A 54,548-nucleotide genomic window follows, 5' to 3' on the forward strand; every position below is an offset into this window, starting at 1 on the left:
CTCCGCGAATGTCCCCCGGCCTGCGGCCTCCTCCTTTATTTCGCTGCGCAAGGCACCCCGCCAGCGTGATCAATGGACGCCGCGGTTGATCGCAGGACACAACGACAGCGCCCACTGTGCACAGGGCACCGGGTGCTCCCCGCAGCGAAATAAAGGAGGAGCCGAAGGCGGGGGACATTCGCGGAGGGGAGCACCCGGTGGCCTGTGCACGCGCCCCGAACAAGAGCGCCAAGAACACAAACATCAAGAACACAACCGACAAGCAAGACAACGCGCAGTGGAGCATCCGACATGAACTACCCGGCCCAACTCGACGCAGGCCTTCCAGCAAGACAGCAAGGAAGCCCCCCCGCAAAACCCGCCAGCAAGCTCGGCAGCATGCGCGAGATGGGCTTGCTGCTCATCATCGCCGTGCTGTGCGCGGGCATGAGCTTCGCGTCGCCCTACTTCCTGACCTGGGACAACGTGCGCGCCATGCTGCTGTCGTTCTCCATCGAAGGCATCGTGGTCGTCGGCATGACGATCCTGCTGATCGTCGGTGGCATCGACCTGTCGGTGGGCTCGGTGGTGTGCTTCGCCATGGTGGTCACGGGCAAGCTCTTCCTCATGGGCTTCGACCCGTGGACCGCAGGGCTCATCGCCATTGCGGCGAGCGCCATGATCGGAGCGATGATCGGCGGCTGCGTCACGCGCATCGGCCTGAACCACTTCATCGCCTCGCTGGCCTTCATGGTCATCGTGCGCGGCCTGTGCCTCGCGCTCACGCAGGGCACGCCGCAGTCGCTGTTCTCGCTGCCGGCGGAGTTCAAGTTCATCGGCCAGGGCACGCTGTTCGGCATTCCGGCCGTGATCCTGATCTTCCTGGCGATCGTGGTGGTGAGCGACTTCCTGCTGCGCCGCTCCACCCTGCTGCGCCGCGTGTTCTACACCGGCAGCAACGAGAAGGCCGCGCTCTACTCCGGCATCCGCGTGGGCCGCGTGAAGTTCTGGGTCACGGTGCTGTGCGCGGCTTCGGCGGGCCTGGCGGGCGTGATCTACACCGCGCGCTTCGGCGCCGCCACGCCGACCTTCGGCATGGGCATGGAGCTCAACGTGATCGCCGCGGCGGTGATCGGCGGCGCCAGCCTCAAGGGCGGCTCGGGCACCGTGCTGGGCGCGGTGCTCGGGCTTGCGCTGCTGTCGGTGGTGACCAGCTCGCTGATCCTGCTCGACGTGTCGCCCTACTGGCAGGACGTGATCAAGGGCCTGATCCTGCTCGCGGCCGTGACCATCGACCACATCCTGAACACGAGAAAGACCAAGCGATGAACAGCAGCAACAACGCATCGATGAAGCAGACCACCCTCGGCCCGTCGGGCATCGAATGCTCGGCCATCGGCCTGGGCACCTGGGCGATGGGCGGCTGGATGTGGGGCGGCGGGGACAACGCGGCCGCCGTGCTGGCCATCCAGGCCTCGCTCGACGCGGGCGTGAACCTGATCGACACCGCGCCGGCGTACGGGCTCGGGCGCTCCGAGAGCATCGTCGGCACCGCGCTGAAGGGACGCCGCCACGAGGCCGTCGTCGCCACCAAGTGCGGACTGGTATGGCACACGCAACAGGGAACGCACTTCTTCGAAGAGGATGGCCACCCGGTGCATCGCTACCTCGGGCGCGAATCGATCGTCCATGAGTGCGAAGAGAGCCTCAAGCGCCTGCAGACCGACTACATCGACCTCTACATCACGCACTGGCAGGACAGCACCACGCCGGTCGAGGAAACGATGGACGCGCTGCTGGAGCTCAAGAAGCAGGGAAAGATCCGCGCCATCGGCGTGAGCAATGTGAGCCCCGAAACGCTCGCCGAATACCTGCGCCATGGCCCGGTCGATGCGGCGCAGGAGCGCTACAGCCTGATCGACCGCGAAATCGAGCAGGCGCTCGTGCCACTGTGCAGCGAGCACGACGTGGCGGTGCTGGGCTATTCGTCGCTGGCGCTGGGCCTGCTGGCCGGCCCGATCGACCCCGGGCGCAAGTTCACCGGCGACGACCAGCGCGCGAGCAACCCGCGCTTCAGCGCGCAGAACCGCGCAAAGCTCAAGGCCTTCTTCGACGAGCTGGAGCCGCTGCGCAAGCAGCTCGAATGCTCGTTCGGCCAATTGATGATCGCGTGGACGCTGGCACGCGGCAGCGTCTCTGTGGCGCTGTGCGGCGCGCGCGTCAGCAAGCAGGCGGTCGAGAACGCAGCGGCCGGTTCGGTGCGCCTGCGCGACGACGCACTGCAACTCATCGACGCCATTGCGGCCAAGCACCTGAACGCGCTGGCCTGATCCTCTCCACTTTCAATACAAGGACCTCTTTCGTATGTCGAAGGACAAGACCGCACGCCTGAACCGGCTGCTGAACAACGGGCGCTGCCTGGACATCGCGCTCGACCACGGCGTGTGCAACGAGCCCTCGTTCCTCAACGGGCTGGAAGACATGCCGCAGGTGATCGACAAGCTCGTGGCCGCCGGCCCCGACGCCATCCAGCTCAACTACGGCCAGGCCGATCTGCTGCAGGACCGCCCGGGCCGAGACAAGCCCGCGCTGGTGCAGCGCATCGACATGGGCAACCCCTACAACGCCACCGCCCACCGCGTGATGTGGGCCGTGCTGCAGAACGAGCACGACCCGGTACTGCCGGCAGTGCAACGCGACGCAGCCTGCGTGGTCGTCAACCTGTTCATGCTGCCGAACGAGCCCGACCTGTTGCGCCAGTGCGTGCAGAACATCGCGCGCGTGCGCGCCGACTGCGACCGCTACGGCATGCCGCTGATGATCGAGCCGCTGGTGATGCGCCCGCACAGCGAGCAGGGCGGCTACATGGTCGATGGCGACGCCGAAAAAATCGTCACGCTGGTGCGCCTTGCGCGCGAGATGGGCGCCGACATCGTCAAGGCCGACCCCACCGCCGATCCCGCCGAGTTCCACCGCGTGGTGCAGGCCGCGCGCTGCCCCGTGCTCGTGCGCGGCGGCGGGCGCGAAGACCTGCAGCAGGTGTTCGCGCGCTCGCGCGTGCTGCTGGACCAGGGCGCGGTCGGCATGGTTTACGGGCGCAATGTGTACCAGCACGCCAACCCGTCGGCGGTGGTGAATGCGTTGATGGCCATGATCCACCGCGGCGCAAGCGCCGAGGAGGCGTGGGGCATCTACGAATCGGGCGGCACGAAGAAGTAACGCAGCGCCGCCGGAAAAAAGAGAGGGAGAGGCTGTACGGCAGGCGGCGCACTCGTCGCCGGCCGGGGTGCGCCCTGCGCGCGCGCTTTCGCGAGTGAACACCACAACTTGGAGGCGACGATGAAGATCCGGTATTACCTGATGGCTTTGATGGTGCCGTTCGTCACACTGCTGACGCACGCGGCAATCACCGGGGTCAGTCCGATGACGACCCTGGGCAACATGGCGGCGGCGGTTTCCGAAGCTGTCGCCGACCCGCTCCCGCTGCAGGGTCCGGGCCTGGGCAACCTCACCTACACCTCGGCGGAACTGTTCAAGCCGGTGTCGATGATCACCAGCGCGGCGCACCCGCTCGATCCGGCACACAGCAGCGCCTACGAGTCGCGCGAGGTGCCCGCCACCTACCCGGGCCGCAAGGACTACGGCATGAACGCGGGCATCATGATCAACGGCTACTTCCTCACCTCCTTCGCGCCGGACAGCGGCCTCGGGCCGGGCGGTTTCCTGCTGTACGACGTGTCGAACCCGCGCCAGATCCAGCTCGTCAAGAAGATCTACGAGCCCGAGGCCCGCACCAAGGAGTTCCGCGAGACCCATTCCTTCGGCACCGCGAAGATCGGCGGCAAGACGTATGTCGTCCTGCCCAGCATCAACGGCATCGAGTTCTGGGACTTCTCCGACATCAACGACATCAAGCAGGTGAAGAAGCTGGCACTGCCAGGCGTCAACGGGGGCGACTACGAGGACGTCGCCTGGCAGCTCTGGTGGCAGGCGCCTTACCTGTACGTGGCGTCGGCCGGCCGAGGCATCTTCATCGTCGATGCCAGGGACCCTGCGAACGCCGTGATCGCGAACCGCGGCGCGGGCAAGCCCAATCCGGTGCCCACCGGCGAACTCGGCGGTTTCCGCATCGGCCCGATCTTCACGATGGGCAACCACATGGTGCTGACCGCGATGGAAAGCAACGGCGGCTTCGCGAGCCTGGACATCTCCGATCCGCTCAACCCCAAGGTGCTCGATTCCATCGCGGGCACCACGCCGTTCTACTACGCCACCTGTTTCGACGGCAGGAACCTGCACGCCTCCGCGCGCAACAGCGGCGCCAGGATGTACAGCTACGACCTGAGCGACCGCTCGCGCTTCGTGGCCGAGGACAACCGGCTCGTCATCGACGAAATGCTGTACTGCGCCACGCAGGACAACTACGTGATCCAGGGCGCGCAAACGCGCATCCACAAGGTCGATGTGAGCAATCCGCTCAATCACGTGGAGGTGGGCCGCGGCAGCATCCTGCGCGAGGACGACCCGAACTTCTCGCATTCGGACAACGGCCAGGTCGCGATGTTTGGCAACCTGGTCTTCGTGGGCAACGACCACGGCTCGGGCAGCGGCTTCATCGTGCATGCGGTGGACCCCGACACCACCAAGCCTGAAGTCAAGCAGGTCTCGCCGGCCAACGGCGCGAAGCAGCAGGCGCTGACCTCGCGCATCGGCCTGGGCATGACGGACAACATCCGGCCCGAGAGCGTGAATTCCAACACCTTCATCGTGCGGCCGGTGGGCGGCAACACGCTGGCGGGCACCTACAGCGTGCAGCTGGGCATCATCAACTTCTCGCCCGACCAGCCGCTGCAACCCGGCACCAGCTATGAAGTGTTCCTGCCGGCCAACGGCGTGAAGGACTATGCGGGCAACGCCATCGCGGCCGACTACAAGTCGACCTTCAACACCGGCAACGCGACCGACATCAACCTGATGCACTACTGGACGCTGGCGGGCAACCTGTCCGACCAGATCGGCAGCAACAACGGCACGCCGGTCGCGGGCGACGCGTTCGAGAGCATCGGCCTGAACTTCGCGAACCGCACCGCCGGCGTGCCGCTGAAGAACGATTCAGTGGCCACCGTGCTCGGCGGCACCGCGTCGCTGAGCTTCTACATGAAGACCACGCAGGCGGGCGGTGCGAACTCGTGGACCGCGCCCGGCATCTTCGGGCGCGACCAGGCGAGCGGCACGGACGACGTGTTCTGGGGCTGGCTCGACAACGGCGGGCGCATCAAGCTGTCGGCTGGCAACGACGCCGGCACCACCTCCACCGCGGCGGTGAACGACGGCACCTGGCACCACGTGGTGCTGACGCGCGAGGCGGCCTCCGGCGCCCAGGCCGTGTACGTGGACGGCGTGAAGACCACCTCCACCGGCCCCACGGGCAACAAGGGCCTCACGAACAAGTTCAGCGTGCTGGGGCAGATCCAGGGCAATGCCGCGCTCTTCAAGGGCACGCTGGCAGAGGTGCGCGTCTACAGCCGCGTGCTGAGCGACACCGAGGTCAACACGCTGCGCAGCCAGGCCATCATCGGCGACCCCGGCATCGGCGGCGGTCCGAAGCTGGTCAACGGCCAGCTGGTGTTCAACCCGGGCACGCTCGGCAGCAGCGGCGCGCAGTTCCGCTGGAACTTCGGCGACGGCACGCAGACGGCGTACTCGAACCAGCCGAACTACACCTACACCTACAACCGCCCGGGCCACTTCACGGTGACGCTGACGGTGAAGGACGTGAACGGCCGCGAGACCTTCTACACCTACAACCTCACCGTGATCGCCCCGGTCACGGCGCGGGCGCCGACGCACACCACCAACATCGCGGGCGATGCGAATTCGGTGTACTCGGTAAACCCCGACAGCGGCACGGTCGCCGCCATCGATGCGCAGACCCTGGCCAAGCGCTGGGAAACGCGCGTGGGCGACGAGCCGAAGACGCTGGCCGTCGGCCCCGACGGACGCATTTGGGTCACGGTGCAGGGCGAGGACAAGCTGGTCGCGCTGAGCGCGGCCGACGGCAGCCTCTCGACCACCGTGCCACTGGCCTACGGCAGCGGCCCCTACGGCGTGGCCTTCACGCCGGACGGTGCGAAAGGTCTGCTCACGCTGGAGAGCAAGTCGGTGCTGATGAGCTTCGACCCGAGCAACGGCAGCACTACCGGCGCGGTCGCGCTCGAAGGCAACCTGCGCGGCATCGCGGTCAACGCCGACTCGCAGGTGGCTTATGTCACGCGCTTCAAGTCGAAGATGACCGGCGGCCAATTGCACAAGGTCAACCTGCAGGGCATGAGCGCCATGACCACCATCGCGCTGCCGGTGGACACCGCCACGGTGGACACCGAGAGCCACGCGCGCGGCGTGGCCAACTACCTGAGCCAGGTGGTGATCTCGCCGGACGGAACGCGGGCGGTGCTGCCCTCGAAGAAGGACAACATCGTGCGCGGCAAGTTCAGGGACGGCCTTGCGCTGGAGCACGACAAGACGGTGCGTTCCATCCTCTCGCAGGTCAACCTGCAGACGGCAGCGGAAGTGTTCGCCGAGCAGATCGACTTCGACGACCGCGCACCGGCGCGCGCGGCGCTGTTCTCGCCGTCGGGCGACTACCTCTTCGTGGCGCAGATGGAAGGCAACCGCGTGGCCATCGTCGATCCGTACAGCCGCGCGGTGCGCGGCGAGATCAACACCAGCAGCGCGCCGCATGGCCTGTACCTGGACGCGACGCGCAAGCGCCTGTTCGTCAACAACTTCCTGGCGCGCTCGGTGTCCGTGCACGACGTGGCTTCGGTGCTGTCGTCCGAGACGGCGGCCGCGATCTTCCTGCAGAACGTGGCGACGGTGGCACAGGAACCGATGGCGGCCGCGGCGCTGCGCGGCAAGCAGGTGTTCTACAACGCCTCCGACCGTCGCATGAGCAAGGACAACTACATCTCCTGCGCGAGCTGCCACGCAGACGCCGGTGACGACGGCATGGTGTGGGACTTCACCCAGCGCGGCGAAGGCCTGCGCCGCACCATCAGCCTGCAGGGGCGGCGCGGGCTGGGCCACGGCAAGCTGCACTGGACGGCCAACTTCGACGAGGTGCAGGACTTCGAGAACGACATCCGCAACGAGTTCGGCGGCACCGGCTTCCTGACGAATGCGGACTTCGCGGCCACCTCCGACCCGCTCGGTGCGCCCAAGGCCGGCAAGAATGCGCAGCTCGACGACCTTGCGGCCTACCTGAGCTCGCTGAACAAGTACATGCGCAGCCCGGCGCGCAATGCCGATGGCAGCCTGAGCGTCGATGCGGCGCGGGGCCAGGCACTGTTCACCTCGGCGCAGTGCGTGACCTGCCACGCGGGCGGCACCTTCCGCGACGGCATCCGGCACGACGTGGGCACGATCCAGGCCTCGTCGGGCAAGGGCATGAACCAGCCGCTCGCGGGCATCGGCTTCGACACGCCGACGCTGTCGGGCACCTGGAACACCGCCGCCTTCTTCCACAACGGCCAGGCGGCCACGCTGCAGGACGTGCTCGGCAGCGGCCATGGCAATGCCAACAGCCTGCCGGCCGCCGACGTGGTGGCGATCCGCGAGTACGTGCGCTCGCAGGACACGGCCCCGGCCGTCATCTCGCGCATCCGCTCGGACCTCAACCCCACCCTGTGCGTGAACATCAAGGGTGCGGCGACCACCAGCGGCGCGACGGCCGTGCAATGGCCGTGCGGTACGGCGGGCAACGAGAAGTTCACGGTGACGAGCCTCCCCGGCGGCTACGTGCAGTTCGTGGCCGAGCACAGCGGGCTGTGCCTGGCGCAGAACGGCACGGCGACGACGAATGCGCCGGTGGTGCAGCTGGCGTGCACGGCGGGCAACGCGGCGCAGTGGAGCATGGTCGGCGGGAGCATCCGCAACCGCGCCTCGGGTTCGTGCCTGGACGTGCCGAACAGCTCGACGGCGCAGGACACGGCGCTGATCACATGGACCTGCAACGGCGGGAACAACCAGAACTGGACACAGCTTCCGTAGCGCCAGCAGCGTTCCACGAAAGGCCGGCCGCTTCATGCGGCCGGCTTTTTTCATGCCGCCCATGACCTCCCACGTCATGGACCGTGCGCACCCGCTCTGGGAAAGTACCTCCATCGATCCATCAATCAACCACCAGGAGAAAACACAATGACCGGCTTCAACATCCTTCCCCTCGCAGTCGCCCTGCTGATCGGCATCGCCGCGCTCGGCTCGTGCCTCGGCATCGGACTGGTCGGCCAGAAGTTCCTGGAAAGCACCGCGCGCCAGCCCGAGTTGGTCGACACGCTGCAGACCAAGTTCTTCCTGATCGCGGGCGTGACGGACGGCGCATTCATCATCGCGACGGGCATCGCCCTCTGGTTCGCGACCGCCAACCCCTTCGGCTGAGGCCCTGTTTTTTTTTACTTGCGCCGGATGCGCAGCATGCCTTCCTGCGCTGCCGAGGCCACCAGCCGGCCGTCGCGCGCATAGAGGCTGCCGCGGCACAGGCCGCGCGCGCCGCCCGCGCTGGGCGAGTCGAGCACGTACAGCAGCCAGTCGTCCATGCGGAAATCGCGGTGGAACCACATCGCGTGGTCGAGGCTGGCGGGGCGCACCTGGCCGCTCATGAAGCTCAGGCCGTGCGGCAGCATCGCGGCGCGCAGCAGGCCGTGGTCGGAGGCGTAGGCCAGCAGCGCGCGGTGCACCATCGGGTCGTCGGGCAGCGGCGCGATGGCGCGCATCCAGATGGCGCTTTGCGCCGAGGCCGGGCGCACCTGCGGGGCGATCAGGTCCTCGGGGTCGACGCGGCGGTATTCGATGCCGTGCGGCTGGACCGCCTTGGCGCGCCAGGGCTCGGGCAGGCGATCGCCGAGGGCGATGCGCTGGTCGAGCTCGCTGATCAGGCCTTCGGGGCCGGCCACCTCGGGCATGTCGAACTGGTGCTCGACGCCGTCGTCCACGGTCTGGAACGAGGCCGACATCTCGAAGATGATCCGCTCCTGCTGGCGCGCCACCACGTGGCGGGTGGTAAAGCTGCGGCCATCGCGCACGCGGTCGACGCTGTACTCGATGGGCGCGTGCTCGCCGGGCAGCAGGAAGTAGGCGTGCATCGAATGCACGGGGCGCTCGGCGCCCACGGTGAGGCTGGCGGCCATCAGCGATTGGCCCAGCACCTGGCCGCCGAACACGGCGGGCGTGCCGATGTCTTCGCTCTGCGCCAGGAAGCGGTCGCCGCCCAGTGGCTCGAGCTGCATGAGCGCGACGAGTTCGTTGACGAGGCGGGAGGCGGTGGCGTGATCGGTGGTCATCGGAGGCATTCAGGGCAAGCGGAAAAGCAACCCTCGACCATAGCAAAGGCCGCGCCCGAAAACTGTCGCGGGCCGGTCAGCCGGCGCCCCCGATGGGCCTATTTGTAGAAGCAGACACCCATGAAGCGGGCGCTGCAACCGGAATCCGTGCCGCCCTGAACCACGCGCACCGGCACGCCGCCCAGCAGCATCGAACCGTCGTCGGCATACACCAGCGGCGAAGGCGCGGCCCTGGCGAAGGTGCCGCTGAGCGTTTCCTGCTCGACGTACTTGAGGTACTGGCGCCGCGAAAAGTCGACCTTGTCGGCCGACTTCAGCGGCGCGGCCTCGTAGCGCTTGCCGTACACCGTGCCGAAGTAGCGCAGTGCCGGCCCGGTGCGGTCGCCGTACTTCACGTCGGCCTTCGCGAAGCCGGTCTGGACGAGGAAGGTGCGGTCTTCGGGCGTCAGGTCGGCGTCGAAGGCCATCAGCACGTACTGGCCCTCGAAGCTCTGGTTGCGCGCCACCTTGAGTTCGCCGATCAGCGCGGGCGTGACTTTGGTGCGGCCATCCCAGCGCAGCAGCGCCGCCACGGACGGATCACCGTCGAACACGTAATGGTAGTTCTCGCCGGCAATGGCGACCTTGCGGCCGTCCTTCGCCGCCATGAAGCTCACGACCCGGTCCTTGCCGTGGACCGGGTCGCCTTCGGGCGTGCTGGCGCAGCCGGCCTGCAGCAGGCCGAGGGCGGCGCAGGACAGCGCCAGGAAGATGCGACGTGCGGAGGTCGGCAACGAAGGGAGGTGCACTTTTCGTCCAGGGTTCGAGTTCATCAAGCCCCGGACTCTAGCCTCTGGCGGTCGAGATCGGCGCCGTCTGCGGCCAGCTTCTTCTGCAGCGCGGCCACGTCCACGCCGGCGAACGCGGTGCTGCCCAGCGACGCCGCCGCCGTGCCCGCGGCCTGCCCCATGACGAAGCAGCCGCCGCTCGCACGCGCGGCCGACTGGCCTTCGTGCGTCATCGATGCACAGCGCCCGGCCACCAGCAGGTTGTCGACCGCCTGCGGCACCAGCATGCGCCAGGGCAGGTGGTTGTAGGCGTTGGCTTCGTCGTGCGGAAAGGCCCACTCGACGCGGCCGTCGGCGTGCATTTCCATCGGCCAGGCGTTCAGGCCGATGTTGTCGTCGAACTTCGCCGAACCCAGGATGTCCTCGCGCCCGAGCGCATACAGACCCTGGATTCGCCGCGTCTCGCGGATGCCGACCTGCGGCGCGATCTCCACGATGGCCGACTGCGCGAAGCCGGGCACCTCGGCCTTCAAGAACTTGAAGTACTCGGCGATCTGGCGGCGGCCTTCGAGCTCGCCCTCGCTGAGCTCGCGCGCGTCGACGCCGTTCATCGCGCGGCCCTGGGCATTGCGGATCTGCGTGACGTTGGCGCGCCATTCGCGCGGGTCCCTGTTGGGCCGCAGGATGGCGCCTTCGCGCGGAAACCTGTACTTGCCCGGATGCTGCTGCTCGGCGCTCGCCATGTAGTCGTTGATGGCCGAGAACTCGCCCACAGCCGCCAACGCGGCCGGCGCGTCGACCTGGCCGATGCGGAACATCGTGGTCGGAAACAGCCCGCTGCCGTGGCCGTCGCCCACCTCGAAGGGCACGCCGGCAAAGGCCGCCACGTCGGCGTCGCCGCTGGCGTCGATGAAGGCGTTGGCGCGAATGGCCTGGCGGCCCGACTTGGTCTCGACCACCAGCGCGGCGATGCGGCTGCCGTCGCGAACGACGGACGCGGCCAGCGCGTGGAACAGCAGCTTCACGCCGGCAGCGCCGAGCAGCTGGTCTGCGGCCAGCTTGTAGGCCGAGGTGTCGTACGAACGCACGCAGATGCGCCCGCCCATGCCGTTCTGCGGCGCGTTCATGCCGTTGAACGCGGCGATGCGGTCGATCAGCTCGTCGACCACGCCGCGCACCAGTTGCGTCATCTCGCCCTTGCGCTTGCCGTACAGGCCCGCGAAGTTGGTGACGCCGCCGGCCGTGCCCATGCCGCCGAGAAAACCGTAGCGCTCCACCAGCAGCGTGCTCGCACCGTGGCGCGCGGCGCTCACGGCGGCCGCGATGCCGGCAGGGCCGCCGCCGACCACCACCACGTCGTATTCGCCGAACACCGGCAGCGCGCGCGCCGGCTCGTTCAATGTCTGCGCTGTCATCACTGCAACTTGATGCCGCGGGCCGAGATGATCTTGGTCATGATCGCGGCCTCTTCATTGACGCGCGTGCGCATGCCGTCCGGCGAAGTGCCCACGGCCTGCCAGCCCTGCTCGAAGAGCTTGCGGCGCACGTCGGGGTTCTTCATGACCACTTCGAGTTCGCGGCTGATGCGGGCCTGCGCGGCCTTCGACAGGTTGGCCGGACCGAGCAGCGCCACCCACACCTCGAGGTTGAAGTCCTTCACGCCGGCCTCGGCCAGCGGCGGGATCTCGGGCACCAGCGCGCTGCGCCCGCCCGTGAGGCCGATGGCCTTGAGCTTGCCGGCGCGGATCTGCGGCATGGCCACGCCCGGCGGGATCAGGCCCATCTGCACCTGGTCGCCCAGCATCGCCGTGACGACCTGCGGATTGCCCTGGTAGGGCACGTGCTCGGGCTTGAAGCCGCTCACGCGGGTCTTGAGCAGTTCCATGCCCAGGTGGCCGACCGAGCCGATGCCCACCGAGCCGTAGTTCCACTTGTCGCCGGCCTTGCGGCCCGCGTCGAAGAAGGCGGTGCCCGAGGGCAGGTTGTTCTGCGCCACCAGCACCAGCGGCGCCGTGGCAATCAGCGAGAGGTACGTGAAGTCCTTGGCCGGGTCATAGGGCAGCTTGGGGTACAGCATCTTCGACGACGTGAGATTGCCGTTGATGACGAGGCCCAGCGTGTGGTCGTCGGTGGCCTTGGCCACCTGGTCGGCCGCGATGTTGCCCGAGGCGCCAGCCTTGTTGTCGACCACGATCGGCTGGCCCAGCGCCTTGCCCAGCGGCTCGGCGATGGTGCGCGCCGCGATGTCGGGCGTGGAGCCGCCCGGGAACCCCACGAGCAGGCGGATCGGCTTGGTCGGCCAGGCGGCGTTCTGTGCGCTGGCGGCCAGCGGCAGTGCGGCGGCGGCAGCCAGGCCGCAGGCAATCAGGAGAGCTCTCTTGGTGGCTTGCATGGAAAAAAGTGTGAGAAAGTTGTCAAAAACCAGAGCAGGCCAGCTTAACTGCCGAGCGAAGCGCCGGGCAAGGCGCGTCCTCGCTATTCGAGGCTGATGTTGCCCCTGCGCACCAGCTCGCCGTACACCTTCGACTTGGCCTCGGCATTGCGCTCGATTTCCTCGGGCGACCAGGCCAGCGGCTCGAAGGCGAAGGTGTCGAAGCGCGCGCGGATCTCGGGGTCGGCGATGACCTTGGCCACGTCGGCATTGATCTTCGCCTTGACGGCCGCCGGCACGCCCTTGGGCGCGAGCAGCGACACGAACGAGTTGACCTCCAGCGAGGCCGGGCCGCCGGCCTCGGCCATGGTGGGCACGTCGGGCATCTGCGGAATGCGCCTGGGCGCCGCGATGGCCAGGTAGCGCAGCTTGCCGGCCTTGTAGATGCCCTGGCTCGACGGAATGCTCGCGAAGCTCCACGGCACCTCGCCGGCGCCCACGTTGGAAAACAGCTGCGACACCTCGCGGTAGGGCGCGTGGCGCATGTGGATGCCGGTGAGCGCCTCGAGCTGCTGCGCACCCAGGTGGCCAGGACTGCCGACGCCCCACGAGCCGTAGACGATGCCATCGGGGTTGGCCCTGGCCGCGCCGATCAGGTCGCTCATGTTCTTCCATTTCGAATCGGTGGCCACGGCCACGAAGAAGGGCGTGCGAAACAGCGAGGCCACCGGATCGAAATGCTGCAGCGTCACGAAGTTGCGCGACTTGTACAGGTGCGGCAACGCGGCGATGTGCTCGCTGTCGAGCTGCAGCAGCGTGTAGCCGTCGGGCGCCGCGCGCCGGGCCTGGTCGATGGCGATGAAGCCACCGCCGCCGGGCTTGTTGTCGATCAGCACGCGCTGGCCCCACAGGCGCGAGAGCTTGTCGGAGACGAGGCGCAGCACCGCGTCGGGGCCGCTGCCGGCCGCGAAGGGCGTGACCAGGGTCACGGGCTTGTTGGGAAAGTCGCCGGCTTGCGCCAATGCCCCTGTAGCGACGGTCAGGGCAAGCCCCGCGGTCAGCAGTGCGCGCGAAAAGTTCATGGTGTCTTGTCTCCTGGGCCTGTGGCCTCGATGGTTATGGGTGATGGAAGAAGCAGGCTTCAATGCGGCGAAAGCACGGCGAGCGCCCCGGGCCGCAGCGCCTCGGGCGCGTCGTCCAGGCAATGCTCCGGCCGCCAGGCGTAGAGCCACTCGACCGCATCGTAGAAGCGCTCGGGCGAGCGCCCTGCCCACAGGCTGTTGCGCACCAGGCGCTCCACGCCCCTGGCGTGATAGAGGCGCCCCATCTCGCGCACCGACAGCACCACGCGCGCCGTGCGGGCAATGCGCGCCGCTTCGTACAGCTTGAACGCGGCGGGCATGCCGAAACCGCAGGCCTGCACAGCGGCGCCGAGCGTCACGGCATCCTCGAGCGCCATGCAGGCGCCCTGCGCGAGGTACTGCATCATCGGATGGGCCGCATCGCCCAGCAGCGTGGCAGGGCCCTCGCTCCATCGTTCGACCGGGTCGCGGTCGGCGGTGCTCCAGCGGCGCCACGAGGTCGGGCGGTCGAGCAGCTGGCGCGGGCGCGCATGCACGCCCTCGAAGTACGAAAGCACTTCGGCCTTGCTGCCATCGGTTACGCCCCACTCCTCCTGCCCTCGGCTGTGGAAGGTGACGACGAGGTTGTATTGCCCGCCATGGCGCAGCGGGTAGTGCACCAGGTGGCAGTCGGGGCCGGCCCAGACCACGGGCGCGTTCCAGCGCAGGTCGGCGGGCATGTCGGCCGCGGGCACGACGGCGCGGTACACCACGTGCCCCGACACGCGCGGCGCGTCGCCGATGAGCTTGCTGCGCACCACCGACTTCACGCCATCGCAACCGACGATGGCATCGGCCTGGAAGCGGCGGCCATCGCGCGTGACAGCCGTGACACCGTGCGCACCGGTGTCGATGGCCTCGACCTGCGCCGAGGTGTGGAAGCGGATCAGCGGGTGCTGCCTCACGGCTTCATGGATCGCGCCGTGCAGGTCGGCGCGATGGCTCACCGCGTACGGGTTCCTGAAACGTGCGCGAAAGGCTTCGCCGACCGGCACCGAGGCCACTTCGCCGCAATCGACGGCGTCCATCATCACGAGCCGATCGGTGAAGACCGAACCGCGGCGCACCGCCTCGCCCACGCCCAGCGCATCGAGCGCGGCAAAGGCATTGGGGCCAAGCTGCAGTCCGGCGCCGATCTCGCCGATGGTCGCGCTCTGCTCCAGCAGGTCGATGGAAACGCCCAGGCGCGCCAGTGCCAGTGCGGCAGCCATGCCGCCGATGCCCCCGCCGACCAGCAGCACCGAGGGAGGATTCTTCGAGGGAGTCATGGCAGGCCTGCGCGGTGGAGGGAGTCAGTCGATGTGCACGGTGAGCGAAGGCAGGCGCTCGATGCTCACCTTGATCGTCTGGCCCGGCTTCACCGCACCCACGCCTTCGGGCGTGCCCGTGAAGATCAGGTCGCCGGGCTGCAGCGTGAAGAGCGTCGACAGGTTGGCGATGACTTCGTTCACCGACCAGATCAGGTGCGTGATGTCGCTGTTCTGGCGCACCTCGCCGTCGACTTCGAGCGTGATGGTGCCGGCGTTGAGTTCGCCCACGTCGGCCAGCGTGCGCAGCGGCGCGATGGGCGCGGAGAAGTCGAAGGCCTTGCCGATTTCCCACGGACGGCCCTGCTCGCGCATCTTCATCTGCAGGTCGCGGCGGGTCATGTCCAGGCCGACGGCGTAGCCGTGGATGTGGCTGGCGGCCTGCTCGGCCGGGATGTCCTTTCCGCCCTTGCCGATGGCGACCACCAGCTCGGCTTCGTAGTGGTAGTTGCTGGTGAGCGGCGGATAGGGAATCGAGGCGCCCTTGCCGTCCGCCACGGGCACGACGGAGGCGTCGTCGTTCGGCTTGCAGAAGAAGAACGGCGGTTCACGGTCGGGGTCGAAGCCCATCTCGCGCGCATGGGCCGCGTAGTTGCGGCCCACGCAGTAGACGCGGCGCACGGGGAACTGCTGGTCGGAGCCCACGATGGGCAGGCCGACGATGGAAGGAGGCGTGAAGACGAAGGACATGAAAACTCCTGCCGCATGGGGCGGCGCTGGGTCGAACAAACAAGAAGAAAAGCCGGGCGCCCGGTTCAGGCGTCTTCGAGGAAGGCTTCGCGCAGGATGCCCATGGCCTGCTGCACGGGACGGTCGGAGAAGCTGAACAGCACCGTGTCTTCATCGGGCGAAGACAGGCGCAGCGGCGCCCACGAAGGCACCACGAAGGTGTCGCGCGGACCGAACGCGAAGCGCTGGCCGCCAATCTCGGCCGTGCCGTGGCCTTCGACCACGCTGTACACCGCGCCGTCGGTCGCCCGATGCGTCCTGCCCGCGAAGCCCTTGGGCAGCAGCTGCAGGTTGGTCGAGATGGTCGGCATCGGCGAGCCGCCCGTCAGCGGATTGATGTAGCGCAGCTTGTGGCCCAGCCAAGCGTCCGGCGCCTCCTGCTTCTGCAGCTGGGCCAGCGCCTCGCGGCTGCGGGCATAGGGGTAGTTGAAGATCGGCGAGGTGGCCGAGGCGTGGTCGTGGCGCACCGGCACCATGTTGTGGCCGAAGCGAGCGAGGCTGTGGCCCTCGGGGCGCGCCACGTGCTGCACCTTGGCATCGTCGTTCTCGGCGAAGCCGGCGTCGAAGAAGCGCAGCATCGGGATGTCGAGGCCGTCGAGCCACACCACCGGCTCGACCGATCCGCCGATGCCTTCGTTGCCGTGGTCGTGCCAGGCCCAGGAAGGCGTGATGATGAAGTCGCCCGGATGCATGGTGGTGCGCTCGCCGCCGACCGTGGTGTAGGCGCCCTTGCCGTCGACGATGAAGCGCAGCGCCGACTGCACGTGGCGGTGCGAAGGCGCCACCTCGCCCGGCATGATGAGCTGCAGTCCGGCGTAGAGCGACTGGGTGATCGACGAATTGCCGGGCAGCGCCGGGTTCTCCAGCACCAGCACGCGGCGCACCGCCTCCTCGGCGGTGATGAGCGCGGCCGATTCCATCAGCAGCGGGCGGATCTCGTCGTAGCGCCACAACGCGGGCACGCAGGGCGTCTGCGGTTCGCGCGGCACCAGCGCGTGCAGCGATTCCCACAGCGGCGTGAGGTGCAGGGGGCTGATGCGGGCGTAGTAGTCGCGGCGTTCGGCCGCATTGGAAGGCGCGGGTTTCATTGGGCTTGGGTGTCTCCGTGGCGGCATTGTTGGTCCGCACCACTATTTCCTCAAGACCGCCTGCCAATACACGGAATTCGAAATTTCGATAATGGTGACTTTCACCGCAGCGTAAATCGCCCATGTCCAAGCTCGATCTCGAATGGCTCGCCGTGTTCGACGAGGTCTACAAGACCGGCAACGTCTCGAAGGCCGCGGAGCGGCTGGGCATGGCGCAGGCGGCGGCCAGCACCGCGCTGAACAAGCTGCGCGCGCACTTCGACGACCGCCTGTTCACCCGCACCGCGCAGGGCATGCAGCCCACGCCGCACGCCGAGCGCATCTACCCGAACCTGCGCGAGGCGCTGGCCCAGCTGGCTCAGGCCCAGGGCAACCGCAGCAGTTTCGAGCCCGCGCAGGCGCAGCGGCGCTTTCGCATCTGCATGACCGACATCAGCGAGGTGGTGCTGCTGCCCGGCCTGCTCGACCACCTGCGGCGCGCGGCGCCGGGCGTGCACATCGAGACCGAGATCATCTCCACCCTCAGCGGCCGCCGCCTGCAGGACGGCGAGGTCGACCTCGCCGTGGGCTTCATGCCGCAGCTGGACGCGGGCTTCTACCAGCAGACGCTGTTCATGCAGAACTTCGTCTGCCTGGCAGCACAGAACCACCCGCGCATCGGCGCGAAGCTCACGCGCAAGCGCTTCGAGGCGGAGGCGCATGCGGTGGTGTCCACCTCGGGCACCGGGCATGCCATCGTCGACACGACCCTCGCGCGGCTGGGCCTGAAGCGCAACGTGGTGGTGCGGCTGTCGAGCTTCCTGAGCGTGGCGCGCATCGTGGCGCACACCGAACTGATCGTGGTGGTGCCGCGCATCCTCGGCAACGTGCTGGCCACGCAGGAGCCGGTGAAGCTGCTGGAGCCGCCTTTCGTGCTGCCCGACTACGCGGTGAAGCAGCACTGGCACGAGCGCTTCCACGCCGACCCGGGCAATGCCTGGCTGCGGCGCACGCTGGCCCAGCTGTTCAGCGGCAGCTGACCGGGCGTGCATGCCCGAGCGACGGGCGGCGTCCGCAGGCGTGGCCCCGCTCGCATAATCGCGGCTCCTCCCACAGCCATATCCACAAAAGGCGGCCCCATGTCTTCGATCACCCTGCGCTTTCTCGCCGAACCCAGCACCGTCAACTTCGGCGGCAAGGTCCACGGCGGCACGGTCATGAAGTGGATCGACGAGGCCGGCTACGCCTGCGCGACCAGCTGGTCCAAGCGCTACTGCGTCACCGCCTTCATCGGCAGCATCCGCTTCCACCGCCCGATCATGATCGGCGACCTCGTCGAGGTGGAGGCCCGCCTGGCCTACACGGGCAACACCAGCATGAACATCTCGGTCGAGGTGCGCAGCGGCGACATGAAGGGCGGCGCGATGGAAAAGACCACCGAATGCCTGATCGTGTTCGTCTCGGTCGACTCGCACGGCCGGCCACTGCCGGTGGAAAGCTTCGTGCCCGGCACCCCCGGCGAAATGGCGTTGGCCGAGCGCGCCAAGACGCACCTCGATGCGAGCCGCGCAGCCGGCGCGACACCGTAGACCCTCCCGGCTTCGCATGTAGACGTGAAGCTCTAATGGGGAGCACGCCGAGCGGCTAGAGTCAGGCGATCGTTTGCAAAAAGGAACATTCGCATGGCTACCCAGGACGACGACAGCAACGGCAAGGCCGCCGACCGCATCAAGGATTCCGCCCAGCAGATCTGGCTCGCAGGGCTCGGCGCCTTCGCCAAGATGCAGCAGGAAGGCAGCAAGGCCTTCGAGGCGCTGGTGAAGGACGGCGCCGGCATGCAGAAGAAGACCCAGCAGGCCGCCGAGGAAACCCTGGCCCAGGCCCAGCAGCGCATGGCCGGCTTCGCCAGCGAGTTCGGCACCAAGGCCGCAGGCCAGTGGGGCAAGCTGGAGAACATCTTTGAAGACCGCGTGGCGCGCGCCCTCGAAAAACTGGGCGCACCCACCGCAGCCGACATGGCCGCGCTGCAGGCGCGCGTCGAGGCGCTCGAAGCCCAGCTGAAGAAGCAAGCGGGTGCGGCCCCCCGCAAGCCCACGGCGCGCAAGACGGCCGCCCCCGCCGCCAAGAAAACCACCTTGCGCCGCAGCAAGGCGGGCTGACACCGCGCCGGCCCCGAGCGGCCGGCCGGTATTGCGGCATCGCACAAGAACCCGGCGCTGCAAAACATGTCCCGCACCGTCCATGGTGCGGTGCACATAGGCTAGAGTGTCCCCAAGAACACGAGCACACGGGGGCACCGACATGGCAAAGAAGGCGCCACGCCGCACGGCGCAACGCATCCTCGAAGCCGCACTGGATCTGTTCAACCGCTTCGGGGAGCCGAACGTCTCGACGACGCTGGTGGCGGGCGAACTCAACATCAGTCCGGGCAACCTGTACTACCACTACCCGGCCAAGGAAGAGCTGATCAACAAGCTCTACGAAGCCTACGAAACCGAGCTCAACGAGCTGCTGCACGCGAGCGAGGGCGTGCACGACGTGGAGGACGCGTGGTTCTTCATGCACAGCCTGTTCGAGCTGATCTGGCGCTACCGCTTTCTCTACCGCGACCTGAACGACCTGCTCAGCAAGAACCGGCTGCTGGAAACCCGGTTCCAGCTGGTGCTGAAGAACAAGGCCCGCGCCATCCGCCAGCTGATCGCCGGCCTGAGCCGCGCCGGCCATCTCGAGATCGACGTGCACGAGGTCGACACGCTGGCGCAGAGCATGGTCGTCGTGCTGACCTACTGGCTCAGCTACGAGTACGTGCGCAATCCGCGGGAGGCGCTGGAACCCGCGCACGCACAGGGCGCGCTGATGCGTGGCGGCCATCACACCCTGCACCTGCTCGCACCCTACCTTGAGCGCGAGCAGCGGCGGCATTTGCTGACACTGAGCAACGCCTACAACGGTGAAGATGCCGCCAGCAGCGGCAGTCTGGGCGCCGGCGCCGCGGCATCTCCTGTCGATATGGCGGCCTAGACGACCATGCCCCACCCCGATTTCAAACCGCTCTCGCTGATGTCCGCCAGCCCGGTTGCCGCCGCCAGCCCGGGCCCCTGGACGCCCCTGCCATGGGCCGACCTGCCCCGCTTCGACGTGCGCAGCGTGCTGGCCCACTGGCCGCGCCTGCATGCCGGCCACGAGCTGCCGCTGCCGGCCGAAGGCTCGCCGCTCGCCGAAGGCTGGGCGCTGTACCACAGCGGCGAATTCGAACGCGCCGCCGCCATCGGCCTGCAATTGGGCGGCGAGGGAATGGCGCTGGCCAACCAGGCGACCGCGATCTACGCCAACTATCTGGAGCCGCGCGAGGCCGTGCGGCTCGCGATGCTGCGCCAGGTCATCGAGCGCGCCAGCGCGCAGGCCGCCACCGAGCCCGAGAACTGCCAGGCGCTCTACTGGCAGGCCTATGCGCTGGGCCGCTACAGCCAGGGCATCAGCGTGGCGCGCGCACTGGCCCAAGGCCTGGGCAGCAAGCTCAAGGGCGCGCTGGAACGGGTGATCGAACTGCAGCCGCGGCATGCGGACGCCCACCTCGCGCTGGCCTCGTTCCATGCCGAGGTGATCGACAAGGTCGGCGCGCTGGTCGGCCGCATGACCTACGGCGTGCGCTCGGAAACCTCGCTCGCGCTGTTCGAGCGGGGCCTGGAGCTGCACCCGCATTCGGCCGCCGGAATGATGGAATACGCCCGCGCGCAACTGATGCTGCACGGCGAGTCGCGCATGGGTGAGGCGACGCGGCTCTATGAAAAGGCAGCGGCGCTGAAGCCGGCCGATGCGCGCGAACGGCTGGACGTGGAGCTGGCCCGGGCGGGACTGAAAGACTGAACCTGGTACCCAACGGTACCGCTCAATTTAAGATGCGCGGTTTCCGCTTTTCAATTCGAGCCCCATGTCCGACCTCAACGCCCAATTCGAAGCCGCCCAGGCCAACTCCAAGCTGCTCGCCGAGCGTCCCGACAATCCGACGCTGCTGAAGATCTACGGCCTTTTCAAGCAAGCCACCGAGGGCGACAACACCGCCAAGAAGCCCAGCTTCAGCGACATCGTCGCGCGCGCCAAGTGGGACGCCTGGACGGCCCAGAAAGGCGCGAGCGCCGATGAAGCCAAGCAGAAATACATCGACCTCATCGAATCGCTGCGAGGCTGACCGCGACCCTCAGCCGACGATCCCCCGCGCGTGCAGCGCGGCGATCTGCTCGGCGCTCAGGCCGATCTCCTTCAGCACCGCATCGGTGTCCGCGCCCAGCGCCGGCGCGTTGTGCCGGTGGCTCGCCGGCGTGAGCGACAGCTTGGGCACGAAGCCGGGCACCGCGAGCGCGCTGCCGTCGGGCATGCGCACCTGCTGCAGCATGCCGCGCGCCGCATAGTGCGGGTCGGCCGCGATGTCGGCGATGGTGTAGATGCGCCCGCCCGGCACATGCGCCGCGTCGAGCGCGGCCAGCACCTCGTCCACGGTGCGCTGTGCGGTCCAGTCGCCGATGGCGGCGTCCAGCATTTCGACCTGCGCCACGCGGCCCGTGTTGCCGGCCAGCGCCGGATCGGCCGCCAGGTCGGGACGGCCGACGCATTCCATCAGGCGGCGGAAGATGCTGTCGCCGTTGCCCGCGACGATGGCATAGCCGCCATCCGAACAGCGGTACGCATTGGTCGGCGCGATGCCGGGCAAGGCGCTGCCGGCCGCCTCGCGCACCGCGCCGAACGCGCCGTACTCGGGCAGCAGGCTTTCCATGCAGTTGAAGACCGCCTCGTAGAGCGCCACGTCGATCACCTGTCCGCGGCCCTTCGGATAGTCGGCGCTCACCGTGGCATGCCGGTGCTGCATGGCCAGCAGCACGCCGATCACGCCGTGCAGCGAGGCCAGCGTGTCGCCGATCGACACGCCCACGCGCACCGGCACGCGGCCTGGCTCGCCCGTGAGATGGCGCAGCCCGCCCATGGCCTCGGCCACCACGCCGAAGCCGGGGCGGTCGCGGTAAGGCCCGGTCTGGCCATAGCCGCTGATGCGCAGCATGACGAGCGCGGGGTTGGCGGCCAGCAGATCGTCGGGGCCGAGGCCCCAGCCTTCCATCGCGCCGGGGCGGAAGTTCTCGATCAGCACGTCGGCTTCGGCCGCGAGCTGCCGCACGATGGCCTGCGCCTCGGGCTCGCGCAGATCCAGCGCCAGCGAGCGCTTGTTGCGCGACTGCACCTGCCACCAGACGGAGGTGCCGTCCTTCAGCAGCCGCCAGGTGCGCAGCGGATCGCCCGCGCCGGGCGGCTCGATCTTGATGACCTCGGCACCGAAGTCGCCCAGCGTGCGCGCCGCGAAAGGCCCGGCGATCAGCTGCCCGAGCTCGATGACCTTGAGGCCGGCCAGCGGGCCCGCGGCCGGAGGGGAAGAGGTTGTGGTCGTCGTCATGGCGCCCGAGTGTGCCGTGCCACCGCCGTCCGGATCCCGGAGACGGTCAGGCGAGGCGGCCGCGGCCCCGGTGAGACTGGAGCATCGCGTCGAGGCTGCGCGTGATTTTCTGCTCGATCATTTCGCTGAAGCTGCTGAACAGGAAGCCCAGCGTCGCGTCGAGCGTGAAGGTGCTCTCCGTGACTTCGACCGTGCCGTCGATGCCCGCGCGGGTGAAGGTCGCCACGTCGCGGCCGTCGCCCTGGGTGTAGACGCATTCGAGGCCGAACTCCTGCTCGACCTGCGCGATCCATTTGTGCGCGACGGCGCGCGCCCCGGCAATGCCCAGCGTGTGGTTGCGTTCGATATGGATGTCAGGCACCGTGGTCTCCGTTTTTGTGTTCCGGGCTGGAATGGGTCTGCAGGATGCCGGTCGCCGACTGAAGCGCACTGCGGCGTTCCGCGTCGGTCGGCAGCGCGGCAATGCGCCGGACCGCAGTGTAGAAGCGCGGCCAGTCGCGGCCTTCGCGCTCGAAGAGTTTCTCGAAGCCGGGCACGAGGTCGTCGTAGGCGGCCTGCGCACCGAAAGCTGCGTTGTTGGCGCGCGCCACCCAGGCGTCGTAGGCGTTCTGGCGCGGACCGGTCCAGCCCGCCTTCAGCTTCGCATAGCGTTCGTGGAAATCGGCCATGGCGGCCCGCTTCATGGCGTCGACCCTGGTCCGGTCCCCGGCTTTGGCTTCGGGCGATTCGTAGATGCGGTTCAGCGCGCGGCGCGTGTCGAGCGCCAGCGCGCGGAATTCCTGGCGCTGCGCGTCGAACTGCGCGTACTCGCGCCGCGCCGGCTCGCCGGCCTCGTGCTGCAGCCACAGCGCCCCGCCGATGCGCTCGACCGCGGTGGCGTACGACTCGTTGAACACCGTGTCGCCGGACACGTAGAGCACCTGGTGCGCCAGCTCGTGGAACACGATGCGCGCAAGCTCGCCCTCGGGGTAGCCGATGAAGGTGGACAGCAGCGGATCGCCGCCGGCCCAGTTCATCCAGCCCAGCGTGGAGTACGCGGGCACCGGGTACACGGCCGTTTCCAGCTCCTGCTTCTTCTGCGCCTCGGCTTCGGCATTGGCCGCATCCTCGCTGTAGTAGCCGCGGTAACCCACGCAGCCCGCGACCGGGAAGCACCAGCTCTTGAGCGTGAGCGAGTACGGCGGCGCGGCCACCACGTTCCACACGGCGGCGCGGCGGTGCAGGTCGGCGTACGACTTGTAGCTGGCGTTGTCGGGCAGGCCGAGTTCGCTGGAAGCGAAGCGGCGGATGCGCTGGGCGAGTTCGAGCTTGGCCTTCAGCGGCGCGGACACGGCCGGATCGGCCAGCCATTCGGGCACGGGCCTGGCGGCCCGCATGATGCCGATGTGGCCGCTGGCGGACTGCCAGTAGTAGCCGAGGTCGGCACAGCCGGCCAGGAACAGCGAGCCGGCCAGCGCGAGCGCGCGCAGGGGCCTCACGCCTTCTCGACCTCGACGAGGCAGTCGTAGAAGGTGGGCCCCCGGCCGATGTCGGTCAGGCGCTGGCTCGTCAGTTCGTTGACGTTGGTGCCGTCCACGCCGAACTTGCGCCACCAGATGCCCATGCCATGCACCACGCCCTGCCGCGCGCGGCGCGAGACTTCTGCGCGGCAGCGGTGTTCGCCGCGCTTGTTGAACACACGCACCATCGCGCCGTCCTCGATGCCGCGCGCGGCGGCATCGGCCTCGTGGATCTCGAGCAGCGGCTCGACCTCGATGGCGCGCAGGCTCGTCACGTTGACGAAGGTCGAGTTGAGGAAGTTGCGCGCCGGCGGCGAGATCATGGCCAGCGGGAATTCGGTCGAGCTGCCGGCCGGCTCCCAGTTGGGCACGTGATCGGGCAGGCCGTCGATGCCCATGGCCTCGAGTCGCGCACTGAAGAATTCGCAGCGGCCCGAGGGCGTGGGGAATTTGCCATCGGCAAACGGCGCCTCGGGCAGCTTCAGGCTGGTGAAGCCCTGCGCCAGCAGCTCGGGAAAGTCGATGGTGTTCCCGGCGAAGGCGGTGCGGCACAGCGTCTCGTCGTCGTCGGAGAAGCAGGGCTCGTCGAAACCCATGCGGCGCGCCAGCTCGCGGAACACCCAGGCGTTGCTGCGGGCCTCGCCGCGCGGCGCCACGGCCGGGCGGTTCAGCAGCACGTCGGTGTGGCCGTAGCTGCAGTGGATGTCCCAGTGCTCCAGCTGCGTGGTGGCGGGCAGCAGGTAGTCGGCATAGTCGGCGGTGTCGGTGCGGAACTGCTCCAGCACCACGGTGAACAGGTCTTCGCGCGCGAAGCCCGCCGCCACCTTGGCCGACTCGGGCGCCACCGCCACCGGGTTGCTGTTGTAGACCACGATGGCCTTCACCGGATTGGCGGTGTCCAGCAGCGCGTCGCCGATGGTGCTCATGTTGATGGTGCGCGGCTTGCGCCCGGCCAGCAGGTCGGGGCGCTGCAGCGCGGCGCGGTCGACCGGGTAGTGGCCCGAGCTGCTCAGCAGCAGGCCGCCGGCGCGGTCGCGCCAGGCCCCCACCAGCGCCGGCAGGCACGCGACGGCGCGCGCCGCGTTGCCGCCGCCGCGCACGCGCTGCATGCCGTAGTTCAGGCGGATGGCGGCCGGCTTGGTGGTGCCGTAGGCCCTGGCCAGCGATACGATCTGTTCTTCGGGAATGCCGCAGACCTGGGCCGCGCGCGACGGCGCCCATTGCAGCGCGCGCTCGCGCAGCTGCTCCCAACCCAGCGTGTGGTTGGCGATGTAGTCGTGGTCGAGCCAGTCGTGCACGATCAGCTCGTGCATCAGGGCCAGCGCCAGCGCGGCGTCGGTGCCGGGCAGCAGCGCGATGTGCTCGTCGCACTTGTCGGCGGTTTCGGTCCTGCGCGGGTCGATGCACACCAGCCGCGCGCCGGCGCGCTTGGCGGCCTGGGCGTGGCGCCAGAAATGCAGGTTGCTGGCAATGGAGTTGCTGCCCCAGATCAGGATCAGCTTCGCCTCGGCGAAGAACTCGATGCGCATGCCGACCTTGGCGCCCAGGGTGTAGACCATGGCCTCGCCGCCTGCCATCGAGCAGATGGTGCGGTCCAGCAGGGTGGCGCCCAGTTTGTGGAAGAAGCGCCGGTCCATCGACTCGCCCTGCACCAGCCCCATGGTGCCCGCATAGCTATAGGGGACAATAGCTTCGGGTTTTCCCTGTAATACTCGAAGATGCGCGGCGATGTCGTCCAGGGCGGCGTCCCAGCTCACCGGCTCGAACTGGCCGCTTCCCTTGGGACCGACACGCTTCAGGGGCTGCACCAGCCGTTCCGCATGGTCGTTGCGCTCGATGTAGCGCGACACCTTGGTGCACAGCACCCCGCCCGTGTGCGAATGGGCGGGGTTGCCCTGCAGTTTCACGGCCACGCCGTCCCTGACGGTGGTGACGAGTGCGCATGTGTCCGGGCAATCGTGAGGGCAGGCGCCCAGCACGGCGGTCGATGCGGGTTGGGAAGGTGCTTCTTCGAGCAAGGTATCCGATGCGTGGGCCATCGGGCGAGTCTAATTTGTGTGCGCGAGACAGAGCGCAGGAGTGGGTTTTGGACATGATGAATCGACGACGTTTTTCCCTGGCCGCTGGCGCGGCCGCCACGCTGGGTGGCTTCGGCATTGCGCGGGCGCAGGGCGACACGCCGCTGGTGCTGGGCCAGTCGGCGCCGTTCACCGGGCCGGCGGCGCAGCTGGGCATCCAGTTCCACCAGGGCGCCAAGCTGTTCCTGGATGCCTACAACGCCCAGCCGGGCCGCCGCGACGTGGTGATCAAGAACCTCGACGACGGCTACGAGCCCGAGCGCTGCGCCGCCAACACGCAGAAGCTGATCGAAGAGGACGTGTTCGCCCTCTTCGGCTACGTCGGCACGCCGACCAGCCTGGCCGCGCTGCCGCTGGCGGTGAAGGACAAGGTGCCGTTCATCGCACCGCTCACCGGCGCGATGTCGCTGCGCGAGCCTTTCCAGAAGAACGTGTTCCACCTGCGCGCCTCGTACAACGACGAGACCGCGCTGATGGTGAAGCAGCTCACGCACCTGGGCCTGAAGAAGATCGCGGTCTTCTACCAGAACGACGCCTACGGCAAGGCCGGGCTCGACGGCGTGACGCTCGCGCTCGGCGAACAGCAGCTCAAGCCGGTGGCGCTGGCCACGGTGGAGCGCAACTCGGCCGACGTGGCGCAGGCAGTGAAGACCCTGGTGGCGGCCCGGCCCGACGCGGTGGTGCAGGTTGGCGCGTACAAGGCTTGCGCGGCCTTCATCCGCGAGGCGCGCAAGGCGGGCTACGGCGGCACTTTCTTCAACATGTCTTTCGTTGGCACGCAGGCGCTGGCGGACGAGTTGGGCAAGGATGCGGCCGGCGTGATGGTGACGCAGGTGGTGCCCTCGCCCTACAACGCGGCCAATGCGCTGGCGCGCGAGTTCACCGACGCGGTGCGCAAGGCCGGCGGCGGCGCGAGCGCCAATTTTTCGAGCATGGAAGGCTACCTGGCCGCGAAGGTGCTGACCGAGGGCCTGCGCAAGGCGCCGGGCAAGCCCACGCGCGAGAGCCTGATCGCAGGGCTCGAAAGCATCGACCGCCAGCAGTTCGGCGGCTTCGAGGTGTCGTTCTCGGCCAGGAACCACGTGGGCTCGAAGTTCGTCGAGCTGTCGATGCTGACGGGCGACGGCCGCGTCAGGACCTGAACTTCTTTCGTGGAATACCGCGGAACCGGCTTTGCCGGGCCGCAGGTATTGCCCCCTTAGCGACACGAAGTGCGCGAAGCCCCGGGGGGTGGGTCAGGCCGTCAGGCCATCCACAGCCTGGAACATCGCCTGCCGAGCCTGGCTGACGATCTGCCCGCGCCAGGCATCGGTGTCGGTATAGAACGCCTCGAGCATCCGCGCGCGGATGCCGTCGGCCAGATCGGCCGGCGCCTCGGGATGCTTGTACAGCCAGTGGTCGGCGCGCAGGGCGCCGGTCACTTCGAGCATCGGCAGCGTGCCGTATTCGAGCGCGATGCCGGTGTACTCGGCCTGCGGGCATTCCTCGTACGCCGAATCCCACATCATCCCGCGCAGCAGCGCCGATGTCGAAGAACCGTCGTAGATCGAGGTGACGGGCGCGGCCGGCGTGCCCCACCATGCATTGGCGCGAGCATAGGCGGCCTTGTCGTCGCGGCCGGCGAAGATGCGTTCGCCCAGCCCGTTGGGGCCGAGCCCCGTGTGCAGGTCGATCCAGGCGATGCGCCGAGCATTGCCCGCATGGCGCTTCAGCACGCTGCGAATCGTCTTGTTGCTCCAGGTCGGCGCCCTGCCGCCGAAGAACAGGCCGTCGTCGAACTGGTACTGCCCGCTGGTCACTGCCGCCTGGAAGGCAGTGGCGCCGTGCTTCTCGATCCACTTGGCGACCGCCGCCTGGTTCTCGGGGGTGGGCGGCCAGGTGGCGGGCAGCAGCAGCTCGTGCAGCTTGGCGTAGGGCTCGTTGACCGGCACCGGCTTCGAGAAATCGATGAAATTGCGGTTCAGGTCGACGTTCTCGTGCGTCACGCGACGGCCGTGCGAAAAGCCGTGCGGATTGAGCGCGTGCACATACAGCACCGCCACGCCCTGCGCCTTCGCCTTCTCGCGCCATTCGGCGTCGTGCAGCGCGAACACTTGCACGCCGCTGCCGCAGTGGCCCTCGACGCCGTGGCAGGCGCTGGTGACGATCAGCAGGTTCTGCGCGTTCGCGTCGCCGTCGAGCGCGACGTCCATCGACAGGTCTTCGCCGTCGCGCCCCTTGAGCGGATGCGCATGCGGCTCGACCGAGAGGCCGGCACTCACGCAACCCTGCAGGAACTTCTGGCGCGCCTGGGCATAGCGCGGCGAGAAGGCTTCGGCGATTCCGATCATGTGGCGATCAGGCGCTTGCGCCGCCGGGCTTGAGGAACTGCTCGGCGATCTGCACCCAGCAGGTGGCACCCAGCGGGATGAGATCGTCGTTGAAGTCGTAGCTCGCGTTGTGCAGGGTGCACGGGCCTTCGCCGTGGTGCACGTCGCGGTGCGTGCCGTCGCCGTTGCCGATGAAGGCGTACGCGCCCGGCTTGGCCTGGAGCATGAAGGCGAAGTCTTCCGAGGTCATGGCGGCCTCCTGCTTCAGCACGTTCTCGGGGCCGACGATGCCGCCCATCACGCGGCGCGCGAAGTCGGCCTCGGCCTCGGTGTTGACGGTGGGCGGGTAGTAGCGCTCGAAACGGAAGTCGCAGGTGGCGTCGTGCGCCGCGCAGATGTGGTCGCAGATCTGCTTCATGCGCGCCTCGATCATGTCGAGCACCTCGATCGAGAAGGTGCGCACCGTGCCCGACAGCTCGCAGTTGTCGGGAATCACGTTGTTGGCTTCGCCGGCGTGGATGGTAGTGACGGAGATGACGGCCGAATCGGTCGGCTTCATCTTGCGCGTGAGGATGGTCTGGAAGGCCTGCACGATCTCGCAGGCGATCGGCACCGGGTCGATGCCGGTCTGCGGCAGCGCGGCGTGGCCGCCCTTGCCGATCACGTTGACGAAGAACTTGTTGCCCGAGGCCATCACCGGACCGGGGCTCACGGCGAACTGGCCGGCCTTCATGCCGGGCCAGTTGTGCATGCCGAAAACGGCGTCCATGGGGAACTGCTCGAACAGCCCTTCCTTGATCATTTCGCGGGCACCGCCGCCGCCCTCTTCGGCCGGCTGGAAGATCAGGTACACGGTGCCGTCGAAGTTGCGGTGCTTCGCCAGGTGCTGCGCGGCCGCCAGCAGCATGGCGGTGTGGCCGTCGTGCCCGCAGGCGTGCATCTTGCCGTGGTGCTTGCTGGCGTGGGCGAAGGTGTTGAGCTCGGTGACGGGCAGCGCGTCCATGTCGGCGCGCAGGCCCACGGCGCGGCTGCTGGTGCCGTTCTTCACGATGCCCACCACCCCGGTGGTGCCCAGGCCGCGGTGGATGGGAATGCCCCATTCGGTGAGCTTGCCTGCCACCACGTCGGCGGTGCGGATTTCTTCGAAGCAGAGTTCGGGATGGGCGTGGAGGTCACGTCGGACGGCGGCGATGCCGGCGGCCTGCGTGACGAGCGAGTCGATGAGTTTCATGGCGTGGTCGTCTCAAAACGCCAGTCTATCCACTCCGGCGTTTCGAGGCACCCGCAAAGCCTCGTTATCCGGTATTCAGTGCCCGGCGGTCCAGAAGCCGATGTGCGGCGCGGAGGCTTCTTCCTCCAGCAGCGGCCCCACCACCTCGACGCGCCGCTGCCCGCGCGCAAAGACCTCGCGGCAGGGCAGCGAGAAGGTCGGGTTCTCGGGATGGTCGCCGGTCAGGCCGAGCAGCGCGTGCTCGGACAGCGCGTAGACCACCCGCCCGATGTTCGTCCAGTAGATGGCGCCCGCGCACATGCAGCAGGGCTCGGCGCTGGTGTACAGCGTGCAGCGCTCCAGTTGCCCGGGCGTAAGCAGGCGCGCGGCCTGCGCCGCTGCCGCCAGCTCGGCATGCTGCGTGGGGTCGCCCTCGGGCGGCATCGAGTTGTTGCCCGCGGTGGCCACGACTTCGCCGTGCTCGTTCGCCACCAGCGCGGCAAAGGGATGGCGCCCACGCGCCTTCGATTCGTCCGACAGCCGGATGGCCATGAGAAGCAGTTCGAGGTCGCGCGGGGACAGGTCGGCGCTCATGTCTGGACGACGCCCCGCGTTCAGCGGCCGATGCTCTTCAGGTAGTCGGCGCGCGCGGCCAGCGCAGTGTCGGTGAAGTCGGTGAACACACCGTCCACGCCGAGCTTGTAGTACACGCCGTATTCGTTCCTGCCGTCCTTGTTGTAGTCGGAGGCCAGGCGGCGCGACTCGTTGCGGAAGGTGAAGGGGTGCACGAACAGGCCCGCCTTGTGCGCGTCGGCGATCAGCGAGGTGGGTGCCGTGGAGGTGGCGTCGGCGTCGTTGATCTTGCCGTCCTTGTTGACGTCCACCGGCTTGCCGTCGGCGCCGATGGTGCCCTTGACGCTCACGATGTAGCGCTTCCAGGGGCCGATGCCGTCGGCATACGTCTTGATCTCGGCCAGGCCCGCGGGCGTGACCATGGCGTCGAAGTTGCGCTTGTCGCCGGCCTTGGTCCAGTCGTAGGGGCGGTCGCTGGGCACGGCGAAGGTCACCGCGCCGGTCTTCAGGTCGACGCTGTCGCCGTCGATCAGCTGGACGATCTTCGTGTTCAGGCCCTTGCTCTTCATGTATTTCAGGCTGCCCGGCTCGAACGACTGCACGTAGATGGGCGCGGTCTTGCTGTTCCAGCCGGCGGCGTTGATGGCCGCGATGACCTTGTCTTCCAGCGGCAGGCCCAGGTCGCGGAAGTAGGTCGGGTTCTTCGTCTCGGGGTAGATGGCGATGGTGCGGCCGGTTTCCTTCGACTTCGCCTTGGCGAAATCGATGATCTCCTGGAAGGTCGGGATCTTGTACTTGCCGTTGAACTCCTGCGGGCGCTCGGCATCGGTGGAGATGCCGCCCAGGGTCTTGATCTCGGCCAGCGTGAAGTCGTTGCTGAACCAGCCGGTCTGGGTCTCGCCGTCGACCTTGATGGTCTTCTTGCGCGAAGCGAAGCGGGGGTGCTTGGCCACGTCGGTGCTGATGGCGAGGTTGGGGTCGTGGCGGGCGATGAGCACGCCGTCCTTGGTGGAGACCAGGTCCATCTCGATCACGTCGGCGCCGAGTTCGATGGCGCGCGCATAGGCTTCGAGCGTTTCTTCCGGCAGATAGCCCGATGCGCCGCGGTGGGCGATGACCAGCGGCGGGTTGCCGTCGAGCGTCAGCAGCTTGTTGCTGGAGGGTCCGGTGCTGCTGCAGGCTGCCACGCAAAGGGCGGCTGTGGCGGTCAGGGCGATCTGAAGGGTGCGCATGGTCGTGGTTTCTCCGTCCGAATGAAGAGGCGCAGGGTAACCGCTTCGCGTGACAGCTTCGGCACCCACGCTCGCGCGGCGCCGACTTCCTGGAGAATGTGTTGCATGCTCCATACGCTTTCCCCCCAAAGCCTGCTGCTGGCCCAGACCCTGGTGCGCATGAACACCGTCAGTGCCAACAGCAACCTCCAACTGATCGACTTCGCGCAGAGCCACCTCGCGGCCCTGGGCGTCAAGAGCCGCATCACCTACAACGCCGAGCGCACCAAGGCGAACCTGTTCGCCACGCTGGGCGAAGGCAAGCCGGCCGGCGTGATCGTCTCGGGCCACACCGACACGGTGCCGTGGGACGGGCAGGACTGGAGCGTCGACCCGCTCTCCGCCGTGGTGCGCGACGAGCGGCTGTACGGCCGCGGCTCGGCCGACATGAAGAGCTTCATCGCCATCGCGCTGTCGAACGCGAAGCGCTTTTTGGAAAGCGACTCGCCCTTCGCGGTGCACTTCGCATTCAGCTACGAGGAAGAGATCGGCTGCTTCGGCGTGAAGGAACTCATCGCCGACATGCGCGAAGCCAACATCAAGCCGCTGGCCTGCATCGTGGGCGAACCCACCAGCATGGTGCCCGCCATCGCGCACAAGGGCGTCTACCGCTACAAGTGCTGCGTGCGCGGCAAGGAGGCGCATTCGTCGCTCACGCCGAAGTCGGTCAATGCCATCGAGATGGCGGCGCGCGTGATCGGCAAGGTGCGCGACATGGCGGAAGGCTTCGAGCGCAGCGAGCCGCGCTACGAGGGCTTCGACGTGCCATTCAGTACCGCGAGCGTGGGCCAGTTCCACGGCGGCATCGCCGACAACGTGGTGCCGCGCGACGCCGAGTTCCGCTACGAGTTCCGCGACCTGCCGACCGCCGATGCGAAGCGCATGCAGGCCGACGTGGTGGCCTACGCGGGCAGCATCGAGCCCGCGATGAAGAAGGTGGCGCCCGATGCGGGCTTCAGCTTCGAGACCATCTGCGAGATCCCGAGCTTCCTGGGCTCTGCCAACGACCCCGTCACGCTGCTGGCGCAGCGCCTGGCAAGCGAGGATCGCACCACGCTGGTGGCCTTCGGCACCGAAGCGGGCCTGTTCAAGAACGCCGGCATCCCCACGGTGGTGTGCGGTCCGGGCAGCATCGAGCAGGCGCACCAGCCCGACGAGTACGTGAGCCTCGAGCAGCTGGCGCGCTGCGAGCTGTTCATGGAGCGGCTGGCTTCTTCTTCTGCCATCGGCTGAGATGGGACGTTGCTTTCCGGGGCGTCGTTCGGGGCGCGCTCACGCCGACGGGGGACATTCGCGGAGGGGAGTACCGGGTGCCCTGTGCACGCACCCCGGAGCATCGCGGCTGTGCGATGGAAGACTGACGGGCTTGAATTGACCGAAAGCAGCACCCCACTGCAGCGCATGAAGCGCGTCGCCCTCGGCCTGCTGTGCGGCGCCGCCGTGCTCTACGCAGTGGCCAGTGCACTGCACGCGCAGCACCCGGCGTGGGGCTACGTCGCCGCCTTCTCCGAAGCCGCGATGGTCGGCGCCATTGCCGACTGGTTCGCGGTGGTGGCGCTGTTTCGCCATCCGTTGGGCCTGCCGATTCCGCACACCGCCATCATCCCGAGCAACAAGGACCGCATCGGCGCCAAGCTCGCGGGCTTCATCTGCGACAACTTCCTGAGCACCGGGCAGGTGCTCGGGAAGCTGCGGGAATTCGATGCGGCCAGGCGCATCGCCGACTGGCTGGCCCGGCCCGCGAGCGGCGAGAAGCTCGGCGAATGGGGCGTGGCCGCCACGCGCTACGGGCTCTCGGCCTTCGACGACGAGCGGGTGCGCGACTTCCTGGGGCGTGCCGCCGCGGCGGGCCTCGAGAAGATCGATCTCTCGCGCCTCGCCGGCCAGGCGCTCGACGCGCTCACCGCCGGCGGACGCCACCAGGCCCTGCTCGACGACGTGCTGCAGCAGGTGGCCGGCCTGCTCGAAGGCGACGAGGTGCAGGCGCACATCACCGAGGCCATCGCGCGCGAGATCAAGACGCTGCGCTACGTCGGCCTCGACCAGGTGGCCGCCAAGCTGGCCACGCGCAAGATCGTCGCAGCCGTGGCGCGCACCATCGGCGAGCTGGCGGCCGAGCCCGACCATCCGATGCGCAGGCGCTTCGATCACTTCGTCGACGACTTCGTGGTGCGCCTGAAGCTCGACCCCGAGTTCCAGCAGCGCGGCGAGCAGATCCGCGCCGAGCTCGTCGCGCACCCGGCCCTGGGCGACTACCTGCATGGCCTGTGGGGCGAGCTGCTGGCGTGGCTGCACGACGACCTGGGCCGCGGCGACTCGACCATCCGCCGGCGCATCGCCTCGATGGCCGGCGCGCTGGGCACGCGGCTGCAGGGCGACGAGGCCATCCGCCGCTGGATCAACGAGCAGATCGAGGCGGCCGCGCCGCTGGCCATCGAGCGCTACCGAGAAGACATCCGCCGCTACATCGAGGAACGCGTGGGCGAGTGGAACGCTCAGGAAATGACGCTCGAGCTGGAGCGCCACATCGGGCGCGACCTGCAGTTCATCCGCATCAACGGCACGCTGGTGGGCGGGCTCGTGGGACTGCTGATCCACACGGTCACGCAGCTGCTGCGCGGCTGAGCGGCCCCGGGTAATCCACAGCGGACGAAAGTCCGCATCCTGTCTCCGGAGAGACCCCGCGGCCCCTCCCGCCTCCTAGACTGTTTCGCGCATCGATCAACCAGAGGAGACACGCACCATGCCCCGTCGAAGCAGCCTCGGCGCCCTCGCGCTGACCGCCACCCTCGCCCTGCTGGGCGCCTGCGGCAGCCTCGCGCCGCCATCGGCCACGCGGCCCGCTTCCTGGGGCCCGCCCGAGGCGCTGGTCGCCCCGTCGTCCTTCGCGGGGGTGCATGGGCTGGCCATCGACGCCAAGGGCCGGCTGCTCGCCGGCTCGGTGCTCGGCAACACGCTGTGGGAGGTCGACCGCAGCACCGGCGCAGCCAAGGTGCTGATCGACGCGCCCGAGGGCCAGGCCGACGACATCGCCGTCGGCCCGAAGGGCGAGCTGGCCTGGACCAACTACCTCATGGGCATGCTGCGCTACCGCGAGAGCGACGCCGCGCCCATGCGCGTGCTCGCCAAGGACCTGCCCGGCCTCAACTCGCTCGACTTCGACCGCCGCAACGGCAGGCTCTACGCCTCGCAGGTGTTCCTGGGCGACGCGCTGTGGGAGATCGACCGCGAAGGCCAGAAGCCGCCGCGGCTCATCAAGAAGGACATGGGCGGCTTCAACGGCTTCGAGGTGGGGTCTGACGGCATGCTCTACGGGCCGCTCTGGTTCAAGGGCCAGGTCGTGAAGATCGACCCGGCGAACGGCGCCATGACCGTGATCGCCGATGGCTTCAAGATCCCGGCCGCCGCCAACCTCGACGGCAAGGGCAACCTCTGGGTGGTCGATGCGCGCAGCGGCGAGCTGGTGCGGGTGGACCTCGCCACCGGCCGCAAGACCGTCGCGAAACAGCTGCGGCCCTCGCTCGACAACCTCGCCATCGCGCCGGACGGAACCATCTACGTCTCCAACATGGCGAACAACGAGGTGCAGGCCTTCAACCCCGCCACCGGTGACCTGCGCACGCTCACCAGCGGCAAGTTGGCCGTGCCGGCCGGCATGAAGATCGACGGCAACGACCTCTGGGTGGCCGACGTCTTCGGCTTTCGCCAGGTCGACGTGCGCACCGGCGAGGTGCGCGACGTGTTCCGCATGCAGCGCGACCCCGACCTCGACTATCCGTTCGCGGTCGGGCTTTCGGCCAGGCTCTTCGCGCTGAGCTCGTGGTTCACGGGCACGGTGCAGCTGGTCGACCGCCAGACGCTGAAGACCGTCGAAACCATTCACGGCCTGAAAGCGCCGTTCGACGCCATCCCCATGCCCGACGGCAGCGTGATCTACGCCGAGATCGCCACCGGCAGCATCACCCGCGCCAGTGGACCGAAGTTCTCCGAAAAGTCAGTGCTTGCTAGCGGCTTGAACGGCCCGGTGCAGATGGTCGTCGGCCGAGACGGCGCGCTCTACGTGACCGAGGCCGCCGGCAAGCTCTTGCGCATTCCGCTGGACGCCAGTGCGCCGCTGCGCACCGTGGCCGACGGGCTGGCGCTGCCCGAGGGGCTGGCGCAAACGCCGTGGGGCAGCTTCATCGTGGCAGAGAGCGCGGCGCGCCGGCTGGTGGAAATCGACCCCGTGAACGGCACGCGCCGGACGGTCGCCGAGAACCTGCCGATCGGCCTCGCGCCCGGGCCGGGACTGCCCCCGCCCTATGTGGTGACAGGCGTTGCAGTGAGCCGCGACGGCACGATCTACATGGCTGCCGATCGCAACAATGCGATATATCGAATTCGGCCCGTAAGGTAGCGTAACGAAAAGTTTAGATTTCGATTTACTTTTAAAAACAAATATTACAGACTGCGCGGGACGTCTTGCAGCGTCCCGATCGCATCCGGTGATGGGGAGTCCGCGAGGCGCTCTTTTTCTTGAAAGGGACATCGCATGACACCGCTCGTCACAGGCCAACTTCTGTCGCCCGAGTACGCACTGGGCATGGTCGCGCTTTCGTTCGTCATTTCTTTCGCGGGCTCGCTGGTGGCCCTCATCTGCGCCGGCCGCATGGTCGGGGCGGACGGCAAACCCAACCTCGCCGTCGTGGCCTGCGCAGCAGTGGCACTGGGCGGCATCGGCATCTGGTCGATGCACTTCATCGGCATGCTGGCGTACCGCCTGCCGGTGGCCATCTCGTACAACATGCCGCTCACGGTGGTGTCGCTGGTGGCGGCCATCCTGATCTCCGGCATTGCCCTCTACATGGCCGGCGGACGGCGCAAGTTCAGCAAATCGGGGTGGCTCGGCGGCAGCCTGCTGGCCGGCATCGGTGTCTGCGTGATGCACTACATGGGCATGTTCGCGATGAACATGCGCGCCTCGATGGACTTCGACCTGACGAGGGTCGGGCTGTCGGTGCTGATCGCCGTCACCGCCGCCGGCGCGGCCCTGTGGCTGGCGTTCAACCTGCGCAAGTTCACGCACAAGGTTGCGGCGGCCGTGGTGATGGGCGTGGCGGTCTGCACCATGCACTACGTGGGCATGAGCGCGGCCAGCATGGTGTGCATCGCCACGGCGCCCACTGACGCGCTGGCCATCGGCGGCAGCTACATGGGCCTCACGGTGTTCGGCACGGCCGGCGCGGTGCTGATCTTCATCTACTGGGTGGTCACCGGCAGCAGCCTCGACGCCCCGGTGGCCGCGCGGCGCGCCCGCGCAAGCTGACCTCCCTGCGGCCAGCCAGTAAGCGCAAGCGGGGGCGGCGCCCGCCCCCTAGAGTCGATGCAGAGCGAAAACAAGCGACCTGCACGGACTCCACATGCCAGTCATCGAATCCCGGCTGCAAACGGCCAGCGACACCTTCCAGGCCAACCGCACCGGCATGCTCGCGCTGCTCGGCCAGGTGCGCGGGCACGAGGCCCGCGCCGTGGCCGCCTCCGGCGCCTCGGCCGAGCGCTTCGCCAAGCGCGGACAGCTGCTGCCGCGCGAGCGCCTCGCGCTGCTGCTCGACACGGGCGCGCCCTTCCTGCCGCTGGCCTCGCTCGCGGGGCTGGGGCATGACGACCCCGATCTGGCCAGGAGCGTGCCGGGCGGCGGCCTGATCTCCGGCATCGGCCAGGTGTCGGGCGTGCGCTGCATGGTCAGCGCCTCCGACTCGGGCATCGATGCCGGCGCGCTGCAGCCCATGGGCCTGGACAAGCAGCTGCGCGTGCAGGAGATCGCGCTCGAGAACAAGCTGCCCTACGTGCAGCTGGTGGAAAGCGCCGGCGCCAACCTCATGCAATACCGCGTGCAGGACTTCGTGCGCGGCGGCAACATCTTCCGCAACCTCGCGCGGCTGTCGGCCGCGGGGCTGCCGGTGGTGACGGTGACGCACGGCTCCTCGACCGCGGGCGGCGCCTACCAGACCGGGCTGTCCGACTACATCGTGATGGTGCGCGACCGCACGCGGGCCTTTCTCGCGGGGCCGCCGCTGCTGAAGGCGGCCACCGGCGAGATCGCGACCGAAGAAGAGCTGGGCGGCGCCGTAATGCACACGCACATCTCGGGCCTGGGCGACTACCTGGCGGAAGACGACCGCGACGCCATCCGCATCGCGCGCGCCATCCTCGGCGGCATCGACTGGGCGCGCGACGAAGAGCCGCGCCGGTTCGCGCCGCCGCGCTACGACGCCGAAGACCTGCTCGGCATCATGCCGAGCGACGGCCGCCGGCCGGTGGACATGCGCGAAGTCATCGCGCGCATCGCCGACGGCTCCGAGTTCCTGGCGTTCGGCGAGCACTACGGCAGCGCCACCGTCTGCGGCCACATCCGGCTCGAAGGGCATGCGGTGGGCATCGTCACCAACAACGGCCCCATCGACTCCGACGGCGCGACCAAGGCCACGCACTTCATCCAGGCCTGCTGCCAGTCGCGCACGCCCATCGTCTACCTGCAGAACATCACGGGCTACATGGTGGGCCGCGCGCACGAGGAGGCCGGCATCATCAAGCATGGCGCGAAGATGATCCAGGCCGTGACCAGCGCGACGGTGCCGCAGATCACGCTGCATTGCGGCGCCTCGTACGGCGCCGGCAACTACGGCATGTGCGGCCGCGGCTTCGCGCCGCGCTTCTGCTTCTCGTGGCCCAACGCGCGCACCGCGGTGATGGGCGGCGAGCAGGCGGCGAAGACCATGGCCATCGTGATGGAGGCCGGCATGGCACGAAAGGGCGCGGTCGATCACGCGAAGATCGAGGCGATGCAGCAGCAGGTCGTCGAGCGCTTCGAGAGCCAGATGAGCGTGTTCACGACCAGCGCGCTGCTGCTGGACGACGGCGTGATCGATCCACGCGACACGCGCGCAGTGCTGGCCGAAGTTCTTTCCGTGTGCCGCGATGCCGATGCGCGCGTGCCGCAGGCCATGCAGTTCTCGGTGGCACGGCCATGAGCAGCGCGTTCCACAAGATCCTGATCGCGAACCGCGGCGAGATCGCGGTGCGCGTGATGCGCACCGCGCGCGCCATGGGCTGCCGCACGGTGGCCGTGTATTCGAGCGCCGACGCGGATGCTGAACACGTGCGGCAGGCCGACGAGGCGGTGTGGATCGGCGAGTCGCTGCCCGCGCAGAGCTACCTGAACATCGCCGCGATCGTCGAGGCCGCGCATGCGAGCGGCGCCAATGCGGTGCACCCGGGCTACGGCTTCCTCGCGGAGAACGCGGCATTCGCACAGGCCTGCCGCGATACGGGGCTGGCCTTCATCGGGCCATCGCCCGAAGCCATCCGCGCGATGGGCGACAAGGCCGGCGCCAAGCGGCTGATGCAGGCGGCGGGCGTGCCATGCATTCCGGGCTACCAGGGCGAAGACCAGCGCACGGAAAAGCTCGCGGCCGAGGCGGCGCGCATCGGCTGGCCCGTGATGATCAAGGCGACCGCGGGCGGCGGCGGGCGCGGCATGCGGCTCATCACCTCGGCGGCCAACTTCGCCGAGCAGTTGCACAGCGCGCAATCCGAAGCGCTCAATGCCTTCGGCGATGCCTCCGTGATCTTGGAGCGCGCCATCATCGCGCCGCGCCACATCGAGATCCAGGTGTTCGCCGACCGGCACGGCAACGTCATCCACCTCGGCGAACGCGACTGCTCGGTGCAGCGGCGGCACCAGAAGGTGATCGAGGAAGCGCCCTCGCCGGCCGTGTCCGACGCGCTGCGCGAACGCATGGGCGCGACCGCCGTCGCGGCGGCGAAAGCCATCGCCTACGAAGGCGCGGGCACATTGGAATTTCTGCTCGATGCAGAGGGCCAGTACTGGTTCATGGAAATGAACACGCGCCTGCAGGTGGAGCACCCGGTGACCGAAGCAGTGACGGGCCTCGACCTGGTCGAGCTGCAATTGCGCGTCGCGGCCGGTGAGCCCCTGCCCTTGACGCAGCAGGACGTGCGCATCGCCGGCCACGCCATCGAGGTGCGTCTGTGCGCCGAAGACCCACGGCAGGGCTTCCTGCCGCAAAGTGGTGCGCTCGCGGCATGGCGGCCTTCGCCCGCGCTGCGCACCGAGCACGCCTTGCGCGACGGTGCCGCCGTGCCGCCCTTCTACGACTCGATGATTGCCAAGCTCGTGGCGCACGGCCGCACGCGCGAGGAAGCCCGGCAGCGGCTGGCCGCGGGCCTGCAGGACACGGTGGCGCTCGGCCTCTCGACCAACCAGCAACTGCTGCAGCGTGCACTGTCGCACGATGTGTTCGCGAGCGGCGCGGCAACGACCGCCTTCATCGGCGATCACCTCGAATCGCTGCTTGCCGCGGATGCCGTCAACGAAACCCGCGCTGCATTGCTGGCGGCGCTGTTGCTGCAACTGGGCGAGCGCGGCCGGCCCTCGCCGCTGGCGCACAAGCTTCCCAATTCCCTGCGCTTCTCGCTCGACGGCGTGGTGCGTGCGGCCCGCGTGACACCGCGTGGTGCCGGCCGATTCGACATCGCACTGGACGGCGCAGCCCCCGTGCAGCTCGCATTGCTCGCACTGCCTGGCGACGGCGGCCTGCGCTTCTCGTGCGGCGGGCTGGCCGAGCAGGCGTTCGTCGCGCGGCAAGCCGAACGCGTGGATTTCCACTTTCGCGGCCAGTCGTTCCGATTGGAGAACCTCACGCACGTCGCGGTGGCGCGCACCGACGGCACCGACAGCGACGGCCTGCTGCGCGCCTCCATGAACGGCCGGGTGATCGCGCTGCTCGTGGCCGAAGGCGATGCGGTCGCTGCGGGCCAGCCGCTGGTCACGCTCGAGGCGATGAAGATGGAGCACGTCCATTGCGCGCCGCGCGCCGGCCGCGTCGCCCTGCATGTCGCGGTGGGCGCGCAGGTGGCCGCGCGCCATGTGGTCGCGCAGGTCGCGGACGCATGACGGCGACGGCTCCTGCCAATTTCCGAAGGTCATTCGCATGAACGCCCCCTCCTCCCGCTACCGCTCCGTCTTCGCGCCCGGCCTGTTCGACGGACAGGTCATCGTTGTCACCGGCGGCGGCTCCGGCATCGGCCGCTGCACCGCGCACGAGCTTGCCGCGCTCGGCGCGCAGGTGGTGCTGGTCGGCCGCAAGCCCGAGAAGCTCGAGCAGGTGAAGGCCGAGATCGAAGCCAGCGGCGGCAAGGCAACCACGCAGGCCTTCGACATCCGGCAGGAGGAAGCGGTGCGCGCGGCCATCGCCGCTGTCATTTCCACCCACGGCCGCATCGACGGCCTGGTGAACAACGCGGGCGGCCAGTACATCACGCCGCTCGCCGCGATCACGGCCAAGGGTTGGGAGGCGGTGATCCACACCAACCTCACGGGCGGCTTCCTGGTCGCGCGCGAGTGCTACGTGCAAAGCATGCAGGCCAACGGCGGCGCCATCGTCAACATCGTGGCCGATATCTGGGGCTCGATGCCCAACATGGGCCACAGCGGCGCGGCGCGCGCCGGCATGGTGAGCTTCACCGAGACCGCCGCGCTCGAATGGGCCGCGAGCGGCGTGCGCGTGAACGCGGTGGCGCCGGGCTACATCGCGTCCAGCGGCATGGACCATTACCCGCCCGAGGCCGGCGGCATGTTGCGCGCCATGCGCAACACCGTGCCGGCGGGCCGTTTCGGCAACGAGGCCGAGACCTCCGCCGCCATCGCCTTCCTGCTGAGCCCCGCTGCCAGCTTCATCAGCGGCAGCGTGCTGCGCGTGGACGGCGCGCGGCCGCAGGTGCGCATGGGCTGGCCAATGGAGATTCCCGATGCGCAGACACAGCAGCGCGCGGCGGTAAGGCCTTTCGACGGCTTTCACCTCGCACAGACGCCGCGCGTGTTCCAGAACGACGAGCCCAACGACTGATTGGAGACAAGCGACATGCAGTACACCCACGAACACCTCGAGATCCAGAAGACCCTGCGCCGCTTCATCGACGAAGAGATCAACCCGCACGTGGACGAATGGGAAGAGGCAGAGATCTTCCCCGCGCACGAGGTCTTCAAGAAGCTCGGCAACCTGGGCATGCTGGGGCTGAACAAGCCCGAGGCCTTCGGCGGCGCGGGGCTCGACTACTCGTATGCGATGGCGATGGCCGAGGCGCTCGGCCACGTGAGTTGCGGCGGCGTGCCGATGGCCATCGGCGTGCAGACCGACATGTGCACGCCCGCGCTCGCGCGCTTCGGCAGCGACGAACTGCGCCACGAATTCCTCGTGCCCGCCATTGCCGGCGACACGGTCGGCTGCATCGGCGTGAGCGAGCCCGGCGCGGGCAGCGATGTGGCGGGCCTCAAGAGCCACGCGCGCAAGGACGGCGACGACTACCTCATCAGCGGCCAGAAGATGTGGATCACCAACAGCCTGCAGGCCGACTGGATGTGCATGCTGGTCAACACCAGCGACGGACCGGTTCACCGCAACAAGTCGCTCGTGATGGTGCCGATGGACAGCCCCGGCATCGAGAAGGCGAAGAAGATCCGCAAGATCGGCATGAACTCTAGCGACACCGGGCTCATCTACTTCGACAACGTGCGTGTGCCGCAACGCTTTCGCATCGGCGAGGAAGGCCAGGGCTTCGTCTACCAGATGCAGCAGTTCCAGGAAGAGCGCCTGTGGGCCGCCGCGAGTTCGCTGGAGCCGATGGAAGACTGCATCGCGCAGACCATCGAGTGGGCGCAGCAGCGCCACATGTTCGGCGCCACGCTGGCCGACCAGCAGTGGGTGCAGTTCAAGCTGGCCGAACTCAAGACCGAGGTGGAAGCGCTGCGCGCGCTGACCTACCGTGCCTGCGACCTGCATGTGCAGGGCGAGGACGTTCTCGAGCTCGCGTCGATGGCCAAGCTCAAGACCGGCCGCCTCACGCGGCAGGTGGCCGACACCTGCCTGCAGTTCTGGGGCGGCATGGGCTTCACGCTCGAGAACCGCGTCTCGCGCCTGTACCGCGACGGCCGGCTCGGCTCCATCGGCGGTGGCGCGGACGAGGTCATGCTCGGCATCCTCGCAAAGACAATGGGCATCGCGAAGCGGCCGCCGCGCGGCTGAGGCGCCCATGGACGCCGAACTGCAAGCCGACCGCGCGGCGCTCGCCGACACGGTGCGGCGCCTTGCCGAAAGCGAGATCGCGCCGAACGTGCAGGCCTGGGACGAAGCGGGCGAGTTTCCGCGCGCGCTCTACGCACGCGCCGCCGAACTGGGATTGCTCGGACTGGGTTACCCCGAAGACCTGGGCGGTACGCCCGCCTCGTATTCGCTCAAGCTGCCCGCATGGGTCGTACTCGCGCGCCACGGCAAGAGCGGCGGTGTGCTCGCAAGCCTGTTCTCGCACAACATTGGATTGCCGCCCGTGGTGCTGCATGCGGGCGATGCGGTGCGCCGCGAGGTCGTGCCGCCGGTGCTGCGCGGCGAGAAGATCGCCGCGCTCGCCATCACCGAGCCCGGCGGGGGCTCCGACGTGGCCGCGCTGCGCACCACCGCAAGGCGCGAGGGCGATCACTACGTGGTGAACGGCGAGAAGACCTTCATCACCTCGGGCATGCGCGCCGACTGGATCACGGTGGCCGTGCGCACCGGCGAAGGGCGCGGCGCGAGCGGCATCTCGATGCTCCTCGTGCCCGGCGATGCGCCCGGCCTTTCGCGCACGCGCCTCGCGAAGATGGGCTGGCTGTGCTCCGACACCGCGACGCTGCATTTCGACAACGTGCGCGTGCCGGCGCGCTACCTGCTCGGCAACGAAGGTGCGGGCTTCCGCATGGTCATGGGCAACTTCAACGGCGAGCGCATCGGGCTCGCGGCGGGCGCACTCGGCTTCTCGCAGGCCTGCCTCGACGAGGCGCTGGCCTGGGCGCGCGATCGCAGGACATTCGGTGCCGCGCTCATCGAGCACCAGGCGGTGCGCCACAAGCTGGTCGACATGCAGATGCGCATCGCCTCCACCGAGGCGTGGATCGAGGCGGTTTCGGCCGAAGGCGACGCGCACGAAGCGGCCGGGCGCTTCAACGCACCCGAATGGGTCGCGCAGGTCTGCATGCTGAAGAACCATGCGACGCAGACCATGCAGTTCTGCGCCGACCAGGCGGTGCAGATCCTCGGCGGCATGGGCTTCATGCGCGGCACGGTGAGCGAGCGCATCTACCGCGAGGTGAAGGTGATGATGATCGGCGGCGGGGCCGAGGAGATCATGAAGGAACTGGCGGCCAGGCAGATGGGCTGGTAGGCGCACGCCTACAAAAGGCGCCGGACCGATCCCTGTTCGGTGCCTGTCTGGAACGCTTGCGCCATGCGCGTGTCGAACAATCCAGCGGCCCTTGCCGGGTCGCAGGAGACCACCATGTTCTCTTTCACTTACGGCATCGGCGCCGTCGTTCTCGTGTTGCTGGTGATGCTGGCCTTTTCCGCCATCTGGATCTTCCGCGAATACGAGCGAGGCATCGTGTTTACGCTGGGGCGTTTCACGCGGGTCGCGGGCCCCGGGCTGGTGATCGTGATACCGGCCATCCAGCAGGTGGTGCGCGTCGACCTGCGCACCGTGGTGCTCGAAGTGCCGACGCAGGACGTGATCTCGCGCGACAACGTGTCGGTCAAGGTCAGCGCGGTCGTCTACTTCCGCATCGTCGACGCAGAGAAGGCCATCATCCAGGTCAAGGATTTCTTCAACGCCACCAGCCAGCTGGCCCAGACCACGCTGCGCTCGGTGCTCGGCAAGCACCAGCTCGACGACATGCTGGCCGAGCGCGAGAAGCTCAACCTCGACGTGCGCGAGTCGCTGGACGTGCAGACGGCGTCATGGGGCATCAAGGTGTCGAACGTGGAGATCAAGCAGATCGACCTCACCGAATCGATGGTGCGCGCCATCGCGCGGCAGGCGGAGGCCGAACGCGAGCGGCGCGCCAAGGTGATCCACGCCGAGGGCGAGTTGCAGGCCTCGGAAAAGCTGTTCCAGGCCGCGCGCGTGCTGGCGCAGGAGCCGCAGGCCATCCAGCTGCGCTACCTGGAGACGCTGACGGTGATCGGCGCGGACAAGAACACGACCATCGTGTTTCCGCTGCCGGTGGACCTGCTGACGAGCTTCCTGGGCAAGCGTTCCTAGCCTGCGCGGCACTGGGTCAGTCGTTCTTCTCGGGCGTTTCGCCCCGTGCAGCCGCAAGCGCGGCCGCCGCGCGCAGCTTGTCCTTCTTGCTCGGCCGCTTGCCCTTGACGCCGCCGGTACCCGACGCATCGACCACGGGCACTGCCACCTCCGTCGGCTCGAAGCCTTCGACGCGTTCGCGCGGCAGGCTCAGCCCCTGTCGCTTCTCGATCAGCCGGAAGTGCGCCTCGGTGGCCGCGCTCACGAAACTGATCGCCAGTCCGCTCTCGCCCGCGCGGCCGGTGCGGCCGATGCGGTGGATGTAGTCGGTCGGCGAGCGCGGCAGGTCGTAGTTGATGACCACGGGCAGCTGCGCGATGTCGATGCCGCGCGCTGCGAGGTCGGTGGCGATCACCACGTCCCAGCGGCTCTGCTTGAACTGCGAAAGGATGTCGGTGCGCGTGCCCTGCGCGATGTCGCCGTGGAAGGGCACGGCGTAGATGCCGTTCTTGTAGAGCTTCTCGGCCACGGTCTGCGCCGCATGCTGCGTGGCGACGAAGACCAGCACGCGATCCCATTCGCCTTCGTGCTGCTTCAGCAGATGGCGCAGCAACTGCGTGCGGCGGATGGCGTCGACCTCGATCACGCGCTGCACGATGTTCGGCTCGGTGCCGGGCTCGCCCTGCACGTCGACGACGGCCGGATCGCGCAGCATGCCGTCGGCCAGCGCCTGGATGGCGCTCGGGAAGGTGGCGGAGAACAGCAGGTTCTGGCGCTGCTTCGGCAAGAGCGCGAGGATGCGGCCGAGCTCTTCGGCAAAGCCGAGGTCGAACAGGCGGTCGGCCTCGTCGAGCACCAGCGTCGACACGGCATCGAGCTTGAGCGCGTTGTGGTCGACGAGGTCGAGCAGCCGGCCCGGCGTGGCGACGACGATGTCGGCGCCGCCGCGCAGGCTCATCATCTGCGGGTTGATCGACACGCCGCCGAAGGCGACGACGATCTTCAGGCGCTCGGGCAGGTGCTGCGCCAAGCTGCGCATGGTCTCGCCCACCTGGGCCGCGAGCTCGCGCGTGGGCACGAGCACCAGCGCGCGCACGCGGCGCGAGCCCTGTGCGCGCTCGGCGACCAGGCGCTGCAGCAGGGGCAGGGAAAATGCAGCGGTCTTGCCGGAGCCGGTCTGCGCCGAGCCCCGCAGGTCGCGGCCTTGCAGAATCGCGGGGATGGCCGCGGCCTGGATGGCGGTCGGCGCGGCATAGCCGCTTTCGGCGGCGGCCTGCACGAGCGCGGGGGCCAGGCCCAGTGAGTCGAATGGCATGTAAGCAGACACAGAAGAGAAGAAAGACGGATCGGATGTCGACGATGAAACAGCAGCGCAATCAGGCCGGCAGCGCCCTGGTGTACTCCACGGAAGCGGGCGGCCGCATGTGCCCCGGCTGCGGCGAGCCCATGGCCCGGTGCCGCTGCAAGGAGCTCAAGGCGCGCCTGCCGGCCACGGACGGCATTGTCCGCGTATCGCACGAAACCAAGGGACGCAAGGGCAAGGGCGTGACCGTCGTCAAGGGCGTGGCGCTCGATGCGGAAGGCCTCGCGGCGCTCGGCAAGCAGCTGAAAACGGCCTGCGGCTCGGGCGGCACGGTGAAGGATGGCGTGATCGAGATCCAGGGCGACCACCGAGAACTGGTGGTCGCGGCGCTGGTGAAGCAGGGCCACACGGTCAAGCGGGCGGGAGGCTGAGCACCGATGCAACCCGAAGACCTGCAGCGCCTGGTGACGCTCCAAATGCCGTTCGGCAAGCACAAGGGCACGCTGATTGCCGATCTGCCCGGAAATTACCTGACCTGGTTTGCACGCGAGGGTTTTCCCTCAGGAGAAATTGGCCGGCTGCTCGCGCTGATGCATGAAATAGACCACAACGGGCTCTCCGGCCTGCTGAAACCGTTGCGAAACCGCCCATCGGGCCGAGATGTTTCTCAATAACACACGATTTCCCCACGCTTTTTGTAAATCGGGCCGGATAATCCGGCCTACGTGTCTGTGAGCTTTGTCTCCCGTGCACGTAATTCGGTGATCGGTCAGTTTCGCGCCACAGCGCATTTTGTTTGTTGTGATTCTGGGACTCCATCGCTTTGTCTTGTTGGTTTGAATTAGGAGTCCCTCAATGGGCAAGAAACTCTACGTAGGCAACCTCGCCTACTCCGTGCGTGACAACGATCTGGAACAAGCCTTCGGCGAGTTCGGCGCCATCGTCAGCGCCAAGGTCATGATGGAACGTGACACCGGCCGTTCGAAGGGCTTCGGCTTTGTCGAAATGGGTTCGGATGCCGAAGCACTGGCAGCCATCGAAGCCATGAACGGCCACTCGCTGCAGGGCCGCGCCCTGACGGTGAATGAAGCCCGTCCGATGGAAGCTCGTCCCCCCCGTACCGGTGGTGGCGGTGGCTACGGTGGTGGTGGCGGCGGTGGCGGCTACGGCGGTGGTGGTGGCGGCGGCTACGGCGGCGGTGGCCGCAGCGGTGGTGGCGGCGGCTACGGCGGCGGCGGCGGTGGTCGCGGCGGCTACTAAGCCCTTCCCTCCAGAGCCTTCGGGCTTCTGAATGAAAAGCTCCTTCGGGAGCTTTTTTCGTTTCTGCGCCAGGCTCGAGCGCCTTGGTCAGCTCGGCCTAATGAAAACCCGGTAAGCAATAGTCCGTACCTCCGCGGTCAGCCAACAGTCAGCCGCGCAGAACGACCCTCGACCCTTCATATAAGAGGGGCGAGACATGCGCATCAAGAGTCAGGCGGACTTCTTTTCAGGAGTCATGTTCACTGCCGTGGGAGGGGCCTTTGCGATAGGCGCCACCACCTACACCGTCGGCAACGGTGCCCGCATGGGACCGGGTTACTTCCCGCTGATGCTCGGCATCCTGCTGGCCGTCCTCGGCGCCATCATCATGTTCCAGGCGCTGGTGGTCGAAACCCCCACCGGCGACCCGATCGGCAAATGGGCCTGGAAGCCGCTGGCCTTCGTGCTCGGCGCCAACCTCGCCTTCGGCGTGCTGCTGGGCGGCCTGCCCAGCATCGGGCTGCCGGCGATGGGGATGATCATCGCGATCTACGCGCTCACGATCATCTCGAGCATGGCGGGCGAGCACTTCAAGCTGCGCGACGTGCTGATCCTCTCCACCATCCTGGCGGCCGGCAGCTACGTGGCCTTCATCTGGGCGCTGAAGCTCCAGATCCAGGTCTGGCCTACTTTCATTTCGGGTTGAGGAGCGCACCGCCATGGAACTGTTCCACAACCTCGCGACCGGCTTCGGCGTCGCGTTCACCTTCACCAACCTGCTGTACTGCCTGATCGGCTGCATCCTGGGCACGCTGATCGGCGTGCTCCCGGGCATCGGCCCGGTCGCGACCATCGCGATGCTGCTGCCCGCCACGTACGCGCTGCCGCCCGTGTCGGCGCTGATCATGCTGGCCGGCATCTACTACGGCGCGCAGTACGGCGGCTCCACCACTGCGATCCTGGTCAACCTGCCAGGTGAATCCTCGTCGGTGGTGACCGTGATCGACGGCTACCAGATGGCGCGCAAGGGCCGTGCGGGCCCGGCGCTCGCCGCGGCGGGCCTGGGTTCGTTCTTCGCGGGCTGCGTGGGCACGCTGATCCTGGCCGCCTTCGCACCGCCACTGACCGAGCTGGCCTTCAAGTTCGGCCCGGCCGAGTACTTCTCGCTGATGATCCTGGGCCTGATCGGCGCCGTGGTGCTGGCCTCGGGCTCGCTGCTCAAGGCGATCGCGATGATCGTGCTGGGCCTGCTGCTCGGCCTGGTCGGCACCGACGTGAACTCGGGCGTGGCGCGCTACAGCTTCGACATCCCGGAACTCACCGACGGCATCGGCTTCGTGGCCATCGCCATGGGCGTGTTCGGCTATGGCGAAATCATTGCCAACCTCTCGCGCCCCGACGACGAGCGTGAAGTGTTCACCGCCAAGGTCTCGGGCCTGTTCCCGACCAAGGAAGACTTCAAGCGCATGCTGCCCGCAGTGCTTCGCGGCACGGCGCTGGGCGCGGCCCTGGGCATCCTGCCCGGCGGCGGCGCGCTGCTGGCGGCCTTCGCGGCCTACACGATCGAGAAGAAGACCAAGCTGAAACCGGGCGAAGTGCCCTTCGGCAAGGGCAACATCCGCGGCGTGGCGGCTCCCGAGTCGGCCAACAACGCCGGTGCGCAAACCTCCTTCATCCCGCTGCTGACGCTGGGCATTCCGCCCAACGCGGTGATGGCGCTGATGGTGGGCGCGATGACGATCCACAACATCCAGCCGGGCCCGCAGGTCATGACCAGCAATCCCGAGCTGTTCTGGGGCCTGATCGCCTCGATGTGGATCGGCAACGCGATGCTGATCATCCTGAACCTGCCGCTGATCGGCATGTGGATCAAGCTCCTGTCGGTGCCCTACAAGTTCCTGTTCCCGGCGATCGTGCTGTTCTGCGCGATTGGCGTGTACTCGACCAACAACAACACCTTCGACATCTGGATGGTGGGCATCTTCGGCCTGGTGGGCTACAGCTTCTTCAAGCTGGGCTGCGAGCCTGCGCCGCTGCTGCTGGGCTTCATCCTGGGGCCGATGATGGAAGAGAACCTGCGCCGTTCGCTGCTGCTGTCGCGTGGCGACTGGAGCGTGTTCGTGACGCGCCCGATCTCGGCGAGCCTGTTGGCTGCGGCTGCATTGCTGCTTGTGATCGTGCTGCTGCCTGCAGTCAAGTCCAAGCGCGAGGAAGCTTTCGTCGAAGAGTGACGGACAGAGTTCCCTCGCGGGACTTCAGAAAGAACGGCGCTTCGAGCGCCGTTTTTCATTTCTGTGTGCATCGCTTCGGGGCGCCTGCGCAGGGCTCGCTGCTGGTGCTCGCCGATCAAAACCCAGGTCATGTCCTACGGTCTGCTCGCCCGTGGCGGCTTCATGTGCTGTCGCGCCATCGCGAGGAAGGCCATCCCCGCCGGGCTCAGCGGATGCTTGGCCAACCGCACGGCGACCACCGGGTACTCCAGCGCAGGCCGCGTCACGCCCACGGCGCGCAGGTTGCCCGGCATCAGCACCTCCACGTAGCGCGGCAGCAGCGCCACCCCCGCGCCTGACTGGATGAGGCCGAACGCCGTCGACAGCATCGACACGTGATGCACCACGCGCGGGTACACGTTGGCCATGCTTGCGAGCTGGCGGCTCACGGCGCGCCACACGTTGGCGTCGGGGTTGACGTGGATGAACGGCAGTCCCTCCAGGTGCTTGGCATCGACCACCGCGTGCTGCGCCAGCGGATGGTCTTCGCGCACGAACAGGGCCATGCGGTCCGAGAACAGCGGCTCGGTCGCCAGCTCCGAATGCTTCTGGCCGATGTCCGAGCCGAAGCCCAGGTCGGCCTCCTGCGAGAGGATGCGCGAGATCATTTGCTCCGCCGTGCTGTCGAGCAGCGTGGTCGCGAGCGTCGGGTGCTTCTGCGAAAAGCGCCCGAGCAGCGGCGGCAGCAGGGCGCCGGCCGTGAGATGGCCCACCGCGAGCACGATGCGGCCTTCGCGCAGCTGCGACTGCGAGCGGCAGGCGCCCACGGATTCATCGATCAGCCGAAGCGCCCGCACCGCCGTGTCGACCATCATCTGGCCCGCGTTGGTCATGCGGATGCGGCGCCCGCGCACCACCAGAGGCTGCGCCAGCTCTTCTTCCAGCCGCTTGATCAGGTGGCTGATGGCGGGCTGCGTGAGCTGCAATGCCTCGGCCGCGAGCGTGAAGCTGCCCGTCTCGGCCACCGCCGCCAGCGCCCGCAGCTGCTGCAGCGAGATCTCTTCCGCGGTGCTTCTTGTCATAAGCAGTGTTCATAGTTGAATAAGCGGAATTATCTGGCTTGATGCGCCACTGCTGCATAGCATCCACTTCTCGTTCACAGGCACAAATTCCGCACATGAAACGCCTCCAGTTCCTCCAGGCGCTTGCCGTTGCGCTCGGCGTGGCCACCTCGTCCGCCAGCCTCGCGCAGGGCTACCCGAACAAGCCGATTCGCCTGATCGTGCCGTTCCCGGCGGCCGGCGCCACCGACCTCTTCGCCCGCACGCTGGGCCAGAAGATGGGCGACAAGCTCGGCACCACGCTGGTGGTCGACAACAAGCCCGGCGCGGGCGGCGCCATCGGCTCCGACCAGGCCGCCAAGGCCGCGCCCGACGGCTACACGATCCTGCTGGCCACCACCAGCACGCACTCGATCGGCCCGGCCGTCAGCAAGCTGCCCTACGACACGGTGCGAGACTTCACGCCCATCGCGCACGTGGGCGATGCCGCCAGCATCATGCTGGTGCCGGTCAATTCGCCCGCGAAGACGGTGCGCGAGTGGATCGATTACGCGAAGAAGAACCCCGGCAAGCTCAACTACGCGTCGAGCGGCAACGGCACCATCGTGCAGCTCACGGCGGAGCTGTTCAAGGCGCAGGCCGGCGTGTTCGTCACGCACATTCCCTACAAGGGCACGGCGCTGGCGATCCCCGACCTGATCAGCGGCAAGGTCGACGTGCTGTTCGATTCGCTGCCCACCGGCATGCCGCACGTGCGCGACGGCCGCCTGCGTGCGCTGGGCGTCACCTCGCTCAAGCGCAGCCCGCTGGCGCCTGAGCTGCCACCCATCGCCGATACGCTGCCCGGCTACGAGTCGAACACGTGGTTCGGCTTCTATGGTCCGAAGAACCTGCCGGTGGACATCGTCGCGAAAATCAACAAGGCCGCCAACGAGGCGCTGGCCGACCCCGAGGTGAAGGAAAAGCTCGCACGCCTGGGCATCGAGTCCGCGACGCCGGGCACGCCCGAGCAATTCGCGAAGATGGTGGCAGCAGACGCCGCCAAGTGGAAAAAGATCGTGGTCGACCGCAAGATCACCAACGAATAAGGCAAGGCACACCGACATGAACTTCGAATTCAACAATCCGTACCTCTCCACCCGCATCCCGATCTTTGCGCGCAACGTGGTATCGACATCGCACCCGCTGGCCTCGCAGGCCGGGCTGCGCATCCTGCAGCAGGGCGGCAACGCGGTCGATGCGGCCATTGCCACCGCCGCCGTGATGACGCTGGTCGAGCCGGTGAGCAACGGCCTGGGCAGCGATGCCTTCTGCATCCTGTGGGACGGCAAGGAACTGCATGGCCTGAACGCCTCGGGCCCCGCGCCCAAGGCCTGGACGCCCGAATACTTCAAGGCCAAGTATGGCGCCGACGCCACGACGCCGCCGATGCGCGGCATCGACTCGGTCACGGTGCCGGGCGCGGTGCGCGGCTGGGTCGCGCTGAGCGATCGCTTCGGCAAGCTGCCGTTCGCCGACCTGCTGGCCCCGGCCATCGACATCGCCGAGCGCGGCTACCTCGTGCCGCCGGTGGTGCAGGGCAAGTGGGCCGCGGCCACGCCGCTGCTGGGTTCGCAGCCGGGCTTTGCACAGACCTTCCTGCCATGGGGCCGGGCGCCCGCGATCGGCGAGCTGTTCCGCTTCACGGCCGCTGCGCGGGCGCTGAAGGCCATTGCCCGCACCAAGGGCGAGGCCTACTACAACGGCGAGATCGCCGAGGCGCTCGCGAAGTTCTCGAAGGAGCAGGGCGGCGCGCTCACCGTGGCCGATCTCGCGGCCTACCAGCCCGAGTGGGTCAAGCCGATCTCGCGCGACTACCGCGGCCACACGCTGCACGAGATTCCGCCCAACGGCCAGGGCATTGCCGCGTTGATCGCGCTGGGCATCCTCGAGAAGTTCGACATCGCCTCGCTGCCGGTCGATTCGGTCGCCTCGCAGCATCTGCAGATCGAGGCCATGAAGCTGGCCTTCGCCGACGTGTATCGCTACGTGTCGGAGCCATCGTCGATGACGGTGACCCCCGCGCAAATGCTCGATGACGCCTACCTCGCATCGCGTGCGAGACTCATCGACGTGAAAAAGGCGCAGGACTTCAAGGCCGGCAACCCCGTGAAGGGCGGCACCATCTACCTCACCGCAGCGGACGAGCGCGGCATGATGGTGAGCTTCATCCAGAGCAACTACATGGGCTTCGGCTCGGGCTGCGTGGAGCCCGGGTACGGCATCAGCCTGCAGAACCGCGGCCACGGCTTCAGCCTGAAGGCCGAGAGCCCGAACGTGGTGGCACCGGGCAAGCGGCCGTTCCACACCATCATCCCGGCCTTCCTCACGAAGGACGGCCAGCCGGTGATGAGCTTCGGCGTGATGGGCGGCAACATGCAGCCGCAGGGCCACATGCAGACGCTGGTGCGCATGCTCGACTACGGCCAGAACCCGCAGGCCGCGTGCGATGCGCCGCGCTGGCGCTTCAACGCGGGGCTCGAGATCAACGTCGAGGCCGCGATGAACCCGGCCACGGTGCAGGGCCTGCGCGACCTGGGCCACCACCTCGACGTCATCGACGATTCGTACCAGGACTTCGGCGCCGGCCAGTTCATCTGGCGCGCGGGCGAGCCGTCGGTCGAAGGCTACGTGGCCGCCAGCGACCCGCGCCGCGACGGCCTCGCTGCAGGCTACTGAGGATCAAGGGATGATCGGGGAATGAACAAGACAGCCGCATCGATCGGCATTCCCCCTCACCAGGGCGCAAGGAAAGGCGTTGCGTCCGGCCTGATCCTCGCCACACTGGGCGCCATCGCATTCAGCGGCAAGGCCATCATCGTCAAGCTCGCGTACCGCTACGGCGTGGACGCCGTGACGCTCATCATGCTGCGCATGCTGTTCGCGCTGCCGCTGTTCGCGCTCATGGCGTGGTGGGCGGGGCGTGGCAAGCCGGCGCTCACCGGCCGCGACTGGATCGGCGTGATCGGGCTCGGTTTCTCGGGCTACTACCTCGCGAGCTTTCTCGACTTTGCCGGGCTGGCCTACATCTCGGCCGGCTTCGAGCGGCTGATCCTGTATCTCAACCCCACGCTGGTGCTGTTCTTCGGCTGGCTGCTGTACCGGCGCCATCCGACGCGACCGCAGGTGCTGGGCATGCTCGTGAGCTATGCCGGCGTGCTGCTGGTGTTCGGCCACGAACTCTGGACCGGCGGTGGCGGCAAGGGCGGCGGCGCGGCGGCCTGGGGCGCATTCCTGGTCTTCCTGAGCGCGGTGAGCTATGCGGGCTATCTGGTCTACAGCGGCGAGTTCGTCAAGCGCCTCGGGTCGCTCAGGCTCGTGGGCCTGGCGACCACCGTGGCTTGCCTGCTGTGCATCCTGCAGTTCGTGCTGACGCGGCCGATGAGCGCGGCGATGCAGGTGGCGCCCGAGGTGATCTGGCTGTCGGTGCTCAACGCCACGCTGTGCACGGCGGTGCCCGTCCTCATGGTGATGATGGCCATCGAGCGCATCGGCCCTGCGGTGGCCGCGCAAACCGGCATGATCGGGCCGCTGTCGACCATCCTCATGGGGGTGGTCATACTCGGCGAGCCGTTCACCGCGTGGATCGCGGCCGGCACGGTGCTCGTGATCGCGGGCATCTTCGTTTTCACACGCAAGGGGCGCGAAGCCCCTGCACGATAGGAGCGACAACATGGATCTGGGTATCGCAGGCAAGACCGCGCTGGTATGCGGCGCGAGCAAGGGCCTCGGCTACGGCTGCGCCGAAGCGCTGGTGCGCGAAGGCGTCAACGTGGTGATCGTGGCACGCGGTGCCGAGGCGCTGGAAGCGGCGGCGAAGAAGCTGGCCGAAGCGGCGGGTGCATCGGGCGCTGCGTTCGTCAAGCACGTGGCGGCCGACATCACGACCGAAGCCGGCCGCGCGGCGGTGTTCGCACTCGGCCACGACTTCGACATCGTCGTCACCAACGCGGGCGGCCCGCCGCCGGGCGACTTTCGCAACTGGGACCGCGAGGCCTGGATCAAGGCGGTCGACGCGAACATGCTGACGCCGATCGAGCTCATCAAGGCCACGGTCGATGGCATGGCCAAGCGCGGCTTTGGGCGCATCGTCAACATCACGTCGAGCTCGGTGAAGTCGCCCATCGACATCCTCGGCCTGTCGAACGGCGCGCGCAGCGGCCTCACCGGCTTCGTGGCCGGCGTGGCGCGCACGCCCATCGCGGCGCAGGGCGTGACCATCAACAACCTGCTGCCGGGCTCGTTCGACACCGACCGCCTCAAGGGCACGATGGCCGGCGCCGCGCAGAAGTCGGGCCAGGACTTCGACACCGTGTGGGAAGCCCGCAAGAAGAACATCCCGGCCAGGCGCTTCGGCACGCCGGCCGAGTTCGGCGCCATCTGTGCCTTTCTCTGCAGCATGCAGGCCGGCTACATGACCGGCCAGAACGTGCTGGCCGACGGTGGGGCCTACCCGGGCACGTATTGAGCTCGCCCCCAGGCTTCGCGCACTTCGTGTCGCTACTCCCACCCCCTACCGGGGGCAACACC

General features: G+C 68.1%; 49 protein-coding genes. 31 read left to right on the forward strand and 18 right to left on the reverse strand.

The window, feature by feature from the left end; genetic code table 11:
- Window positions 1-291 precede the first annotated feature (291 nt).
- The 5 genes from PMI12_RS18170 to atpE all read left to right on the forward strand — a co-directional run bounded on the left by PMI12_RS18170 (window position 292) and on the right by atpE (window position 8,415).
- Window positions 292-1,308, forward strand: a complete 1,017-nt coding sequence (locus PMI12_RS18170; RefSeq protein ID WP_007835382.1) for an ABC transporter permease — start codon at window positions 292-294, stop codon at window positions 1,306-1,308.
- Window positions 1,305-2,309 (forward strand): aldo/keto reductase, encoded by a 1,005-nt coding sequence (locus PMI12_RS18175; protein ID WP_007835383.1) that lies wholly within the window; start codon window positions 1,305-1,307, stop codon window positions 2,307-2,309. The genes PMI12_RS18170 and PMI12_RS18175 overlap by 4 nt, the downstream gene beginning before the upstream one ends.
- A 34-nt stretch (window positions 2,310-2,343) precedes the next feature.
- Window positions 2,344-3,198: a class I fructose-bisphosphate aldolase gene (locus PMI12_RS18180; protein WP_007835385.1), complete on the forward strand. Its 855-nt coding sequence runs from the start codon at window positions 2,344-2,346 to the stop codon at window positions 3,196-3,198.
- A gap of 120 nt (window positions 3,199-3,318) precedes the next feature.
- A complete protein-coding gene (locus PMI12_RS18185; protein ID WP_007835386.1) occupies window positions 3,319-8,028 on the forward strand; it encodes an Ig-like domain-containing protein in 4,710 nt (1,569 codons plus the stop codon).
- A gap of 147 nt (window positions 8,029-8,175) precedes the next feature.
- Window positions 8,176-8,415, forward strand: coding sequence for a F0F1 ATP synthase subunit C (gene atpE / locus PMI12_RS18190; RefSeq protein WP_007835387.1), 240 nt, complete (start codon window positions 8,176-8,178; stop codon window positions 8,413-8,415).
- A 14-nt stretch (window positions 8,416-8,429) separates the two neighbouring features.
- Here atpE and PMI12_RS18195 read toward each other — a convergent pair whose 3' ends face one another.
- The 8 genes from PMI12_RS18195 to gtdA all read right to left on the reverse strand — a co-directional run bounded on the left by PMI12_RS18195 (window position 8,430) and on the right by gtdA (window position 16,700).
- Window positions 8,430-9,317, reverse strand: a complete 888-nt coding sequence (locus PMI12_RS18195) for an acyl-CoA thioesterase (protein ID WP_007835388.1) — start codon at window positions 9,315-9,317, stop codon at window positions 8,430-8,432.
- Window positions 9,318-9,415: 98 nt separating this feature from the next.
- On the reverse strand, window positions 9,416-10,105 hold the full coding sequence (locus PMI12_RS18200; RefSeq protein ID WP_237726113.1) for a hypothetical protein: 690 nt from the start codon (window positions 10,103-10,105) through the stop codon (window positions 9,416-9,418).
- A gap of 23 nt (window positions 10,106-10,128) precedes the next feature.
- Complete coding sequence (locus PMI12_RS18205) at window positions 10,129-11,499, reverse strand: FAD-dependent oxidoreductase (RefSeq protein WP_007835395.1); 1,371 nt, start codon at window positions 11,497-11,499, stop codon at window positions 10,129-10,131.
- Window positions 11,499-12,476, reverse strand: coding sequence for a Bug family tripartite tricarboxylate transporter substrate binding protein (locus PMI12_RS18210; protein WP_007835397.1), 978 nt, complete (start codon window positions 12,474-12,476; stop codon window positions 11,499-11,501). Before PMI12_RS18210 ends, PMI12_RS18205 begins: the two co-directional genes overlap by 1 nt.
- Window positions 12,477-12,559: 83 nt before the next feature.
- Window positions 12,560-13,537, reverse strand: a complete 978-nt coding sequence (locus PMI12_RS18215; RefSeq protein ID WP_007835399.1) for a Bug family tripartite tricarboxylate transporter substrate binding protein — start codon at window positions 13,535-13,537, stop codon at window positions 12,560-12,562.
- A 59-nt stretch (window positions 13,538-13,596) separates the two neighbouring features.
- Entirely contained in the window at window positions 13,597-14,844 is a 1,248-nt protein-coding gene (locus tag PMI12_RS18220; protein WP_007835401.1) for a 3-hydroxybenzoate 6-monooxygenase, read from the reverse strand.
- A gap of 24 nt (window positions 14,845-14,868) precedes the next feature.
- Window positions 14,869-15,573, reverse strand: coding sequence for a fumarylacetoacetate hydrolase family protein (locus tag PMI12_RS18225; protein WP_007835403.1), 705 nt, complete (start codon window positions 15,571-15,573; stop codon window positions 14,869-14,871).
- 65 nt (window positions 15,574-15,638) lie between these two features.
- Window positions 15,639-16,700, reverse strand: a complete 1,062-nt coding sequence (gene gtdA, locus PMI12_RS18230) for a gentisate 1,2-dioxygenase (protein WP_007835405.1) — start codon at window positions 16,698-16,700, stop codon at window positions 15,639-15,641.
- Window positions 16,701-16,822: 122 nt separating this feature from the next.
- Here gtdA and PMI12_RS18235 point away from each other — a divergent pair, with 122 nt between their 5' ends.
- The 6 genes from PMI12_RS18235 (at window position 16,823) to PMI12_RS18260 (ending at window position 20,868) form a co-directional block, all read left to right on the forward strand.
- Window positions 16,823-17,719, forward strand: a complete 897-nt coding sequence (locus tag PMI12_RS18235) for a LysR family transcriptional regulator (protein ID WP_007835407.1) — start codon at window positions 16,823-16,825, stop codon at window positions 17,717-17,719.
- Window positions 17,720-17,818: 99 nt separating this feature from the next.
- On the forward strand, window positions 17,819-18,268 hold the full coding sequence (locus PMI12_RS18240; RefSeq protein ID WP_007835409.1) for an acyl-CoA thioesterase: 450 nt from the start codon (window positions 17,819-17,821) through the stop codon (window positions 18,266-18,268).
- Window positions 18,269-18,361: 93 nt separating this feature from the next.
- The gene (locus PMI12_RS18245) at window positions 18,362-18,838 is read left to right on the forward strand and encodes a phasin family protein (protein ID WP_007835410.1); all 477 of its coding nucleotides are present in this window, start codon (window positions 18,362-18,364) and stop codon (window positions 18,836-18,838) included.
- 142 nt (window positions 18,839-18,980) lie between these two features.
- Window positions 18,981-19,700, forward strand: coding sequence for a TetR/AcrR family transcriptional regulator (locus PMI12_RS18250; RefSeq protein WP_007835412.1), 720 nt, complete (start codon window positions 18,981-18,983; stop codon window positions 19,698-19,700).
- A 6-nt stretch (window positions 19,701-19,706) separates the two neighbouring features.
- On the forward strand, window positions 19,707-20,546 hold the full coding sequence (locus PMI12_RS18255; protein ID WP_007835414.1) for a hypothetical protein: 840 nt from the start codon (window positions 19,707-19,709) through the stop codon (window positions 20,544-20,546).
- Window positions 20,547-20,610: 64 nt separating this feature from the next.
- Window positions 20,611-20,868 carry an acyl-CoA-binding protein gene (locus PMI12_RS18260; protein ID WP_007835415.1) on the forward strand — a complete coding sequence of 86 codons (258 nt, stop codon included), beginning with the start codon at window positions 20,611-20,613 and terminating at the stop codon, window positions 20,866-20,868.
- Between the two features lie 9 nt (window positions 20,869-20,877).
- On the opposite strand, the gene PMI12_RS18265 is transcribed toward PMI12_RS18260, so the two are convergent.
- The 4 genes from PMI12_RS18265 to PMI12_RS18280 are packed head-to-tail and all read right to left on the reverse strand — an operon-like array spanning window position 20,878 to window position 25,657.
- The gene (locus PMI12_RS18265) at window positions 20,878-22,119 is read right to left on the reverse strand and encodes a CaiB/BaiF CoA transferase family protein (protein WP_007835416.1); all 1,242 of its coding nucleotides are present in this window, start codon (window positions 22,117-22,119) and stop codon (window positions 20,878-20,880) included.
- 46 nt (window positions 22,120-22,165) lie between these two features.
- On the reverse strand, window positions 22,166-22,480 hold the full coding sequence (locus PMI12_RS18270; RefSeq protein ID WP_007835417.1) for a polyhydroxyalkanoic acid system family protein: 315 nt from the start codon (window positions 22,478-22,480) through the stop codon (window positions 22,166-22,168).
- Entirely contained in the window at window positions 22,473-23,597 is a 1,125-nt protein-coding gene (locus PMI12_RS18275; RefSeq protein WP_007835418.1) for an aminopeptidase, read from the reverse strand. The genes PMI12_RS18270 and PMI12_RS18275 overlap by 8 nt, the downstream gene beginning before the upstream one ends.
- The gene (locus tag PMI12_RS18280) at window positions 23,594-25,657 is read right to left on the reverse strand and encodes a molybdopterin-containing oxidoreductase family protein (RefSeq protein WP_007835419.1); all 2,064 of its coding nucleotides are present in this window, start codon (window positions 25,655-25,657) and stop codon (window positions 23,594-23,596) included. The genes PMI12_RS18275 and PMI12_RS18280 overlap by 4 nt, the downstream gene beginning before the upstream one ends.
- Before the next feature lie 53 nt (window positions 25,658-25,710).
- Here PMI12_RS18280 and PMI12_RS18285 point away from each other — a divergent pair, with 53 nt between their 5' ends.
- Window positions 25,711-26,838, forward strand: a complete 1,128-nt coding sequence (locus tag PMI12_RS18285) for an ABC transporter substrate-binding protein (protein WP_007835421.1) — start codon at window positions 25,711-25,713, stop codon at window positions 26,836-26,838.
- Window positions 26,839-26,931: 93 nt separating this feature from the next.
- Here PMI12_RS18285 and PMI12_RS18290 read toward each other — a convergent pair whose 3' ends face one another.
- The 4 genes from PMI12_RS18290 to PMI12_RS18305 all read right to left on the reverse strand — a co-directional run bounded on the left by PMI12_RS18290 (window position 26,932) and on the right by PMI12_RS18305 (window position 31,020).
- Window positions 26,932-28,026 carry a M14 family metallopeptidase gene (locus PMI12_RS18290; protein ID WP_007835423.1) on the reverse strand — a complete coding sequence of 365 codons (1,095 nt, stop codon included), beginning with the start codon at window positions 28,024-28,026 and terminating at the stop codon, window positions 26,932-26,934.
- A 7-nt stretch (window positions 28,027-28,033) separates the two neighbouring features.
- Entirely contained in the window at window positions 28,034-29,236 is a 1,203-nt protein-coding gene (locus PMI12_RS18295) for a M20 aminoacylase family protein (protein WP_007835424.1), read from the reverse strand.
- A gap of 75 nt (window positions 29,237-29,311) precedes the next feature.
- A complete protein-coding gene (locus tag PMI12_RS18300) occupies window positions 29,312-29,809 on the reverse strand; it encodes a nucleoside deaminase (protein ID WP_007835427.1) in 498 nt (165 codons plus the stop codon).
- A 20-nt stretch (window positions 29,810-29,829) separates the two neighbouring features.
- On the reverse strand, window positions 29,830-31,020 hold the full coding sequence (locus PMI12_RS18305) for a glycerophosphodiester phosphodiesterase (RefSeq protein WP_007835428.1): 1,191 nt from the start codon (window positions 31,018-31,020) through the stop codon (window positions 29,830-29,832).
- A 105-nt stretch (window positions 31,021-31,125) separates the two neighbouring features.
- Here PMI12_RS18305 and argE point away from each other — a divergent pair, with 105 nt between their 5' ends.
- The 10 genes from argE (at window position 31,126) to PMI12_RS18355 (ending at window position 44,187) form a co-directional block, all read left to right on the forward strand.
- Window positions 31,126-32,292 carry an acetylornithine deacetylase gene (gene argE, locus PMI12_RS18310; protein ID WP_007835430.1) on the forward strand — a complete coding sequence of 389 codons (1,167 nt, stop codon included), beginning with the start codon at window positions 31,126-31,128 and terminating at the stop codon, window positions 32,290-32,292.
- A gap of 168 nt (window positions 32,293-32,460) precedes the next feature.
- Entirely contained in the window at window positions 32,461-33,684 is a 1,224-nt protein-coding gene (locus PMI12_RS18315; RefSeq protein WP_007835435.1) for a DUF445 domain-containing protein, read from the forward strand.
- 118 nt (window positions 33,685-33,802) lie between these two features.
- Window positions 33,803-35,455, forward strand: a complete 1,653-nt coding sequence (locus PMI12_RS18320; protein ID WP_007835437.1) for a hypothetical protein — start codon at window positions 33,803-33,805, stop codon at window positions 35,453-35,455.
- A 135-nt stretch (window positions 35,456-35,590) separates the two neighbouring features.
- Window positions 35,591-36,364, forward strand: a complete 774-nt coding sequence (locus PMI12_RS18325) for an MHYT domain-containing protein (RefSeq protein WP_007835438.1) — start codon at window positions 35,591-35,593, stop codon at window positions 36,362-36,364.
- A gap of 94 nt (window positions 36,365-36,458) precedes the next feature.
- Window positions 36,459-38,069 carry an acyl-CoA carboxylase subunit beta gene (locus PMI12_RS18330; RefSeq protein WP_007835439.1) on the forward strand — a complete coding sequence of 537 codons (1,611 nt, stop codon included), beginning with the start codon at window positions 36,459-36,461 and terminating at the stop codon, window positions 38,067-38,069.
- A complete protein-coding gene (locus PMI12_RS18335) occupies window positions 38,066-40,015 on the forward strand; it encodes an acetyl/propionyl/methylcrotonyl-CoA carboxylase subunit alpha (RefSeq protein WP_007835440.1) in 1,950 nt (649 codons plus the stop codon). Before PMI12_RS18330 ends, PMI12_RS18335 begins: the two co-directional genes overlap by 4 nt.
- A 37-nt stretch (window positions 40,016-40,052) precedes the next feature.
- A complete protein-coding gene (locus tag PMI12_RS18340) occupies window positions 40,053-40,967 on the forward strand; it encodes an SDR family oxidoreductase (RefSeq protein WP_007835441.1) in 915 nt (304 codons plus the stop codon).
- Between the two features lie 15 nt (window positions 40,968-40,982).
- Window positions 40,983-42,143 (forward strand): acyl-CoA dehydrogenase family protein, encoded by a 1,161-nt coding sequence (locus tag PMI12_RS18345; protein WP_007835443.1) that lies wholly within the window; start codon window positions 40,983-40,985, stop codon window positions 42,141-42,143.
- A gap of 7 nt (window positions 42,144-42,150) precedes the next feature.
- Window positions 42,151-43,314 (forward strand): acyl-CoA dehydrogenase family protein, encoded by a 1,164-nt coding sequence (locus tag PMI12_RS18350; RefSeq protein WP_007835446.1) that lies wholly within the window; start codon window positions 42,151-42,153, stop codon window positions 43,312-43,314.
- A gap of 165 nt (window positions 43,315-43,479) precedes the next feature.
- Window positions 43,480-44,187, forward strand: a complete 708-nt coding sequence (locus tag PMI12_RS18355) for a slipin family protein (protein ID WP_413331817.1) — start codon at window positions 43,480-43,482, stop codon at window positions 44,185-44,187.
- Window positions 44,188-44,203: 16 nt separating this feature from the next.
- Here PMI12_RS18355 and PMI12_RS18360 read toward each other — a convergent pair whose 3' ends face one another.
- Window positions 44,204-45,481, reverse strand: coding sequence for a DEAD/DEAH box helicase (locus PMI12_RS18360; RefSeq protein ID WP_007835450.1), 1,278 nt, complete (start codon window positions 45,479-45,481; stop codon window positions 44,204-44,206).
- Between the two features lie 44 nt (window positions 45,482-45,525).
- Between PMI12_RS18360 and PMI12_RS18365 the strand changes: the two genes are divergently transcribed.
- From PMI12_RS18365 to PMI12_RS18385, 5 genes are all read left to right on the forward strand, one after another.
- Window positions 45,526-45,900 carry a translation initiation factor Sui1 gene (locus PMI12_RS18365; RefSeq protein ID WP_007835451.1) on the forward strand — a complete coding sequence of 125 codons (375 nt, stop codon included), beginning with the start codon at window positions 45,526-45,528 and terminating at the stop codon, window positions 45,898-45,900.
- A gap of 6 nt (window positions 45,901-45,906) precedes the next feature.
- Window positions 45,907-46,143, forward strand: coding sequence for a DUF3820 family protein (locus tag PMI12_RS18370; protein WP_007835452.1), 237 nt, complete (start codon window positions 45,907-45,909; stop codon window positions 46,141-46,143).
- Window positions 46,144-46,324: 181 nt separating this feature from the next.
- On the forward strand, window positions 46,325-46,729 hold the full coding sequence (locus PMI12_RS18375; RefSeq protein WP_007835453.1) for an RNA recognition motif domain-containing protein: 405 nt from the start codon (window positions 46,325-46,327) through the stop codon (window positions 46,727-46,729).
- 196 nt (window positions 46,730-46,925) lie between these two features.
- Window positions 46,926-47,414: a tripartite tricarboxylate transporter TctB family protein gene (locus PMI12_RS18380; RefSeq protein WP_007835454.1), complete on the forward strand. Its 489-nt coding sequence runs from the start codon at window positions 46,926-46,928 to the stop codon at window positions 47,412-47,414.
- 13 nt (window positions 47,415-47,427) lie between these two features.
- The gene (locus PMI12_RS18385; RefSeq protein ID WP_007835456.1) at window positions 47,428-48,939 is read left to right on the forward strand and encodes a tripartite tricarboxylate transporter permease; all 1,512 of its coding nucleotides are present in this window, start codon (window positions 47,428-47,430) and stop codon (window positions 48,937-48,939) included.
- Window positions 48,940-49,073: 134 nt separating this feature from the next.
- Here PMI12_RS18385 and PMI12_RS18390 read toward each other — a convergent pair whose 3' ends face one another.
- Window positions 49,074-50,000 carry a LysR family transcriptional regulator gene (locus tag PMI12_RS18390; RefSeq protein WP_007835458.1) on the reverse strand — a complete coding sequence of 309 codons (927 nt, stop codon included), beginning with the start codon at window positions 49,998-50,000 and terminating at the stop codon, window positions 49,074-49,076.
- Window positions 50,001-50,095: 95 nt separating this feature from the next.
- On the opposite strand from PMI12_RS18390, the gene PMI12_RS18395 reads away from it, so the two are divergent.
- From PMI12_RS18395 to PMI12_RS18410, 4 genes are read left to right on the forward strand one after another with little or no spacing between them, the layout of a single operon-like run.
- The gene (locus tag PMI12_RS18395; protein WP_007835460.1) at window positions 50,096-51,067 is read left to right on the forward strand and encodes a Bug family tripartite tricarboxylate transporter substrate binding protein; all 972 of its coding nucleotides are present in this window, start codon (window positions 50,096-50,098) and stop codon (window positions 51,065-51,067) included.
- Window positions 51,068-51,083: 16 nt separating this feature from the next.
- Window positions 51,084-52,697: a gamma-glutamyltransferase family protein gene (locus PMI12_RS18400; protein WP_007835462.1), complete on the forward strand. Its 1,614-nt coding sequence runs from the start codon at window positions 51,084-51,086 to the stop codon at window positions 52,695-52,697.
- A 21-nt stretch (window positions 52,698-52,718) separates the two neighbouring features.
- Entirely contained in the window at window positions 52,719-53,681 is a 963-nt protein-coding gene (locus PMI12_RS18405) for a DMT family transporter (RefSeq protein WP_007835467.1), read from the forward strand.
- A 10-nt stretch (window positions 53,682-53,691) separates the two neighbouring features.
- Complete coding sequence (locus PMI12_RS18410; protein WP_007835469.1) at window positions 53,692-54,486, forward strand: SDR family oxidoreductase; 795 nt, start codon at window positions 53,692-53,694, stop codon at window positions 54,484-54,486.
- Window positions 54,487-54,548 lie beyond the last annotated feature (62 nt).

Origin of the sequence: Variovorax sp. CF313, assembly GCF_000282635.1 — a bacterium.
In the GTDB taxonomy this organism is placed as follows: Bacteria; Pseudomonadota; Gammaproteobacteria; order Burkholderiales; family Burkholderiaceae_C; genus Variovorax.

Bases quoted from the DNA above. Each gene is read 5' to 3' on its own strand.
- PMI12_RS18265 (WP_007835416.1), bottom strand. From the start codon at position 22,119: ATGACGACGACCACAACCTCTTCCCCTCCGGCCGCGGGCCCGCTGGCC.
- PMI12_RS18375 (WP_007835453.1), top strand. From the start codon at position 46,325: ATGGGCAAGAAACTCTACGTAGGCAACCTCGCCTACTCCGTGCGTGAC.
- PMI12_RS18240 (WP_007835409.1), top strand. From the start codon at position 17,819: ATGTCTTCGATCACCCTGCGCTTTCTCGCCGAACCCAGCACCGTCAAC.
- PMI12_RS18330 (WP_007835439.1), top strand. From the start codon at position 36,459: ATGCCAGTCATCGAATCCCGGCTGCAAACGGCCAGCGACACCTTCCAG.
- PMI12_RS18400 (WP_007835462.1), top strand. From the start codon at position 51,084: ATGAACTTCGAATTCAACAATCCGTACCTCTCCACCCGCATCCCGATC.
- PMI12_RS18345 (WP_007835443.1), top strand. From the start codon at position 40,983: ATGCAGTACACCCACGAACACCTCGAGATCCAGAAGACCCTGCGCCGC.
- PMI12_RS18295 (WP_007835424.1), bottom strand. From the start codon at position 29,236: ATGAAACTCATCGACTCGCTCGTCACGCAGGCCGCCGGCATCGCCGCC.
- PMI12_RS18225 (WP_007835403.1), bottom strand. From the start codon at position 15,573: ATGTCCTTCGTCTTCACGCCTCCTTCCATCGTCGGCCTGCCCATCGTG.
- gtdA (WP_007835405.1), bottom strand. From the start codon at position 16,700: ATGAAACCCGCGCCTTCCAATGCGGCCGAACGCCGCGACTACTACGCC.
- PMI12_RS18210 (WP_007835397.1), bottom strand. From the start codon at position 12,476: ATGCAAGCCACCAAGAGAGCTCTCCTGATTGCCTGCGGCCTGGCTGCC.
- PMI12_RS18405 (WP_007835467.1), top strand. From the start codon at position 52,719: ATGAACAAGACAGCCGCATCGATCGGCATTCCCCCTCACCAGGGCGCA.
- PMI12_RS18335 (WP_007835440.1), top strand. From the start codon at position 38,066: ATGAGCAGCGCGTTCCACAAGATCCTGATCGCGAACCGCGGCGAGATC.
- PMI12_RS18355 (WP_413331817.1), top strand. From the start codon at position 43,480: ATGCTGGCCTTTTCCGCCATCTGGATCTTCCGCGAATACGAGCGAGGC.
- PMI12_RS18360 (WP_007835450.1), bottom strand. From the start codon at position 45,481: ATGCCATTCGACTCACTGGGCCTGGCCCCCGCGCTCGTGCAGGCCGCC.
- PMI12_RS18205 (WP_007835395.1), bottom strand. From the start codon at position 11,499: ATGACAGCGCAGACATTGAACGAGCCGGCGCGCGCGCTGCCGGTGTTC.
- PMI12_RS18215 (WP_007835399.1), bottom strand. From the start codon at position 13,537: ATGAACTTTTCGCGCGCACTGCTGACCGCGGGGCTTGCCCTGACCGTC.
- PMI12_RS18185 (WP_007835386.1), top strand. From the start codon at position 3,319: ATGAAGATCCGGTATTACCTGATGGCTTTGATGGTGCCGTTCGTCACA.
- PMI12_RS18395 (WP_007835460.1), top strand. From the start codon at position 50,096: ATGAAACGCCTCCAGTTCCTCCAGGCGCTTGCCGTTGCGCTCGGCGTG.
- PMI12_RS18175 (WP_007835383.1), top strand. From the start codon at position 1,305: ATGAACAGCAGCAACAACGCATCGATGAAGCAGACCACCCTCGGCCCG.
- PMI12_RS18340 (WP_007835441.1), top strand. From the start codon at position 40,053: ATGAACGCCCCCTCCTCCCGCTACCGCTCCGTCTTCGCGCCCGGCCTG.
- PMI12_RS18250 (WP_007835412.1), top strand. From the start codon at position 18,981: ATGGCAAAGAAGGCGCCACGCCGCACGGCGCAACGCATCCTCGAAGCC.
- PMI12_RS18350 (WP_007835446.1), top strand. From the start codon at position 42,151: ATGGACGCCGAACTGCAAGCCGACCGCGCGGCGCTCGCCGACACGGTG.
- PMI12_RS18260 (WP_007835415.1), top strand. From the start codon at position 20,611: ATGTCCGACCTCAACGCCCAATTCGAAGCCGCCCAGGCCAACTCCAAG.
- PMI12_RS18280 (WP_007835419.1), bottom strand. From the start codon at position 25,657: ATGGCCCACGCATCGGATACCTTGCTCGAAGAAGCACCTTCCCAACCC.
- atpE (WP_007835387.1), top strand. From the start codon at position 8,176: ATGACCGGCTTCAACATCCTTCCCCTCGCAGTCGCCCTGCTGATCGGC.
- PMI12_RS18255 (WP_007835414.1), top strand. From the start codon at position 19,707: ATGCCCCACCCCGATTTCAAACCGCTCTCGCTGATGTCCGCCAGCCCG.
- PMI12_RS18305 (WP_007835428.1), bottom strand. From the start codon at position 31,020: ATGCGCACCCTTCAGATCGCCCTGACCGCCACAGCCGCCCTTTGCGTG.
- PMI12_RS18410 (WP_007835469.1), top strand. From the start codon at position 53,692: ATGGATCTGGGTATCGCAGGCAAGACCGCGCTGGTATGCGGCGCGAGC.
- PMI12_RS18325 (WP_007835438.1), top strand. From the start codon at position 35,591: ATGACACCGCTCGTCACAGGCCAACTTCTGTCGCCCGAGTACGCACTG.
- PMI12_RS18300 (WP_007835427.1), bottom strand. From the start codon at position 29,809: ATGAGCGCCGACCTGTCCCCGCGCGACCTCGAACTGCTTCTCATGGCC.
- PMI12_RS18390 (WP_007835458.1), bottom strand. From the start codon at position 50,000: ATGACAAGAAGCACCGCGGAAGAGATCTCGCTGCAGCAGCTGCGGGCG.
- PMI12_RS18180 (WP_007835385.1), top strand. From the start codon at position 2,344: ATGTCGAAGGACAAGACCGCACGCCTGAACCGGCTGCTGAACAACGGG.
- argE (WP_007835430.1), top strand. From the start codon at position 31,126: ATGCTCCATACGCTTTCCCCCCAAAGCCTGCTGCTGGCCCAGACCCTG.
- PMI12_RS18290 (WP_007835423.1), bottom strand. From the start codon at position 28,026: ATGATCGGAATCGCCGAAGCCTTCTCGCCGCGCTATGCCCAGGCGCGC.
- PMI12_RS18365 (WP_007835451.1), top strand. From the start codon at position 45,526: ATGAAACAGCAGCGCAATCAGGCCGGCAGCGCCCTGGTGTACTCCACG.
- PMI12_RS18380 (WP_007835454.1), top strand. From the start codon at position 46,926: ATGCGCATCAAGAGTCAGGCGGACTTCTTTTCAGGAGTCATGTTCACT.
- PMI12_RS18320 (WP_007835437.1), top strand. From the start codon at position 33,803: ATGCCCCGTCGAAGCAGCCTCGGCGCCCTCGCGCTGACCGCCACCCTC.
- PMI12_RS18170 (WP_007835382.1), top strand. From the start codon at position 292: ATGAACTACCCGGCCCAACTCGACGCAGGCCTTCCAGCAAGACAGCAA.
- PMI12_RS18285 (WP_007835421.1), top strand. From the start codon at position 25,711: ATGATGAATCGACGACGTTTTTCCCTGGCCGCTGGCGCGGCCGCCACG.
- PMI12_RS18235 (WP_007835407.1), top strand. From the start codon at position 16,823: ATGTCCAAGCTCGATCTCGAATGGCTCGCCGTGTTCGACGAGGTCTAC.
- PMI12_RS18220 (WP_007835401.1), bottom strand. From the start codon at position 14,844: ATGACTCCCTCGAAGAATCCTCCCTCGGTGCTGCTGGTCGGCGGGGGC.
- PMI12_RS18245 (WP_007835410.1), top strand. From the start codon at position 18,362: ATGGCTACCCAGGACGACGACAGCAACGGCAAGGCCGCCGACCGCATC.
- PMI12_RS18195 (WP_007835388.1), bottom strand. From the start codon at position 9,317: ATGACCACCGATCACGCCACCGCCTCCCGCCTCGTCAACGAACTCGTC.
- PMI12_RS18315 (WP_007835435.1), top strand. From the start codon at position 32,461: ATGAAGCGCGTCGCCCTCGGCCTGCTGTGCGGCGCCGCCGTGCTCTAC.
- PMI12_RS18370 (WP_007835452.1), top strand. From the start codon at position 45,907: ATGCAACCCGAAGACCTGCAGCGCCTGGTGACGCTCCAAATGCCGTTC.
- PMI12_RS18385 (WP_007835456.1), top strand. From the start codon at position 47,428: ATGGAACTGTTCCACAACCTCGCGACCGGCTTCGGCGTCGCGTTCACC.